This window comes from Xylanibacter rodentium (assembly GCF_013166575.1).
GTDB lineage: Bacteria > Bacteroidota > Bacteroidia > Bacteroidales > Bacteroidaceae > Prevotella > Prevotella rodentium.
The window spans coordinates 1-57671 of the sequence record NZ_JABKKE010000016.1; the positions used below are offsets into that span (position 1 = coordinate 1).

Here is a 57671-nt window from a genome sequence, read left to right on the forward strand (position 1 = left end):
GTTAAGCCCGCCTGCGCCGATGGTACTGCAATGCAATGCGGGAGAGTAGGAGGCCGCCTTCTTTTCTTTATGTCTCCCCTGTCCGGTGAAACGGGCGGGGGAGATTTTTTTGTGTGTTTGTGTGGGATGTGATTGATGAAATTCCAATTCGTTGTATGGGGATACAATAAGAAAGCCGTATCTGCGTTTTATAGCTATGCAGAGTTTAAGAAGTTTTTTTGTTTGGTTGATGCGTATACATTGTTGTCGGGGATTCGGAATACAGTCACCGTCAGATTATGCTTTTGTCCGTTATGTGGTCAACGAGCATTATCCATACTATTCTTATTCTGATTTGAAAGCTCTCATGCCGCATGTAGATTGGAAGACACGTAAGTTGTGTTGTCTTTATTTCAGAATTGCGAATTTTCTACAACCTGATGTCATATTCGGTTCCTTTTGTGCACAGGCTTATTATGGCTATCTCCATGCCGGATGCAACAAGGCTTTGATAATAGGAAGGATGGAGATGCAAACAATGTCGGTTGACCATATCGTGAAAGGATTGTTTGTCATATCTGTGTCGGATGCGGACTTCACTTCACTTTTAGCCAAGGTCATAGGTGTTGCCGGAGAAAGTTCCATAATGGTCGTTGAGGATATATACGCCGATAAGGAGGCAAAGGCCCGCTGGCGGGAAATAAAGGCTGACGAGAGAGTTGGGGTTACGTTCGATTTGTATTATGCAGGCATAGTATTTTTTGATTTGAAGCGTTATAAGCAGAGTTATAAGATTAATTTTTAGTTTGTCGGTGTAATATCGATATATGACAATTAAAACGATATATGATGAAGATAACCAAGGTATATACAAAAAGCGGTGACAAGGGGACTACAAGCCTTGTAGGTGGAATCCGTATCAATAAGGCAGACATTCGTCTGGAGGCTTACGGAACGGTTGACGAACTCAATTCGCAGATGGGTCTGCTTGCGGCATATATGGCTGACGGACCGGACAAGGATATGGTGGAACGCATACAGAGCAATCTGTTTGTGGTGGGTACGCATCTGGCAACAGACCAAAGTTGTACTCCTCTTTATGATTCGGCGAAACTGAACGAGGGTGAGACGGAACTTTTGGAGAAAGAGATAGACAGGATAATGGATTTTCTGCCGGAGGCACAAGGATTTGTACTGCCGGGGGGCTGTCCGGCTGCCGCTATCGGGCATGTGTGCCGTACGGTTTGCCGCAGGGCCGAACGGTGTGTGGTGGCATTGTCAGAGAATGCCATCGTATCTCCTGAAATACAGAGGTATCTCAACAGATTGTCAGACTATCTGTTCGTTTTAGCTAAAAAAAATAATATTATGGCCGGTATTAGTGAAAAAGTGTGGACTAATCATTGTAAATAAGAAGAAAATTATTACTTTTGCGCAATATTCAGAAATTGATAAACTTTAAAGACTATGTATTGGACACTGGAATTGGCTTCAAAGCTTGAAGATGCGCCGTGGCCTGCAACAAAGGACGAGCTCATTGACTATGCGATTCGTTCGGGCGCTCCACTCGAAGTATTGGAAAACTTGCAGGAAATAGAAGATGAAGGCGATGTATACGAAAGCATCGAGGATATATGGCCCGATTATCCTACCAAGGAGGACTTTCTGTTCAACGAAGATGAGTATTGAAGCACGCCATATTGGTTTGGTGTGAATCTTCGGACAAGAAAAGAAAGTGTATCAAAATACAAAAAATGTCCATATTTGTTTGGATGAGTCGTATTTTGATACACTTTCTGTTATAAAGGCATTTGATTGAAATGTTGTGAGACATAAGGAAAAGATAGTTACTTTGATATTGATATGGAAGATAAAATTATTATTCAGTCGAGACATAAGTGGTTGGTATATCCTTCCATCCTTGCTGCTGCATTGTTGCTATTTGCTATGTGCACTAAACTGTTTTGGGAACTAATAGGCTTGTTTCTCATCGATAGTGGTGGGGCTAGATTAGGTATAATGCTTGTAGGAACAAGCATAACTATTCTTACATTTGGATTCTGTGCTATTTGGTTCATGCGTAGTGTAAAAGTCTATAGCGACAGAATTGAGGTCAAGTATCTTTTACACCCGAAGTGGAATTATCAGATAATGCTGAAGGACGTGGACTGCTTCTGTGTAGAAACAAAGCAGGTGGAAACTGAGAAAAGTTATTATCAATACAGTCGTATCTATTTGCTTACGGGTAGAAAACTTTGGCTGTATATCTCAGGAGGCGAAGGTTCTAATTCCGATGAAATGTTCTCTGTCCTGACAGACCATTTCGGTATACCGCAGCGTAAGGGGACTATAAAATTGTCGTGGAAAGAAGAGGAAGTTGTAAAACATGGAGGCTATATTTCGTTGGACGATATCAGTGACGAAGAATTGGAAGCTATGGCTGCGCAGCGGAAACAACGCCCACAACCACGTTCTGATTTTGAGATGCCCCGTTCCACAAGGTGGAAATACTTTTTTATAGAGTATGGAGTGATATTGTTCATTGCTGTATTTGTGGCAATATTTTACTTTGGCTGGGTGGTCTCGCGGGCTGTCAAAGAGAATAATACAGAGACTTTATCCTATATAGATGCAAAGACGGATCTCTCGTCTAAACTATATTATATTGTAGATTCTATAGATGTGGACAGTACCGGTATACTTTGCTTGACTCTTCAAATATCTTACAGCCGTAATAATCTGAAATATTGGGCTTTTCCTATAAAAGGACGCGATAATGTATGGATAGCCGTCACTGTTAATGATTGCCAAGATGTAAAGTCTTTGGAAGATTACGAATCAACCTACTGTTTAAAGGCACTTCGTAAGATCCATAGTTATAAGGTGGTCACTTACGAGGAAGAATATCGGAAAATTATAGAAGAGATAGCTAAGTCATCAGGTGTGAAAATTGATGAAAACTTCATTCTCTTATGTCCAGACAGGATGTTAAGGACAGGGCGTGTCAGTTATTTTGCGGCCTTAGACACGAGGAAGAGAAGCAAGCATGCTGAAGAAGAAGTATTCCGCCTGATGAAAGATGCAGCCGAAGAAGTTCCCGCAGCGCAGTATCAATTGGGCTGGATGTATGAGAGCGGCTTAGGTGTTGTTGCTGATACGGCAGAGGCAATCTGCATGTATACAAAGGCGGCGGTTCAGAATCAGGATGCCAAAGCAAAGATTGATGCTATGAATCAAATGAGCTACCTCTATGCCCGCAGACGTCAATACGAAAAGGCCCTTGCAGTCATTGACAGCGCCATAGCAGTAAGTCCGTATGAAGCAAACCTTTATGACAGCAAGGGCGAGCACCTATATAGGTCGGGAGACAAGGAGGGAGCCGAAGTGATGTGGAAACGTGTTATGGAGCTTGACCCGCAATTCACGGAAAAGCATGACAGTGAGCTCTATCGTCTGCTACATGGGAAATAAGTGTTTCTTGTTGTCGTGCCCAAAGGCAGGATAGGACAAATAGTGTGGCAATTCCGGAAAGGTCTATTTCCCGGAATTGCCACATAGCTGCATATATGGACAGATGCGGCAGATATCATCATCGGATGTCGGGACGAAAGGAATTGCCGGATTGAAAATGTCGTTTACCTTTTCGTGCAATAGCGTCTCAAATTCCTGATGGCAATCGTTGATGTCTCTGACCGGATTTTTGCCGAAGCAGAGTGTCGGGTCGTAGTCGCTTCCTGTGGCATGCTGAATGAAGAGCAAGGCGGGGCTGACGGGTAGGTTTCGCGGATTGGTCAGGACGGATTTGCTTACGATGCTGCTGTAGAGGAATGTCTGCAAGTAGTAGTCGCTGTGCTTGCTTATGTTTGCAGAATCGAATATGGCGGCTATGTCTGGCATGTACTCCAACCGGCGGCTTCCGGTCTTATAGTCTATCACGCGGATGCGCTCTCCTGTGCCGTCGTTCACGCAGTCAAGACGGTCAATGCGTCCGCCTACTGTGGTGCGGAACCGGACACTGCCGCCTCCGCATACTTCCATATCCTCTATCACGTCTGTTTCCAGTCCGACGATGTCGAAAGGTGCCAGTTGCATGTCCATGCGGAGCAATTTGCGCAGATAGGTGATGATGACTTCGCGGTTGATAAGTTGCAGACCATTGTATTCGGGACGTGTGCCTGCCCCTTTGGGCAGTTTGAACAGTTCCTCCATGAATGTTTCGTCGACAATGCGTTCTATTTCTGCTCCGTGGCTGAGCATCCATTTTATATTGTCGGCTGTGATGTGTGTGCCGCCTGCGGTTATCCGTTCGTATATTTTCTGTGATGCTTCGTGGAATATATTTCCGAAGATTCGGTTGTCAATCTCGTCGCTATCGTCGGTCTCGGGTTCGCGTAAACCGCACACATAATTATAGTAGAACTGTTTGGGGCATCGCATGTATCTGTTGATGGCTGTCGGTGTGAGCAGCGGTGTGCCTTCCTTGTGTCCGTTTCGGTTCTTGTCGAAGCGCAGGAGCAGCCGGTTCATTATGTCGTCGGTCTTGCAGACTTCAACGGGGGCGAATTTGATGGAGCTCTGTCCCGACTGGAGCGACCGGCGTCCGACATTGTGATTGCTTTCCACGAGAATCTGGAGCATGAAGCGGCTCATCTCACCTGTGGTGCCGTTGTCAGTTGAGTTGTTGTATAATATGGTGACGTCGTTTGCCCGCTGGATGAGACGGTAAAAGTAGTAGGCGTAGATGGCCACCTTGTTGTCTACCGTGGTCAGTTCGTGGGCCTTGCGTATGCCGTATGGAATGAATGACGTGTCGTTGACACCTTTGGGCATATTTCCTTCGTTGGCTGAAAGTATGAGCACATGGTCGAAGTCGATGTTTCGTGTTTCGAGCACTCCCATGATTTGCACTCCTACTACCGGTTCGCCGTGGAAAGGTATCGAGGTGGACTTCAGCAGTTGGCCTATCAGCCGTTGCAGTGTAATCACGTCGATGACAAGATCGTCAGAGAGTATCAGTCCGGCGAGGCGGTTCATCAGTGTGTATGTGCGGAACAGGGCTTCCTTGAACATCTGGTCCGCGCTGTCGTCAGCGTTTGAGGCTATGAGTTTCAGTATGTCGATAATCCATTCGGCGATGCGTCCTGACAATTCTGCGCTGCTGTATCCGTCGATGCTGCCGAAAAGCAGTGATGTGCCTTCGTCGGTACAGAGCCGTTCGCGGGTGGGGTAGTATACTTTTGCATCAATATTGAGTGCGCGGTAAAGCTCGGTGTGTTTTTCGGATATAAATTTCATGTAGGGATGCTTCAGGACGGTGTTTACAGCCTGAAGCCGGTATTTTTCAGACGTGGCCATGTATCCGCCGGTTTGCAGCGCTATGAGTTGTGATATCAACGAGGCAACCGGCGATTGTGCCAGCGGGTATCCGGTAGTGATGTTCACCTTGTCAGCCTCATCAGGCAGACAGTGTATTACCGTTTGCAGCAGCCCTTCGTTGCACAGGACTATGGCTGTGCGCCGTCCGGCTTCGATGCGTCCGTTTTCTTTCAGCCATCGGCTGATATAGCGTGCCTGGACATTCTCGGTAGGCGCGGAAACGAAAGTAATGTCTTTACGACGTGAAAAATTATTGTATATATTTCCGTCGGTATTGTCGAGTTCGTTGGGGAACAGCTGAAGATATTGCGATATGTAATGCCCGGCTTCATGGCGAAGGTCGTGTCCGTGCGGCATATAATAATGGTCGAAGTCCCAGTAGAAGTGGGCACGTCCTTGTTTTTGCAGTCGTTCGAAAAGACGTCTTTCCACTTTTTGCAGTACGTTGAAGCCAACGAACAGATATGTGTCGTACATGAATTCTATGTTCACGTTCTCAGCCACTTCGCGGTAAAGGGCTCCTTCGTATGCCAGTCCTTCGTATGTAAGACGTTCGTTGAATGTGTTGTAGATGTCATAGATATGACTCCACAGACTTAGAAAACGACGTTTCAATTCTGAATTGTGCTCTTCACTGAAGTTGCTGAAAAATCTCCTGATGATGTCTATTTGCTCTTTGCTCAGATATGAAACGTCGTCCAGTTCGTGTATGTCACGAAGATTGGCGAAAACCTTGTCCGCCTCGGCCATGTTCTTGTCAAGATCGTCAAAGTCGGCCAACAGCAATTGTCCCCATCCGTAGAAGTGGTCGAGAGTCTCATCGATGCCGGTGCATTCTGTGAAACACTTATGCAGGTCGCAAATCAGTTTGATCTGGTCGCCTGTCCTGCGTGACGAGTGACGACGGAATAAATCGCTGATGGTGATATATGCGGGGCTCCATATAGGGCGTCCGGCTATGCGCACGAGATATTCGTTCATGAACAGTGCTGCGCGCTTGTTTGGAAAAACCACAGCCACGCGCGACAGATCGTATCCGTATTTGTTTATTATGTCATGGGCGACATGCTCCAGGAATGTCTTCATATGCTTTTCTTTTTGTTTAGGAGTCCACTCTCTCGATTTTATTACCGTACACGAACCATAGATAGCCTTCCACGTTTTCGTGCCCCATGGTTTCGAGCAAGTGCATGTATTCACGTACTTGTTTACGGTAGTTTTCTTTTGGTGTGCCGAATTTGAAGTCAACCACTATCATTTTGTTTCCGTCGGTCATCACGCGGTCGGGGCGACGCTCTATAATTTCTCCCGACTCTGCGGTTGAGAGGATGGAGCACTCGTTGAACAACTTCCATCTGCCGTCGAACCAGTCGGCTACTTGTGGAGATGACAGCCGCTTGCGCATCATTGCCGTGAGTTTCTCTGCCGATGTCTTGTCGAGCATGCCCTCGTTTTCAAGATGTTGCATGGCACCGTCGATGTCGTCTGTCGTGCGTATCTCGGAAAGCACTTTATGTAATACGTTTCCAGCCTTGATATATTCCTTCCGGTCGTTCTCTTCTCCATTGTCTCCGGAAATGAAATCCCGGCTCTGGTTGCTCTGCACGAACTCGGTTTTGTTGGCAAATGTCGCGATATTGATGTGTATGGGTGTTATTGATTGCGTGAAGACATTGTCCGATATGTAGTCATGGCACCCGCTATTGTCTTTTACAGTAAGTGATCCGTATTCAAATGTTATGGGGTGTTCGTTGTCACCGTCATCCATGCCGGTAATGGTGGCATGAAGTTCTGTGGCAATATCGGTCAGACAGGCCTGTATGAGCTGTGAGCGCGAATTTTTGGTGTCGCGCCGCCCTATGACGAACAGATTGCGCCCTGCACGTGTGAATGCTACGTAGAGCAGATTGAGATTGTCCACACAGTTTTGCAGATACTCGTCCATGTAGTCTTTTTCGTATATTGTACCCGTCATACCTTTGCGACTATAGTCTACGGGGATTATCGGCATCTCATCGAATGGGGCTTCCGTGGGTTTGCACCACAGAATGTTGCCGCTGGTCTTTTCCAACTGCCAGTCGCAGAAAGGGATTATTACGTTGTCAAATTCCAGTCCTTTGCTCTTGTGTATGGATATGATACGTATGCCGTCCGGTTCGTCGCTTTGTATTGTCTTGTTGTGTATGGTGCGTTCCCATTCGGCCACAAAGGAATCGATGTCGGCAATATGGTCTTGGGTAAATGTGCTCAACTGGTCGTAGAATGCGCATATGTATGCACTTTGTCCGCTGAGACGCTCAAGTTGGAAAATGGCATATAGCCGTTCGGTAAGGTCGTAGAGTGGCATGGCTGACAGTTCGTCCATACAGTCAGTATAGGCTTCGGGCAGCAACGTCTGGGAATGGTCGGCAATATCTTGTTCGCTGATGCCTTGGCCTTTTATGTTCAGCATGTAGGTTTTGATAAGGTTTGCCCGTGTTAGGACATCATCGCGGTGGGTAAGAAGATGCAGAGCCTGTATGAGTGTGCATACGGCGAGTGACGCATCGAGACGGAAAGCCTCGTCGGATACGATTCTCACATCTGGTATGTGCTCGGTAATGTGTTTGGCTATAAGGGGGATATGCTTGTTGGTGCGTACCAGGATGGCAATGCTGCCGGCATCAATGCCGTTGTTGCAGAGCTGTTTTACGGTGTCTGTCAGTTCGTCGAGCGTTGACTGTTCATATTCATCGCCCGGTAAAAGTTTGACGCTGACGTATCCGTTCCCGATGCTTCTTTCCGGCATTTGTTGGGATACGTCCGCGTAGGCACTGCGTAGTTGTGCGGCATGAAGTGCGTCTTTGTCATCGCCGATGGTTTCGCATTCTGCTTCTACTGCACGTTTGAAAAATGTATTGTTGAAATGTATCACGTTGCCGGCCGAACGATAGTTCATCGTGAGCGACTTTACGTTGAGCATTCTTTCACTGTCGGAAAACTGGTTGTCTATGTTGTTGAGCAGGCGCCAGTCGCCCGAACGCCATCGGTAAATGCTTTGCTTTACATCACCCACAATAAGGTTTGACGCGTTCTCGTGGCTCATGCACTCCATGAGCAGCACTTTGAAGTTGCGCCACTGTACCGAACTTGTGTCCTGAAACTCGTCTATCATAACATGTTCCAGCTGTGTACCGATTTTCTCAAATATGAACGGCGAGTCGCTCCCGCTTATCAGCGAGTGCAGCAGTTGCTGGGTGTCGCTCAGCAGAAAACGGTTGGCCTCTTCATTAAGTTCTCTTACTTTGTTCTCGATGCTGCCCAACAGGCGCAGCTGATACAGATGACGCAGGGTAAGCTCGGCCGACTTGTAACGCCGCCATTGTCGCGGACGCTCTTCAATAGCCATGTGCAGCAGATCGGTAAGCGGACCGAGTGCAAGGGCATGGATTGTGTCGCGCTTCGGACTTTTGGCAGAATACCATTTGCCGATGTCTGTCAGGCAATCGGTGGCACGTTTTCCGACGATGCTTTCGTCGAATGTTCCATTCTTCATCTTGATGAACAGGCCGGCAACCCCCGAATTTTTGTATGAGAGGTCGTCGACGCTGAGTCCCTCGGATGCCAACACCTCGAAAAACTCGTCGGCGATGGATTCCATCCGTCTACGCGAATCGTCCATCTCGCGGCGCATCTTTTCGGCATACTGTTTCATGAATGTCCGTTCGCCGGCCTTTTCGGCCATAGTCCGACTCTCTTCCTTGTAGAAGTCGCGGAAGATGGTTTTGCCGAATGTCTTTATATGTCCTATCACGTTCCAGCTCTTGTCGTCGGCAATATTGTCGTTTATATATTCGATGATGAGCCGCAGGATTTCGTTATTTGTGTCAAGTTCCTCTATAAGTTTGTCTACAGCGTGTTCTTCTACCTGAGTATCGTTCAGTTCTATGCGCAAGTTGGCCGTGAGGTCAAGTTCGCGGGCTAGGTTGCGCAGTACGGTCTGGAAGAAAGAGTCGATGGTCTCTATCCGGAAGTATCCGTAGTTGTGTATAAGCAGACGGAGTGCTATACCTGCCCGTTGGCTTACGGCTTCGGGTTTCATGTCGAGATCGTCGCATATTCTGTCTGTGTATGTACGTGAGTCGGGCAAATGCTTCCATATACCGTATAGCTGGCTCAATATACGCATTTTCATTTCTTCGGTGGCCTTGTTGGTGAAAGTTACGGCCAGTATGTTGCGATAGCTCTGCGGGTTCAGTACGAGTAACTTGATATATTCCACAGCCAGTGTGAATGTCTTTCCGCTTCCTGCACTGGCTTTGTATACTGTGAGTGGCTTGTTCATGACAAGATGTGTTGTGGGGTGCTGTTTGTTGCTTGTTTTATACAAAGTTACATCAAAAATGTGAGATGAAGAAATCGGCAGAATAAAAAATCTTTTTTTATCCAAAAAGATTAGGTGGATTTTATCCCCCCCCCCAATCCAATGACTGGTTAGGGCTTGAGTTGGTGTGCCATTTGTTTTGTGCAGATTGCAGTACCGGCGTGGGAATATTGCACTGGCTATGTCGGGTTGTCTGATGGATTATTACACTTGCATAACCACAGTCCGGGGCTATGTTTCACCACCGGTGTAGGCATGTATGGTTCGGTGGTGAAACATGGTCTGTCTTATATGTCGAATTTGTATCCTACGGTAAATTGGAATACGCTGTTCTTCGATTTCTGTTCGTCCACGAAATCAGTCACCCCGAAATTGTATCTGCCGTCTATTACAAAATTCCGGAATTCGTAAGACAGTCCTATAGGAATGGACAAATCTATAGATCTTGTCCCGGGCACGTTCGCCTCGGCGCTTATTCCGTAGGCTTCAGCCTTTATTTTGTGGGTGACGTTGAAAGCCGGTTGCAATCCTGCTTTTACAGCCAGATTCTTTGTCACGTACACATTGACAAGTACGGGTATGTTTATGTAGTCGAGCTTCAGGGTGGCGTCGGCTTTGGAAAAGTCTTCAGTATAGACACCGGCTTTGGCGCCTTGCATTGAATATATGGCTCCGGCGGAGATACTTACGATGTCTGTCATCTGATATTCAATCTCGGCTCCAAATGCAAGGCCGATTCTGGATGTAGCGTCGTCATCGTTCGTTATGTTTGCCACATTCATTCCTGCTTTAGGCTGTATTGTGATCGAACCTATTTCGTGTTGGGCGCGGATTCCTGTTACGGTCAGGAGAAGTGTTGCTGATAGCAATAATCTGTTGATAGTCATGTGTAATGGAGTTTATTGTATTTGATTCTACAAAGATAATGATTTTTCTCAATATAGAAAATTTGCGATTTATAAAAATACATAAATGTCGGTATTGATGATATGAGTAAAGCCTTGTTCCTGCTGCCAATTGTGGATAGTTATAGTGTGTTCACGGACTACAGGAAGTAACGATTGTATTTCTGCCAAAAAGGTATTAGGGTTTGTCTTTTCTGTATCAGAAGCGTTATCCATATGTTTTTGTTTTTCTATCTTGCGAAAAGTTTTACGGATATTTTGTGCAGCGGTAAAATCTTGCTATCTTTGCCGTTGAAACTCTTTTATTAATAAAAAAACGATGGCTGGCTTATGAGCAACTACATCCGATTTGACTGGGCTATGAAGCGCCTTCTCAGAAACAAGGCCAATTTCGGAGTTCTTGAGGGGTTTGTTACTACCCTGCTCGGAGAGAACATCCGCATCCGAAGCCTTCTTGAGAGCGAAAGCAATCAGGAGAGCGAGTACGACAAGTATAATCGTGTGGATATTCTTGCAGAGAACGACCGTGGACATCTTTTCATCATAGAAGTCCAGAACAACAGCGAGTACGCGTATTTCCAGCGTATGCTTTTCGGCACGTCCAAACTTGTCACCGAATATATAGAACTCGGCCAAACGTACAAGGATGTTAAGAAGATATACAGTATAAACATTGTATACTTTTCTCTTGGAACCGGCACCGATACCGTGTATCACGGAAAGACAGAGTTTCGCGGCATACATAACGGTGATGTGCTTGACCTGTCACCGTTTCAGAAGCAGAGATTCAATGCCTCGACCGTGAGCGACCTATATCCCGAGTACTATATTCTGAAAGTGAACGATTTCAACAAAGTCGCCACCACTCCTCTTGAGGAATGGATATACTATCTCAATACGGGCGAGGTGCCAGACGAGACCACAGCTCCAGGACTTGACCTTGTGCGTGAGCGCTTGAAACTGGAACGCATGAACAAGGATGAGTTGAAAGCCTATCACCGTCATCTTGACAATATTGTCATACTTAAAGACAATATATATACAGAGAGGGAAGAAGGCCGTGAGGAAGGCAGGGCAGAGGGTCGTGAGGAAGGTCGTGCAGAGGGTCGTGAGGAGGGTCGTGCAGAGGGTCGTGCAGAGGGTCGTGCAGAAGGTCGTGCAGAAGGAGTGCTTGCAACAGCACGAAACCTCAAGATGCTTGGTGTACCTATGGAAACGATAATTAAGGCTACGGGCCTGACGGCAAAGGAGATAGAAACGATATAATCTGAGATACAATAAAAAACTTAGATGCCCGTTATATAATCGTGCACAAGCATTGTTTTGCTATATTGATATTTGTGCTTTTAGCTTCGTTGTCGGTAAGAGCACAGTATGATGCCTCCTTTTCCCACTATTGGGCAATGGAGCCGTCGTTTAATCCTGCATCTGTAGGTAAAGAGGCTAAAATAAATGCGGTGGGAGCCTATGCCATGACATTGACGGGATTTGAGAATAATCCGCGTACGATGTATGCTGCCGGTGATGTCCCTTTTTATTTCCTGAAATCTTATCACGGTGTGGGAGCACGTTTTATGAACGACGAGATCGGTCTGTTTTCACACAAAACTTTTGCGTTGCAGTATGCTTACCGTAACAAACTGTTTGGGGGTGTGATTGCGGTTGGAGTCAATCTTGGACTGCTAAGCGAGTCTTTCGACGGCTCCAAGGTGGATACCGATGTGCCCAATGACCCGGCATTCCCATCATCGGAAGTGAGCGGAACAGGATTTGATCTTGGTGCGGGATTGTATTATACACACCGTGATTGGTATGCGGGCCTGTCCGTTCTGCATGCTACGGCACCGACGGTGAGATTGGGCGATTCACAGGAATTTAAGATAGATAGAACGTATTATTTGACAGGAGGATACAATATAAAGTTGAGAAATCCGTTGTTATCTATACATCCTTCCGTATTGGCTCGTACCGACGGAACTGCCTATAGAGTAGATGTGACTGGTAGGGTGAAATATACGCACGACAAGAAAGTGATGTATGGAGGAGTGTCATACAGTCCCACCAACTCGGTGACGGTACTTATAGGTGGCAATTTTCACGGAGTAATGCTTGGATACAGCTATGAGATATATACATCGGCCGTCAGCATCGGCAATGGAAGTCATGAAATATTCATAGGTTACCAGACAGATATAAACTTGCAGAAAAAAGGAAAGAACAAACATAAAAGCGTGAGGTTATTGTAGCCTACAATATAATAAAAGAATGAGTATGAAGAAATGTATAATCTCTCTTTGTTTCATAGGACTGCTTGTGCTGACCGGTTGCTTTGGCGGAGCCACGTCTACGGCAACAGGTGGTGAGGTGACAGGAGCCGGTGGACGTCCGTTCACTGAGCCTACACCATACGGTATGACCTTGATAAAGCGTGGGCATTTGAAGATGGGAATAGAGAAGGAGGATAGTCTTTGGGGTAAGCAAACTCCAGTGAAAGATATTTCGGTAGAAGGATTTTGGATGGATGAAACTGAAATCACAAACTCGCAGTATCGTCAGTTTGTGAATTATGTACGCGATTCTATCATACGAGAGCGTCTTGCCGATCCTGCTTATGGCGGTGACGAGACATATAAGATAGAGGAGGACAAGAATGGCGACCCTGTGAAACCGCATTTGAATTGGAAGAAAGCATTGCCGCGAAAACCCAATGAGGACGAATTGAGAGCCATTGAGAGCGTATATACAACCAATCCTGTTACGGGTGAGAAGATGCTCGATGCCGCACAGATGAACTATCGTTACGAAGTTTATGACTATACGACTGCTGCGTTGCGCAAATATCGTATGAACCCGCAGGACCGCAGTTTGAATACCGATGTAACGGTAAATCCCGAGCAAGAAGTGTGGATATCCAAGGATACGGCGTATATAGATGATGAGGGTCGTATCGTGAGTCAGACCATAGAGCGACAGCTTAGCGGGCCTTGGGATTTCCTGAACACTTATATAGTGAATATCTATCCTGACACGACATGTTGGGTCAACGACTTTCCAAATGCCGATAACGAGACATACATGCGTTTGTATTTCTGTAATCCTGCATACAACGATTATCCCGTTGTGGGCGTTACGTGGGAACAGGCCAATGCCTTTTGCGCGTGGCGTACTGAATATCTTCTCAAAGGACTTGGTGCTGCTGCACGCTATGTACAGCGATATCGTCTGCCTACCGAGGCCGAATGGGAGTATGCTGCACGTGGAAAAGATCAGAACGAATTCCCATGGGAACAGACCGATGTGGCAAGTGAGGACGGGTGCTTCTTTGCCAATTTCAAGCCCGACCGCGGCAATTACACCAAGGACGGCAATCTTATAACGAGCAAGACCGGAATCTATTCTGCCAACAGCAACGGCCTGTACGACATGGCCGGAAACGTAGCCGAATGGACAAGTACAGTATATACCGAGGCTGGTGTTGAGGCTATGAACGATATAAATCCGCAGTTGCGTTACAATGCCGCCAAGGAAGATCCATACCGGTTGAAGCGGAAAAGCGTGCGAGGCGGTTCCTGGAAAGATCCCGAGTCGTATATACGTTCGGCATGGCGTTCGTCGGAATATCAGAATCAGCCGCGCTCGTACATAGGATTCCGTTGTGTGCGCAGCCTCGCAAATACTACAAGTGATAAGTCTAAGAAAATAAAAAAGAAGAAGAGATGACAGTATATAGCAAATACAATATCGTATATAAGTTACAGAGATGGCTTGACAGTGTGCCGGGCCAGACGTTTCTGAACTATGCCTACAGTTGGGGTGCGTCCATCGTTATTCTTGGAACGCTTTTCAAGTTGACACATTTGCCCGGAGCCAATGTCATGCTCTATCTTGGAATGGGCACTGAGGTTATAGTGTTCTTTATCTCGGCTTTCGACCGGCCTTTCGACAAGACTGCGATAGACAAGGATTTACCTACGCATGTCGGTGACGAAGATACGGAAACAGAATCCTCTGATGTCAGTGGCACGGAATCAGTATCCGGAGTTGTTGTAGCCGGTGGAGTGTCAGGAGGGACTATTGTTATCGGTGGTGGCGGGTCGGTAGGCGGTGATATGCAGACAGTGGCGGCCTCTGAAGAAGGCTTCGTCGGGGTAGGTAATGGTGTTGGTTCACAAGGTGGTACTGTTGCTGTCGGTGACATTCCTTCGTGGATAAATAGCCAGCGGCCGGTATCTCCAGAAATGGAAGAGGCTACGAGCAACTATGTTGACGAACTCAATAAGCTTACGGAAATGCTTGCCCGTGTGTCGGAGCAGAGCCAACGTCTTACGCGTGATTCAGAGGAGATGGAGAACCTCAACCGCACGCTCACCGGTATATGTAAGGTTTATGAGATGCAGTTGAAGGGAGCCAGTGCACAAATTGGTACCATTGACCAGATTAACGAGCAGTCACGCCATATGGCCGAGCAGATAGCAGAGCTTAACAAGATTTATGCCCGTATGATAGAGGCTATGACAGTGAATATGAATGCGAACCGGGGGTAGTTCGGTTGGCGGGGCCACTGATGCATAATCCCTATTCCATAATTGAAAGAAATATGGCAATAAAGAAAAAACCGGTATCTCCACGCCAGAAGATGATAAACCTGATGTATGTCGTCCTCATGGCAATGCTTGCGTTGAATGTTTCGACGGAGGTGCTCAACGGCTTTTCCATTGTTGAGGAAAGCCTTAATCGCACTACGGTCAATTCAGCAAAGGAGAATCAGGTTATATACGATGACTTTGAAGCCCAGATGAAGTCCAATCCTGCCAAAGTCAAGGCATGGTTCGACAAGGCACAGGAAGTGAGGCATATGAGCGACTCTCTCTACAACTTTGCCGAAGAATTGAAACTGGCAATAGTGCGTGAGGCTGACGGGAAGAACGGTGACGTGAAGAATATTAAGGGCAAGGAGGATCTTGAGGCTGCCACGCAGGTGATGCTTGCTCCTGGTACAGGCAAGGGAACCGAACTTTATAAATCGATAAATTCTTTCCGTGAACGTATCCTGGCAATGGTGAGCGACTCGGTACAGCGTTCTGTCATAGAAAGCAATCTTGCCACGCAGATACCGGCCAATGCTATGTCGATGGGAAAGAACTGGCAGGAATATATGTTTGAAGGCATGCCGGTGGCAGCAGCAGTCACGCTGTTGTCGAAGCTGCAGAGCGACATACGTTATGCCGAGGGAGAAGTGTTGCACACTTTGGTGGCCAATATCGATGTCAAGGACATACGTGTAAACTCTCTCAATGCTTTCGTTATACCTAATTCCCAAACCATTGTGCGTGGTGATAAGTTTTCTGCGCATATCGTTATGGCTGCTGTGGATACGACCCAGGTGCCGGAAATATATATAGGTGAGCGCCGTACCAACTTGACGGGCGGTCTCTACGAGACGATATGCAACGCAACGGGAGACTTTACCCTGGCCGGTCATATCGAGATGGTGAACGGCAGCGGCGAACGCATCCGGCGTGACTTCAGTCAGAAATACACCGTGGTAGACCCGAGCGCCACCGTCTCCGCCGACCTTATGAACGTGCTTTATGCCGGATACAGCAATCCGCTTAGTATCAGTGTACCCGGAGTGCCGCTTACCAAGATACAGGCCACGATGACAGGCGGAGTGCTTCAACCTGTTGGTCCGGGTAAATACATCGCTCGTCCGTCGGCAGTGGGAAAGGATGTTACCATTACTGTCACCTCCACCAATACAGGACGTGCTCAGCAGATGGGTCAGTTCACTTTCCGTGTGCGCAAGCTGCCCGATCCTACGCCATACATAGCCATGACCGATGAACACGGCAATCCCACACGCTATAAAGGCGGCGGACTGAGCAAGGGCAACCTGTTGTCTGCCGACGGCATCGGTGCCGCCATTGACGACGGAATACTCGACATCGGCTTTAAGGTGCAAGGTTTTGAGACCGTGTTCTTCGACAACATGGGCAATGCCGTGCCGATGGTGAGCGACGGCACCCGTTTCTCGGCGCGCCAGAAAGAGACCTTCCGCAAACTGTCACGCAACCGCCGGTTCTATATATCAAGAATCACGGCTGTAGGTCCCGACGGCATACAGCGCAGCCTCACTACATCAATGGAGGTGATAGTGAAGTAGCCGTGCGGCCATCTGCCGACAGCCCATACAAAACCTGCAAACCACTACAAGAAAATATATGAGAAGATATTTGTTTATACTGATTATAGCTTTAGCGGCCGGCCAGGCAATGGCACAGCCCAAGGCCCGGCGTAACGCCGCCGACCGGAACAAGGCCCAGACACAGGCATCGCAGGCCACACGCCGCGCCCAGCTGATGTTCCCCACAGCCATCGAAATGCCGGAGGACGTGGTGTGGCGGCGTGACATCTACCGCGAGGTGAACCTCACCGAAGATGCCAATGCCGGTCTGTATTATCCGGTGGAACCCGTAGGCAGACAGCTCAACCTGTTCACCTACATCTTCAAACTGGCATTGGGCGGATACATCCCCATATACGAATATCGTCTCGACGGCAACGAACTGTTCACCGACTCCGCCCGCGTGCAGATGAAGACCCTGCTCGAAAACTACCATATCTTTTACGAAGAGCGTGGCGGCCGTTTGCGGGTGGATAATAGCGATATACCTTCGGCTGAGGTGCAGATGTTCTACCTGAAGGAGAGCGCCTACTACGACCAGGCCAATTCCTCGTTCCGCCGCAAGGTGCTCTCGCTCTGCCCGGTGATGATGCGTGAGGACGATTTCGGAGGCGAATCTGCCAAATATCCGCTTTTTTGGGTTAAGTACAGCGATCTGGAGCCGTTTCTGACCCGTCAGACGGTGATGACGAGCAATCTCAACAACGCCGCAACCATGACCATGGACGACTTCTTCACGCTCACCCGCTATAAGGGCAAGATATACAAGACCACCAATATGCTTGGCCGCACGCTGTCGCAGTATTGCACCACCGACTCTGCCATGACTAAGGAACAGAATCGCATAGAGCAGGAGCTGCAAGTATTCGAAAAAGGCCTTTTCGGTGCGACTGAAGAGAAGAAAGACACGCTCGACAGCATTGCCGCCCTCGATCCCAAGGCAGCCAGGAAAGCGGCCAAGGTTGCCCGTCAGCGCACACGCCGAGGCTCGTCGTCAAAGGTAGCCAAGGCGCCCAAGTCTCGTATATCGTCCGGTGGTTCGTCGGCTCCACGTGTGTCCGTGCGTCGTGAGCGTCATTAGAAGTCGTGTATGTTGTTATGGAAAAACAGTTTAATGGGATAGTTTTAATTATTAATCAATAAAAAAGAATGCTTATGAAAAGAGTATTTACATCTTTAATGTTTGCCGTGGTATTGATTGCGGCTGTTCCTTCACAGGCTCAGATAAAGTTCGGTCTCAAAGGAGGTCTTAATGTTACGAACATGAGTCTGAATATGGATGTCATTGACAAATCAAATCAGACCGGTTTTTTTGTCGGTCCTACAGTCAAGGTGACATTGCCTATTGTAGGTCTTGGGGTTGATGCCTCTGCACTCTATGACCAGCGCGATGCCAAATTGGAAGACGAGAAAGTTTCTCTGCGTAGCATCAACGTACCCATCAATGTCCGTTATGGCATCGGTCTCGGCAGCATGGCAAGCATTTATCTGGCAGCAGGTCCGCAGTTCGGTTATAATATCGGTGATAAAAACGTATTCAGTTATGCAGAAGAGGAGGGCTCTGCAGGTTTCTCATTGAAGAAGTCCAACTTCAGTGTCAACCTTGGTTTTGGTGTTTCGTTGATGAGCAAGTTCGAAATAGGAGCCACATACAATATAGCATGTGGAAAGACTGGTGAGTTTAATGTTTTTGACGAAGCCAAAAAGCAGGTATTCTCTAAGGGTAGTCGAATGAACTCATGGCAAGTGTCTGCCGCTTATTATTTCTAAGTAAGAGAATTTTTATTATACGCCAAAAGACATGAGGATTTGTCGAAAATCCGATTTTCAGGCCTGTAGGTACATAATCTTGTTTTTATCGGCTGAATAAATATTGAATATCAATATGTTACAAGCGGACAAAAACAAGATTATGTTCTTATTCCATGCAATGTTTGCATTGTGATATATCCGTTTTTTATCTTTTAAACGTATATATTAATTGATAAATTCTCTATTCTCAATTGAAAAGAAAACGTTCTTTTTATTCTGTTCTTATCTCAGTTTTCCGTATCTTTCCTCTAAAGAAAAATCATTTTCTTTATCCTGCCGGTGTATAATCTCACTATTTTATTGTACATTTGCAAATCCAATTAAGAAATATAAAAACGATATATATTATGTCATACCTTTTTTCATCAGAATCAGTATCTGAGGGCCATCCCGACAAGGTTGCCGACCAGATAAGCGATGCCATACTTGATCAGTTTCTTGCATATGATGACCGTGCGCGTGTGGCTTGTGAAACATTCGTAACCACCGGACAGGTAGTGATAATGGGCGAAGTGCGCAGCGATGTGTATATCGACCTGCAGACCATAGCCCGCAACACCATAAAGCGGATTGGATATACCAAGGCCGAATACCAGTTTGACGGTAATTCGTGCGGAATACTGAGTGCCATACACGAGCAGAGCGACGACATCAACCGCGGTGTGGACAACGGAAATGACGATGAGCAGGGTGCCGGCGACCAGGGCATGATGTTCGGTTATGCCACCAACGAGACGGAGAACTATATGCCCGTATCGCTCGATATAGCTCATCTCATAATGAGTACACTCGCCGACATACGCAAGGAAGGCAAGTTTATGACATATCTGCGCCCCGACTCTAAGAGTCAGGTCACGGTGCAGTACAGCGACGCCGGCATTCCCGAACGCATCGATACTATAGTTGTGTCCACCCAGCACGACGACTTTGCCGACGACGACACTATGCTCGCACAGATAAAGGACGACGTTCTCAACATACTCATGCCCCGTGTCAAGTCACAGATCCACTCAGAGAAGGTACTCGCACTGTTCGGCGGCGACATCAAGTACTATGTCAACCCTACTGGCAAGTTCGTCATTGGCGGTCCCCATGGTGACACCGGTCTCACCGGCCGCAAGATTATCGTCGATACCTATGGCGGCAAGGGGGCACACGGAGGTGGGGCTTTCAGTGGCAAGGATTCGAGCAAAGTAGACCGTTCAGCAGCCTATGCTGCTCGTCACATTGCCAAGAACATGGTAGCCGCTGGCGTGGCCGACGAGATGCTTGTCCAGGTGAGCTACGCCATTGGTGTGGCCCGTCCGATGAATATTTATGTCAACACATACGGTCGCAGTCGTGTGGCCATGACAGACGGTGAGATAGCCGCACGCATAGAGCGGTTGTTCGACCTGCGCCCCAAGGCCATCGAGCGTTCGCTCAAGCTGCGTCAGCCCATGTACAGCGAGACGGCAGCCTACGGACACATGGGCCGCCGCCCAGAGGTGGTGAGCAAGACATTCACAAGTCATTATCACGAGAAGAAGACGATGGAAATAGAATTGTTCACATGGGAGAAACTCGACCGTGTGGATGATATAAAGCGTGAGTTCGGCTTGTAACGCGATGTCTCGGCAGGATTCCATCGTACACGAATCAGTGGCGACCGTGGGGCATGATATCGTGCCATACGGTCGTCCGCTTACACCTGCGCATGTGTTGCGACGTCTGCCGCCCGATGCCACTCCTTCTCAGCAGGATTCGGCCATACAAGCGGTTTTCACTCCCGGTGAGGTACATTACAGCAACAGGCCCGACACACTCCATCTGCCATGTCATGATGCAGGCAGGAGCATTTTCGATGTCTCTCTTCCTGTATATTATGAAGAGAACTATTTCTCCGGCGACAGCCTCTTGCATCCTGAGATAAAGGGTGGGCGTCATGGAGTTTCGGGCGACCCCGTTCCTTATACCATGCGCGATGATGACATTATCACAGGGTTGCTTTTGTTGTGTTTCATTCTTGTGGTTGTGGCATTGTCCAATTCGCGCCGCTTCATTGTGCGCCAACTCAAGGATTTTCTATATGTGCCACATTCCGGGATATCTGCCATCACCGAGACTACTTCAGAGGTGCGTTTCCAGTTTTTTCTTGTATTACAGACGTGCCTTCAGTTCTCGATTTTCCAGTATTTTTATACCCGACACTATATCGGAAGCACGTTTATACTCGATTCCCAATACCATCTCATCGCTATTTATTTTGCCATGTTCGCGGGCTATTTTCTTTTCAAAGGCCTGTTGTATATGTTTGTCAATCCGGTACTTCTTGATTACAAAAAGAATTTACAATGGATGAAGTCTGCGCTCTTCATAACATCTACCGAGGGGGTGCTTTTGCTGCCGGTTGTCTTGCTTCAGGTTTATTTTGATTTGGAGATACAAAGTGTTGTTATTTACTTCATTGTTGTCTTGATTTTAGTTAAAATCCTGACATTTTATAAGTGCTACTTTATCTTTTTCAGAAAGGCAGGTGTCATTCTGCAAATAATTTTGTACTTTTGTGCCCTCGAAATAGTACCCATCGCAGCTTTATGGGGTGCGCTGGTGATAACAGGTAACCATTTGAAAATAAATATTTAGGACACCGATGATTAAGAAGATTTTGGTTTCGCAGCCTAAACCGATGAGCGAGAAATCCCCCTACTTTGACATAGCAGAGAGATTTGGAGTGGACTTAGTGTTCCGTCCTTTTATTAAGGTAGAGGGTTTGACTCCGAAAGAGTTTCGTCAGCAGAAAATAAGTATTTTGGACTATACGGCGATTGTTTTCACGTCACGTCATGCCATAGACAATTTCTTCACTTTGGCAAAGGACATGAGGGTGGTCATTCCTGAGGATATGAAATACTTCTGTATCACCGAGACCATTGCACTCTATATCCAGAAGTATGTTCAGTATCGCAAGCGCAAGGTGTTCTTCGGTTCGACAGGCAAGATAGACGACCTGATACCGACGATGGTCAAACACAAGACCGAGAAGTTTCTCGTGCCTATGAGCGACGTTCACAATGACAATGTCACAAGATTGCTTGATGCCAAGAAACTCAACCATACGGAATGTGTCATGTACCGTACGGTGAGCAATGATTTCACTCCCGAAGAAATCGAGGCATTCGACTACGACATGCTGGTATTTTTCAGTCCGGCCGGAATAGAGTCTCTTATAAAGAATTTCCCCGACTTCAATCAGAACAATATATCAATAGCCACTTTCGGCCCTGCTACGGCAAAAGCCGTGAAAGATGCCGGTTTGCGGCTTGACCTTGAGGCACCTTCCGAGAAATATCCTTCGATGACAAGTGCACTTTTGCATTATCTCAACGAGCATCAGGGGTAAGAATTCCATTACGACATATCATGAATATTCCGGCAGAGTCAACTGCAAAATTCAGTAAAGGAGAGCGTATTGTCAGTCGTCGGCAGATAGAGAAGCTCTTTGGCGGAGGTAACCGTTCTATGGCAGCCTATCCTGTGCGGATGGTTTATATGTCCATGTCGCGCGCTTCGCACGATGAGGCAGTGCAGGTACTCGTGACTGTGTCGAAGCGTCATTTCAAGCATGCCGTCAGACGCAATCGTGTCAAGCGCCAGTTGCGTGAGGCATATAGGGCAAACAAGCATTTGCTTTATGATGTCTTGCAACACATGCCTGACCGTTCGTTGGCTCTGGCATTCATTTGGCAGTCCGATCGCCTTTATGACAGTACGGAGGTTGCTTTTGCCATGGAGTCGTTGCTCAGGCGCTTGTCCGAACGGCTTATTCGTCAGTTGCATGTACAAGTTGTTGATGAAGTCCGGTTGGCTGAGGAGGATGGATTATGACGTTCCGGTCGTCGTCTTTACTGATACGTCTGCGTAGTGTGGTTGTATGGCTTTTATGTCTGCCGATACGTTTTTATCAGAGATGTATCTCACCGCTCACCCCGCCAGCTTGCCGTTTCACTCCTACGTGCTCCGAATATACCCGTCAGGCTATTGTGAAATATGGTCCGCTGAAAGGTGTTTGGCTTGGATTGAAACGTATTTTACGTTGTCATCCGTGGGGCGGTCGCGGTTATGATCCTGTGCCGTGAAATGCCAGTTTGTTTGGACTTTCTCAATATCCGATAAAATAGCATAACAAAAAAATCGATAAATACAATGACAAAAAACTTTGTTGAAGAATTGAAATGGCGTGGTATGCTCGCGCAGATAATGCCCGGTACGGAAGAGCTTTTGCAACGGGAGATGGTTACGGCATACCTCGGTACTGACCCCACGGCCGATTCTCTCCACATCGGTCACCTCTGTGGTATCATGATGCTGCGCCATCTGCAGCGTTGCGGTCATAAGCCAATCATCCTCGTCGGAGGGGCCACCGGCATGATTGGCGACCCTTCGGGCAAGAGCCAGGAACGCAATCTGCTTGATGACAAGACGCTCTATCATAATCAGGAATGCATCAAGCGGCAGGTGGCCAAGTTCCTTGACTTTGACAGCAACGAGGCCAATGCAGCCGAAATGGTCAACAACTACGACTGGATGAAAGATTTCACTTTTCTTGATTTTGCCCGCGTTGTCGGCAAGCACATCACTGTCAACTACATGATGGCCAAGGATAGTGTCCAGCAACGTCTTAACGGTACCGCCCGCGATGGTCTGTCGTTCACCGAGTTCACATACCAGCTTCTTCAGGGTTACGATTTCCTTTATCTATACGAACATAAGGGCTGCAAGCTCCAGCTTGGCGGTAACGACCAGTGGGGAAACATGACAACCGGCACCGAACTCATCCGTCGTACTCTCGGTAGCGAGGTTGAGACTTACGCATTGACCTGTCCGCTTATCACCAAGGCTGACGGCAAGAAATTCGGAAAGACCGAGAGCGGAAACATCTGGCTTGATCCCAACCGCACAACACCTTACAAGTTCTATCAGTTCTGGCTCAATGTCAGCGACGATGATGCAGAACGTTATATCAAGATATTCACCAGTCTTGACAAGGATACCATTGATGTTCTTGTCGAAGAACATCGGCAAGACCCCGGTCGCCGCATGCTTCAGAAGCGTCTGGCAGAGGAAGTCACCGTGATGGTCCATTCCCGCGAGGCCCTTGACATGGCCATCGAGGCAAGCAACATACTTTTCGGCAAGTCAACCAAAGATAGTCTCCAGCGACTTGACGAGCATACACTGCTCGACATTTTCGAGGGTGTGCCGAGTTTTGAGATATCCGCCGACAGAATAGGTCAGCCCGCAGTTGAACTGTTCACTCAGGATGCTGCTGTGTTTGCCAGTAAAGGCGAGATGCGCAAACTTGTACAAGGTGGTGGCGTGTCGCTTAACAAAGAAAAACTTTCTGTATTCGATCGTCCTGTAACAGTCGACGATCTTATCGATGGAAAATACTTGCTTGTTCAGCGGGGGAAGAAGAATTACTATCTGATAACGGTGAAATAATGCCGTTTTCAGGCATTCCGTATAATCGGTATGCTAAAAAACAGTGCATAAAATTTGGTGGTGGAGCGAAAAAACACTACCTTTGCACTCGCAATTGGTGGTATTGGACCATGGTGTAATGGTAACACTACAGGTTTTGGTTCTGTCATTATGGGTTCGAGTCCCGTTGGTCCAACACTGTAAGAAAGCGGATGATGCGTAAGCATTATCCGCTTTCTTGCATTAAATAGCATTAGTATGATATTAAAAAATGTGAAAGGCTTGCCTCTTTTTGTTACCTATCCTCACTTTTTTAAAGATTAATTGTAAATTTGCCCACAATTATTTTTTTCTATATCCTAAAACTAACTAATGATTATACAATGAAACGACTTGTTGTAAAATGGACCGTTGCTGTATTGGCTCTGTTTGTTCCGTCTATATCAGTACTGGCGGCTCAGACCAAGCAGACGGTGAGCCAGGTGACCTCCGAAGTCACGCTTACCGGTGGGGTAGATTATATTGTCACCTCGTCCACACCATTCGGAACGTCGGGATTGGTAAACATTGCCGACACGGAGCATTCCGTACTCATTTTCACCAATGTGGTGCCTTCGCGGGCCGCCTCCATGCTGTCGCGCGTTCGCATTGACGGCCGTGCCGCAGTAAACAATGTCAACTGTATGGTGCGCATGTATGCCGGTGGTTCCATCATCCTGCCTTACAGCAGTGATATCAAGCCCCTCACCGTCTACACCGGTAAGGGGTGTACCGGCGAGACAGCCCGATATGCCGTTGGTGGCCGCGTGTCGCTGCGTGGTGATGCCATGAACAACAGCATCCGCAGCTTCACTCTCAAACGTGGCTATATGGTGTGTTTTATGACCCGTAGCGATGGTACCGGCTATAGCCGTGTATTCATTGCCGACTCAGAGGACAGGACCGTCGACCTGCCTGCCATCCTCAGCGGCACAGTGTCTGCCCTTCGTGTGCAGCAGTGGAACGACTCCGGTAAAAAAGGATATGCCGGCAATGCCGTCGATGCCAATACTGCCCTGAACACAACATGGTGTTACAACTGGGATGCAGGTGTCAACGTATGGGCCGACCGTGAATATGTCACCCAACACCACCATGAAGGATGGCCCGGTATCAGCGACGTGGGCAATAACGGTACGTCAGCCTGCATCCTCGGCAACAATGAACCCGACAATGTCAATGACGACCGCGAGCAGGTCAACACTGTCGAGGAAGTGCTTGCCACATGGCCTCAGATGATGGCCACAGGTCGTCGGCTCGGTTCGCCGGCCATGTCGAGTGATCTCAACTGGCTCTATCGTTTCATCGATTCTATCGACGCCCGCGGATGGCGTTGTGATTTTGTAGTGATGCACTGCTACTGGTACAGCGACTGGAGCAGCTGGTTCAACACTCTGCGTACGGTCCATAACCGCACCAAACGTCCCATATGGATAACTGAGATGAACTACGGTGCCAACTGGACCGGCTGGCCAGGTAGCGACCGTACCGGTTCCGATGCCAATTTTGCCATTGAGAAACAGCATTTCGCGCCTGTTGTCGACGGACTTGAAGCCACAGACTGGCTCGAGCGCTATGCTGTCTACAACTGGGTGGAGGACTGTCGCTCGGTGTACCTCAACGGCAAACTTACTCCCATGGGCGAGTACTATGCTGCCAAGGAGACCGGTATAGCCTATAATCCGACATATGAAGTCGTGCCCACCATGCCGAAATGTTACGATCCGGACAATCTCGTGGCTGTATATAACAAGACCGACGCTACCACTACGCTCACTTGGCACGACTATAACGGCGAGTACAACCGCAGCATGCTTGTCGAGCGCCGTGTGTCATCGAGCCAGTGGGAGACCGTTGCCGAGATAACGCCCAAGGAAGAAGGTGCCGACTATGAGTACACCGACACTACATCACCCTATGGGACAGTCTTTCGTATACACATAGTCGATGCGTCGGGTCGTGGCCGCTATACCGGTGAGGCAGCCTCGGCCATTACAGATGTCGAACCGGGTGATGCCCTCACTGCCGATGGCCGGACATTCTATGTCGGAGGCAACATCTTTGTCAACGGCGACTTCAACCTCGGACTGTCCCATTGGACCGATGCCGCCGGCAACGCCCTTGCCGCACCGTGGTTTGAGGCTGTGCCCCGTGGTGGCATCGATGGCGGCAGCTATCTCCAGGCATGGGGCAACGGTGACAACACTGCTCCGCAGTCGTTGCGAAGCGTTGTCGATGTAAAGCCCGACACTTATTACTATTGCTCTGTGGCCGGTCGTGGCGTGAGCGGCACCGTACGCCTCTCTCTGTCTTCCAACGGCACCCGCGAGACCGAGCGGCTTGTATCCTTGTCCAATACGTCCGACTGGGCAGTGCAGTCGTCCATAACCAACAGCATGATATACAAATACTGTATAGTCAACATGCGCGACCTTGCCGCCACCGCCCAGATAGACCGTATGATGCTTTGCGAACTGTTCACCACCCGCGAGGCCGCTTTGGCCGATGCCTTGGAGAAAGCCCGCGTGCATGCTGAGGCATTCAAGGCTTTCAATACCCGTCACGCTGCCATGAACGCATGGCTCGACGCCCGAATGGCCGGACCGGAGTGTACCGCGGCCGACATTGCCGATGCCATTGCCACCGTGCAGACGGCCATAGTCGCCGTAGACTCGTTGCGGCTTCTATATGCACATTCGTCGCCCCTCTTCTCCGAGGGACTGATGACAGACGACGCCGGGGGCGGACTCACATGGGCCGAGCGCATCGATGCCCTCGACAGCGAGCCGGATTTGGCCGTTTCCACTCTTGCTCTTTTCCGCACTATGCGCGACGAGGCTTGTCCGGTCACAATCCTTGACGATGCAGTGAAGGCACCGGCATTTTCGGGCAGCACCGCCGGATGGAACCTTGCAGCCGGCACATACCGCGGAGGCCGTCAGCAGGCGGCCACTGTAGCTGGACGCACCTGTTGGAGCGCCCTGTGGACGAATGTCACGGCCGAGGAAGGTGCCGGCACTACGCTTGCCGTCAACCAGACCCTGAAAGGCTTGTCCCACGGATACTATCAGTTGGAGTGCAAGGCGTCCACGCAACACTACTGCATTACAGACCAGCATGCATTCCTCACAGCCGATAACGTCACAGCCGTTTCGCCGTCAATGACTATTGCCTTGCAGGACATTCCCTCCGTAGCCGATGTCGACAAGTGGGAGACGCTCGTCACTTCACCCGTGTATATTGCCGACGGTGCCGGAGTTACCATCGGTTTCGAGAGTTCGAAAGCCGGTGCCACCGATGGTCAGTGGATGGCCTATGCCAATACCACCAATACCGGTGACAACCGCGAAGGCTGGTGGTGTGCCACCGATTTCTGTCTGCGTTTCATTCCTTTCTACAAGCGTACACTTGTCGAGGGTGAGCAGTGGGGCACCATATGTCTGCCGTATGCCTTCACCACCGACAGCGAGACCACGCTCTACCAGATAGCCGGAGTCACTGCCGATCTCAAGTCTGTGTGTCTTGCTCCCGTCGACGAGACAATAGCCGGTATGCCCTATGTATTCCGGACCACATTGTCCGAGATGCGCTTTCGCGAGACGGGTAAGGCCGTGGCAACAGCCGTCACTACCGACCAGAATTTCCGTGGCAACTTTGTTGCCGTATCCAAGGCACCGGTCAACAGTTATGTCCTGTATGGCAATGAGTGGCACCGCATCAATACTACTGACGACCGCGTACCTCTGACCGATTTTGGCGGCATGTTGCGCAATGCTTCCAAGCTCACTGTCATAGATGATTGGCAGGGTGACACCATGCCTATTAACGATCTCGAACGTGACATCACGGCCATCGATGCCGTAAATGCCGATGCAGCCACAGGCACGTCGCGTCTTTACGATGTTTCGGGCCGTCGCGCTTTTGACGGCCATACCCCAGGCGTCACTATCCGTGTGGCCGGTGATAAGGTGACAAAGGTGATTGGGGGAAAATTAAAGAAATGATTTTACTTTAACGAGTGTTAACGCGTAGGAAACCGCCGTTTTCGGGCAACAACCCGAAAACGACGGTTTTTTGTGTCGAAAGGGGAACGCTGATAATCAGATACTTATGAAAATATAGATTTGTCAATAAAGCAGAGAGGGCCTCGTTGTCTTGCCGTAAGGCCCTTACGGCATCGCAACGAGGCCGTCGTTGCAATGCGAAACGGCCTTTGTGGGAGTGTCGGGAGGGTCTTACGGCAAGATAGGCCTCCCAAAAACAAGTGTCAAGAAAGCAGAGAGACCCTCTTGGCTTTTCTATTTTAAGAAAAAAGAAATGCGTTTTTTTCAGAATAATCATGACATGGAGATATGGATTTGCTTTTTGGCTGAAAATATGAATTTGTTTTTTCCTGAAGATATGGATTTGCTTTTTTCCTGAAGGCATGAATTTGTTTTGGGTAAGTAGTCAATAAAACTACATTATCGTACGGACGTAGGATGAACGAACTTTGGATGGGTGCGCCCCAACGGGGCAGCGAGCACATAGCCCGGGGCAGAGCGAAGCGGTACCCCGGGAATAACACGATTGTACACACTCGCCCTGCAAGGGCAAAAGCATTAATTATCAGGTATTTACAGTTTATGTATTGTGTGTTTTTTTTGCTTTTGCCCTTTCAGGGCGCGGGGATTTACGATGTATGATTCCCGGGGTGCCGCTTCGCTCTGCCCCGGGCTATGTGCTTGTTGCCCCGTTGGGGCGCGTTCTAATTTAATACTGTTGACTAACTTATTATATTAATTTTGACTATGATTTCATACATGAACGACAAGTTTTGGATACCCTACCTTCAGGGCGCATCTATTTCGATATTCATATTCCATCCAATGTTCATATTTCATCCAATGTTCATATTTCATCCAATGTTCATATTTCATCCAATGTTCATATTTCATCCAATGTTCATATTTCATCCAATGTTCATATTCCACTCGGTATTCATATTCCACCCGATGTTCAAATAGGTCCAACAATGGTAAACAAGTATCCGGTGAGCTTCATGCGTATTTAATGATGTGGCGTGTCCGAAAAGACTCTGGCGTCTGAATCGGATTTCATGCCATCGTGTGAGACGGTGAAACTGGCTTTTGTCGCTTTGCGACTCAGGCTTTTTGTATAACTTATAATTTTAATGTTACTTAAATGTTTCTTTTGAAAAATGATTCTTTTTTAGTGCATTTTGTCAGTGTGACCTCTAAAAGTGTTAAAGTTTGTTGTATTTTGTACACTTTTTGAAATTTTCTGGGGGGGGTAAAAATTTATATTTATATTTGCGCCATAAAAATACTTCGGCAATATAAAACCAAAGAAAAGACTAAAAAACCGTTGGATAGAGAATGGCAGATAACTGACTATTGAGACAATATTTTTTATAAAATATACTATTAACTAACAATTAAAAACTTAGGATTATGAAAGTTTCAAAACTACTCGCTATGAGTGCGCTGTTGCTTACGGGCAGCAGTGTTGCGGAAGCTGCTCTGGTCGATGGCGTAAGGCAGAAGCCTGAGCCAAAGACAACTGCTTTCGAGTGGAACACCACGTTGTATATGTACAACACCGGTGTCAAGAAGTATTTCCTTGGAGCCAATAGTTGGGACACGCGTGCCAGCGTAAGCGACAAGGGATACAAGGTGAAGTTCACCAAACATATTGAAGATGGATTGGAGTGGGATGGCTCTGCCGCCATTCTCAACGACTCTGTCGAGACCAAGAAAGCATGGTTCAAAACATTTATCGGTGATGCAGACGGTGTTTGCTGGGTTGACTGCAACAACAACGCCGATACCATCTGGGCCATCAAGAGCGTCAACGACGGATGGCGTATCAGTGCATCTGAGTACAACCCAGCTTTCAATTCCAGCACTTATCCCGATACTTTCTTTGGAGTAAAGGCTGGAGACGAGAATGCCACTCCCGAATTGTTCGCATTCCTTACTGAGGAAGACAATGTGGACTGGAAGTTTGTTTCTCAGGAAGACTATGCTCTCCACCAGGAGGCAATTGCCGTTTACAAGAAAGCCGAAGAGCTGCGTGCTCTCATGACCGAGGCACAGACATTGGGCGTTGACTATTCTGCAGCCAAGGCAGTATACGAGAACGAGGCCAGCACAATGGAGGAGATCGAGGCCGCCATAGCCGCCCTTGATAAAGCCATTGTAGAGGCTAAGGAGAATATTGCCACGGTTGACAATCCTTCAGACTTGACGTCGAAGATTGTAAACCCCGGATATGAAAATGCCAATACCGGATGGAGCGGTACAGCTCCGGCGTTCGGCTTCGGAGCTGCCGAGTTCTACAACAAGGCATACAACGGCTACCAGCAACTGACCGGTCTGCCCAATGGCGTATATGCCGTAAGCCTGTCGGCATTCTACCGTGCAGGAAATTCGGAACCTGCATATCAAAACTGGAAGAAGAACAATGCCGAGGCCGGTTACGCCAAACTCTATGCCGCTGCCGGTGAAGATTCAGTCCGCACATCCATCATGTCCCCGTTTGTGGGCGTTACAGCCAACAACTCTCTCGGAGGTAACGAGAGTAGCGTTATAGATGGTGAATATACATACTATATTCCCAATAACATGGAGACGGCTGCCAATTACTTCAATGCCGGATACTATGCTGGCAACACGGTGCTTGTTGCCACAACGGACGGTACTCTGACTATCGGTCTGGAGAAGAAGACCACAATAGGCGGTGACTGGACACTCTTCGACAACTGGAAGCTGACATACTACGGAAACAAGCCCGAGGCATACGCTCTGTGGATGAGCAGTGTGTTGAAAGACTTCGAGGGCGATGCCGAACCGGGTGAGGACGTAGTATATACATACAGTGCACTCGATGACTACAAGGCTGTGCTCGACGAGGTGAAAGGCGCTTCCGACAAGGATGCAATCTTTGCGGCCATCAAGCAGCTTGAGGCTGCCAAGGCCGATCTGCAGGCCAATATCGCAGCATGGACCGATCTGCTGGCCGCAGTGGAGAAAGCCCGCGAGGTGGCCTCTCGGCCTAATTCCGAACTTGCCGGTGAGGACAAGGATAAGTTGGCCGATTATGTAGATTTTGATTTTGAGGATATTCTTGCTGAACGTACATTGACCACTGAGGAGGTTATTGCCGAGACGGAGAAGGTGAAGAAGATGACACAGGATGCCATACAAAACGGTCTCGTTGTCGGACAGAAATTCGAGATTCCCAATCCCGGTTTCGAGGATGGTGCGACCGGATGGCAGGGCAATCCTACCATCGGTGGTTCAACCAATAAATGTGCCGAGGCTTATCAGAAGAAATTCGATGTATATCAGATTGTGAAGGGCGCTCCACAGGGAGTCTACAGCATCAATGTACAGGCATTCTTCCGCGACGGCTTAAATGACGCTGCATGGGCAAAATACCTTGAGGCTGAGGGTAATGTTACATCCCCCATTACGGTATACCTCAATGGCAGCACCACACCTATAAAGAACCTTTATGATGAGAAGGTGACCGATGCAGATTACTTCGACGCGACAGCTGATCCCGCTCCCTATCAGGCAGAGGACAACGACGGAAATATGTACTGGTTTGCCAATGACATGAAGAACGCTTCCGTTATGTTTGCCGATGGCAAATATAAGAGCCAGGCTTTCGGTCTTGTGGCAAAGAAGGGCGATGATATGCGCATAGGTATAAAGGGTGATGCTTCGGCAAGCGGCAACTGGGCTATATGGGACAACTTCGAGTTGATTTACGAGGGATTCAAGGCTGAAATTATCCAGCCCGTACTCGAGACAGCCGCCGATGCGCTTAACTCTTCTGTCGACAAGACTATGGGTACCGAGGTGTGCGACAAGATTAACGGTGTTGTTGAAAATGCCGCTGACGCTCTTGAACAGACTGATGGCGAGGTGATGTTCAATGCTCTCGTAGAGGTTATGGCTCTGAGCGATTCTATCGCCAAGTCTGAGGCTGTGTTCACCGAACTCAACAATATGATAGATCCGTTGGGCGAGGCCATCTTCCAGTCTGCAAACAAGGCAGTTAAGGCCGAGGCAGAAGCTCTTATCGAGAAGATGCAGGAGGCCGTTGGTAATGGCGGTACGGTGACAACAGCCGAGGCTGCCGCTCTGATAGCAAGCTGCAAGGATGTTACTATACGTCTTGCCCTGCCCGAGGGTACGGCAAGCGCATCCAACCCGCTCGACTACACCGCTCTGATTCAGAATCCTAATTTCGAGAAAGACGGTGTCAACTCTATCGAGAGTTGGAACGGAACATCCGGTTACAACTTCGGTAACGACGATACTCAGAAGTCGACCCTGATGGTTGAGTTCTACAACAAGACATTCGACATGTATCAGGATATCGCCCTTTCCGAGGTTCCCAACGGTTACTACAAACTCACATTGTCTGCTTTCAACCGTCATGGCGGCATTGCAGAAGACTATGAGGCATGGTCGGCAGATCCCGACAACAGTGAGGCCAAACTGTATGCCGTTTCGGGCGGTAAGACAGTAGAGACTCCTATTGCTCTGTTGTCTTCCGGTGCAGGCGAGGAGAAGCTCGGTATCGGTGATGAGGTGGCTACCGGTGACGGTAACATCTATGTGCCCAACGACATGGTATCTGCAAACGCTTACTTCACTCTTGACAATCCGCGCTATGTGAACGAACTCGTGATCAAGGTTACCGACGGCAAACTCCGCGTGGGTATCAAGAAGGAGACCAATGTGGACACAGGTTGGGTAATCATGGACACATGGAGACTCACATACACCGGCAACGATATGCCTACGGATGGTATAGAGAACGTTAACGGAACAGTAGGAACACCTGTCAAGGTTGAATACTTCAGCATCGACGGTATGAAGTTGAGCAAGCCCTCCAAGGGTGTTGTCATCATGCGTGCTACTGATGCAGCCGGCAACGTGACTGTGAAGACAGTAGTTGTTAAATAAGCTCCACCGGAGCAAATAACGGGAATCGGGGCAGGGGAGGCCCTGCCGCCGGTTCCTTTCCTTTTTTGAACATACATAATACTTACATACTAACAATTTTTAATCAGGTTTCATTACCGAAGAATAACAGACTCTTGCTCATGAAAAATAAAAAACTCTTTCTGTCTGCCGCTGTGATAGCTGCTGCCATTCAGACAAGCGCGCAAATAACGATGACTGTCGATGCCACTAAGCGCGGCCCGTTGGTCAGTCCCTATCAGTACGGACTGTTCTTTGAGGAGATAAATCATGCCGGTGACGGCGGACTTTATGCCGAACTTGTGAAGAACCGTTCGTTCGAGGAGGGGCTCGACGGATGGACCTCTGTAGGCGGATCCGAGATGTCGCTCGTCACCTCATCGCTGATGAACGACGCCCAGGGCCATGCACTGTCGGTCACTGTGTCTTCAGCATCGGATGCCGACAAGAAAGGTATAGCCAACAGCGGATTCTGGGGCATGAGTGTACAGAAAGATTCCATATACACCCTGTCGCTTTGGGTGAAGGGGCAAAAAAGTTTTACGGGCCGGCTCACGGCGCAGTTGCGCGCCGCCGACGGCAATACCGTGATAGGACAGAGCGAGATAGGGGGCGACGTGTCCTCTACGAAATGGAGCAGGCTGACAGCCACTATCAAGGCTACGGACACGGACAACGCCGGACAGCTGGTGTTGCTCACGGGCAACAACGGCCGTCTGAACATTGATATGGTGTCACTGTTTCCGGGCACATGGCGCGGCCGTGCCAACGGTCTGCGTCCCGACCTTGCCCAACTGCTTGCCGATACCCGTCCCACGTTTCTCCGTTTCCCCGGAGGATGCTATGTGGAGGGTGAAGGCTCTTACGACAATGCTTTCCAATGGAAAAAGACAATAGGCCCCATCGAGGAGCGACCGGGCCACATGAACCAGAACTGGCGCTACCGCTCGAGCGACGGTCTTGGCTATGACGAATATCTGCAACTGGCCGAGGACCTTGGAGCCGCCCCGATGTTTGTGGTCAACATAGGTCTGGGCCACGGTTTCACGCTGTCGCTCGAAGAGACCAAGACACTCGTGCAGGATTGTCTCGACGCCATCGAGTATGCCAACGGTGATGCTTCGACCGAATGGGGTGCGCGCCGCATTGCCAACGGTCATGCCGAACCTTACAATCTGAAATTCATTGAAGTGGGCAACGAGAACTATCAGGCAGGCGACATAGGATATGTGGAGCGCTACTACATGTTCTACAAGGCCATCAGGGAGAAGTATCCCGAGATTGTGATTATCGGCAACGTCGAGGCCTGGGGTACGGACAATCCGTCGTGGCGCAACAAATATCCTGTCGATCTGGTCGACGAACATTACTATCGTTCGTATTCGTGGATGATAGACAATTACAACAAATATGACAATACTCCGCGCTCGATAGGCATCTACAACGGTGAATATGCCGCCAATGCCGGCGGTACTTACGGTACCTACGGCAATATGAACAGTGCCTTGGGCGAGGCTGTATATATGCTCGGTATGGAGCGCAACAGCGACGTGTGCCGCATGGCATCGTTCGCACCGATATTCACACACGAGAAGGACCCGCGATGGGCTTACGACATGATACATTTCAAACAGGGAGCCAATTTCGTGACACCGTCGTATCATGTGCAGAAGATATTGGGCAACAGCCTCGGTCATCAGAATATGCTGTGGACGGAGACGGGCAACAGTCTCAATGTCCGTACAGGCGGCAATGTCGGTGTGGGCTCGTGGAGCACGCAGGTGGTCTATGACGATGTCACCGTCATTCTGTCCGACGGAACGGTGGTGGCTCAGGACAACTTCGACACCAACTCCGGCAAGTGGACGTTCAACACCGGCACGTGGAGTGTGGCCGATGGCGCGCTCAGCCAGACCATGATGTCCGACAACTGTACGGCAGTGCTCGACATCCCCGTAACAGGCGACAGTTATACATATAAACTGCGTGCAAGGAAGACAAGCGGAAACGAGGGCTTCCTTATCATCTTCGACCGTCAGGACGCCAACAACTATATATGGTGGAATCTCGGCGGATGGAACAACTCGCAGCATGGTGTGGAGACATGCGTGAACGGTGCGAAGAGTACTGTGGCTTCCGCTGCTGGAAGTATAGAGACCGGACGGTGGTATGACATTGAGATACGTAAGGAGGGCAACAACGTGACATGTCTGCTCGACGGACGTGAGATACATAATTTCACATTGTCTGCCCCGAAGGCTTTGTATCAGAGCCTGCAGATGACGGAGGACGGCAGTGCCATGCTTCTGAAGGTGGTGAATCCTCATGCCAAAGGACAGCAGCTGACGATAGACGCGCACAACATGACATTGCTGGGCGCACGCACGGAATACAGCCTGAAAGCTGAGAGCGGACTGGCAGAGAACACGATGGACAACCCGCATAACGTGGCACCCGACGTTACGCCCGACGCCCCGTCGGCAGAGACGGCCGCCAAGGATGGAAAGATCGTGCTCGACGTGCCGGCATATTCGCTTACTGTCTATCGCATAGCCATTGCCGATGCGGCTCCCGAGGCTGTAGAGGACAATGCCTATACACGCGAGGACGCAGGAATGTACGGATATCTTTACGCACACATGCACACTACACGGGAGATTACATGTTATGCATTGAGCAGCAACGGCACCTACTGGCGTGACCTGTTTGACAGCAAAGAGGTGTTTCCTGCAAGCAAATATACTGAGACCGGCGGCATGCGCGATGCTTACATCTGCCGTACGCAGACGGGCAACTTCCTGCTTGCCGGCACAGACATGACGTCCGCGCTCGGATGGACAAGCAACCACCGCATGACATTCATGCACTCTAACGACCTTGTGCACTGGGACAAACATATAAGCATAGACCTTGAAAGCGAGGAAAACATGAAGGCTCTCGGACTTACCGACGTTAAGGACATGACGGCGGCATGGGCCCCTCAGATAATATTTGATCCGGTTACCGGAAAATATATGGCATATTACAGTGTGGGATTCCCCGACAGGCACCGCATATACTATTCGTTGATGAACGAGGACCTTACAGAGGTAAGCAAGCCGATGGTGCTGTTCGACCCCGGATATGATGTCATTGACGCCGATATAGTGTGGAATGAGGCCGAAGGACAGTATGTTATGGTGTTCAAGCGTGAGGGCGACCGTGCGCTGAGCCGTGCCACAGCTCCTTATCTCGTACCTGCGGGCGATAAGACCACGGGTGCGTGTCAGTGGGTGAGAGATCCTGATTTCGGTATTGATGAGAGCGGACAGAGCATTGAGGCTCCTTCACAGTTCCGATATATAGGCAGCAAGCGCTGGCAGTTGGGATATCAGAAATATTCAAACGGCTATAATTATCGTATAATGGACCTTGACGAGCATGGGGCCAATCCTGCCAACCGTCGTGACATTTCCGGAGATCTGGCTCCGCAGCACGGCTCTTTCGTGAAGCTGACAGAGGCCGAATACCGCTATCTGGAGACATGGGAGCAGGTGGTGACGCTGCTTGACAAGGTCAAGCCTATCCACGAAGTGCTGCCTACTGACGAGTCGCGTACGGCGATAGAGAAAGCCGGGCACGCCTTGGCTGACGACCTCGGCTCGTTCGCGGCAAACGCGGCTGCCATGCAGGAGGCGCTCGCGGCTTTGGAGAAGGCTCTTGAGAAGACACCGAATATCAACGAATATCTGTTGGAGCAGGCCCGTCAGGGCAGACCTACCGACCTCACTCCAATAATAGCGAACGGTGATTTCTCGGCAGGCGGCACAGGATGGACGACCTCGCCCGCCTTTACCGCTGCCAACGGATATGTGGCGGAATACTATAATACCAACTTCGACTTCAGCCAGACACTGACGGGACTGCCCGACGGTGACTATGAGGTGACGGTGCAGGGATTCTACCGTATGGGCGGAATCAATGAGGCTACGGCCGCGCACAATGGCGGCACGGAGGAACTCAACGCCATATTTTATGCCAACTCTGTTGAAACCCCGATGCTGAGCCTGTACGACGGTTCGGCATCGGGTGATTATACGATGTCGCCGTACAACTATCCCGACAATGTGGGTGGTGCTGACGAGGCGTTCAACAGAAAGCATCTGTATGTCAACACCATCAGACTGAGTGTGAGCGGCGGAACATTGAAGATAGGCATACGCAAGGATAAGCATGTGGGAGCGGACTGGTGCTGCTTTGACAATTTCACACTGCGTTATTTAGGACGTACCGACGCCGTGACAGCGATTAGGATCGATGGTGTGAAGGGTACGGAACGGTGCAGCAGCCTGAAGGGAATGTACATTTCGGAAATTGACAATTATCATGGTGTGTATATTCAAAACGGACAAAAGAAAATCAAGAAATTGAACTGAAAAGAAATAAACTATTAACTAACTTGAATATGAGATTTAAACTTATGCGAAAAAGGAACGTGCCGGACTTGAAGCCACGGCCTGCACGCCATGTGACGGCTCTTACGGCCATGGCAATGCTCGCCGGGACGTTCGGCATTCAGTCGTGTGACGACGAGGTCCTTACCGGACAGCCGTCGTGGCTGGGCAACTCTATCTATGAGCGTCTGGCGGAAGACGGCAATTACACTACGACATTGCGTCTGATTGACGACCTCGGGCAGACGACCGTGCTCAGCGGAACCGGCTCAAAGACGCTTTTTGTGGCTGACGACGCTGCGTACAAGCGGTGGTTCGAGAACAACTCGTGGGGAGTGAAGAACTACGAACAGTTGTCGGTGGCCCAGAAGAAGTTGCTGTTGAACAACTCGATGGTGAACAACGCCTATCTGATAGAGTTGCTGGGCAATACGTTTGACTCGGAGATACAGCCCGGAACGTGTATGCGCCGTGCCACGGCCACTTCCATCTATGACTCTGTGCCGCGTATGTATCCTGAACAGATGCCGGCCACGGTGGCATGGGACAAGCATCGTGACAAGAAAGACGGTATACTGATTTTCATGGACGGTACTTCGGCACCGATGATTCACTTCCTGCCGGCGTATATGACGCATAACAAGATAACCGACAAGGATCTTACCATACTCACCAATGGCGAGGCTACAAGTATTGCCGAGGCGTGGGTGGACGGAAAGAAAGTGGTGGAACGAGACATCATATGTAAGAACGGATATGTACAGAAAGTGGAGGAAGTGATAGAGTCGGCTCCAAATATGGCCCAGATATTGCGACAGCACCCGAACATGTCGATGTGGTCGAAGTTTGTCGACCGTTTCTCGGCTCCTTACTATCATGCCGAGGGTACGCGCAACTATAACCGTCTGAACAACACCAACGATTCGGTGTTCACATTGCGCTATTATAGTGAGGTGTCGCTCGGAGGCGAGAAAAACCAATACACGCCTGATGGAAAGAAGGTTGGCGAACTGCTTGCTTTCGACCCGGGATGGAACCACTATATGTACAACAACACTATGGGACGCGACATGCACAACGACGCCGGAGCGATGTTCGTACCCACTGACAAGGCCTTGAACGAATGGTGGGAAGTAGGCGGCAAGCCTCTTAAAGACGAGTATGGCTCATGGGACAATGTGCCTCAGAAAGTGCTCTCGAAGCTGATTAATGTGAACATGCTCAGTTCGTTTTCCGATTATGTCCCCTCGAAATTCAAGGCCGTGGTAAATGATGCCAAGGTGGAGATGGGTATAACGCCGGAAGATGTGGACAGTTGCTTTATAGGATGCAACGGTGTAATATATATGGTGAATAAGGTATTTGCGCCAAGTGAATATTCGTCGGTGGTATTCCCTGCCCTTATCCATGAGAACACGATGAAGGTGATTTACCAGGCCATTGAAGATTACGACTTCCTGCCGTTCCTCAACTCCATGGATGCACGGTTCAGCATGATTCTGCCTACCAACAATGCGTTGCTGAATTATATAGACCCCGCTACATACGGTGAGCCTGTACAGTCGTTGCTGAGATTCTATTATGACACCGAGGAAAAGACAACCAAGGCCGACCGTTACAATTGTACGGTGGGCAGCGACGGTACGGTGATAGTGGGGCAGATGCAGGAAGAGAATGTGAATTCCACTATTGTGGAGAACCGTCTCAAGGATCTGATAAATTCTATGATTATTGTGGGCGACGTGGAAGACGGACATGAATATTATCTGACAAGAGGCGGTAGTGCTGTTCGAGTGAAGAATGCGGGACAGGCCAATTCCATGACTTTTGAGGGAGGATGGCAGGTTGAGCACAATGTTGCCGTGGCTGTGTCCAATATAGACGACAAGGTTAAGGAAGGTGGTAACGGTAAATCGTATACTGTGGATAACGGATACCCGATGGGCGCCGAAAAATCGGTGTACAAGACTCTGCTGGGAAAACCGGAATATGGGGAGTTCCTGAAACTTCTCAACGGTGGAGACAAGGATTCTACGGCTTACAATCTTTTGATAGCAGAAATGGGTTCGGGTTCGACGAAATATCAGTGCTCGGACAACAACAATAACTTTAACATGCGTCTGTTCGACAACTTCAACTATACCGTATATGTGCCTACAAGTGATGTTATAAAGGACATGCAGGCCAAGGGCTATCTGCCTTCGTGGAGTGATTTTGAGGAAGTGGATGACGGTGAGAAGTACAAAGACTTCAACTCGGAACAGAAAAAGTTTATAAAATATATCATTAAGAGTCGCATAAATAACTTCCTGCGTTATCACATACAGGATAACTCTCTGTATGTGGGCGGTACGGCTGTCCAGGGTGAGAGTGTAAGGTATGAGACCTCGAAGATAAATCCTGCGAACGGACGCTTCTTCTCGCTCGGTGTGACAGCTGTAGGCGACAATCTGGAGATAACCGACCAGCGTGGCAACAAGTGTCATGTGGTGAAGAAGACAGGACTGTACAACAATATCTGCCGCGAATATTGGTTCCAGAATCACGGAACGACCAGAAACCAGTGGAAGACGATTTATTCCACTTCCGATGCTGTGGTACACCTTATTGACGGGGCGTTGCTGTATAGCGACAATCAGCTTACACGATGGGAGGACGAGATTGAAAAACTAAAAAAACAATAGCAAACAAGTATGGCTAATTATATAATATCGAAAGCCGTGAACGTATCCGGCAACATCGGCAGACGGCTGTTGCTGTGTTGTGTGTTGGTGTGCTGTACGTTGGGAATGAGTGCGCAGGACATAACGTCGGTGCATGGTACGGTGAAAGACGATTTCGGCGAACTTATGGGCGCCACAGTCTGTGAGATTGACCGTAACGGGCGTATCATCGAATCGGCTATAACGGATCTCAACGGTAACTTTACCATGAGAATACGTAACCCGAAAGACAAGATTCGTTTCAGCTATGTGGGCTGCAAGACAATGGTGTTGCCCATCAACAAGACCAACTATGTGGTGACGATGAAGTCGGCTACGGAAATCAAGGAAGTGGTGGTAAAGTCGAAAGGACGTGCCACCGGAGGCAACAATCTTGCTGTGCCCGAACGTGAGATTTCATATGCCAAGCAGACCATCAACATGGATAAGTTTGAGGGTCTCGGATTCACAACTGTAGACGAGGCTTTGCAGGGACAGGTGGCCGGTCTTGACATCATTGCCACTTCGGGTAACCTCGGTTCCGGCTCGACGATGCGTCTGCGCGGTGCAAGTTCGCTGTCGTCGCTGACCAACGAGAACCCGCTTATCGTTGTTGACGGAAACACATGGAATGTGGATATGAGTAACTTCGACCTGGCGTCGGCCAACGACGAGAAGTTTGCCGAGCTGCTCAATATCAACCCTGAAGACATCGCATCGATAACGGTGCTGAAAGACGCCGCCGCAACAGCCATCTACGGTTCGCAGGGCGGTAACGGTGTTATCGAGCTTACCACCAAGCGTGGTGCGCGCGGTAAACCGCGTATCTCGTATTCGCTCAAGCTCACGGGTACGTATCAGCCCAAAGGTTACGATCTGCTTTCGGGTGACGACTACACCATGTTGCTGAAAGAGGCTTATTTCAACCCGCAGCAGAACGACGCGGCAAGTAACATTCCTGAACTGAACTACGACCCGACTTATTCGGAGTATGAGCAGTACAACAACAATACCGATTGGGTGGACGCCGTTACACAGTGGGGTCTGCGACAGAATCACTATGTCACCATCTCGGGTGGTGGAGAGAAGGCCAACTTCCGTATTTCCGGCGGTTACGACCATGAGACGGGTTCGGTGATAGAGCAGGTTATGGACCGTTTCTCCACGCGTGTGAACCTCGACTACAACGTGAGTGAGCGTATCAAAGTGTCTACAAACTTCTCGATGACTTATACCAAGAATCAGCGCAACTCCGACAACCTGCTGGCCATAGCAATGAAGAAGATGCCTAACATGGGTATCTACGAGCAGGATGCCGTGACAGGTGCCAATCTGGGCTCATACTATACTATGCTTCAGGAGCCTTACAGCTCGAATCAGTTCAAGGATGACCAGCGTACTTATGTGAATCCGGTAGCTTCGGCAAAACTCGCCAAGAACGAAAGCCGTTCTTACAACCTTGCTCCCGAGCTGGTCATCAACTACCGTCTGCTCGGTCTTGACGATGAGCACTGGCAGTTGAATTGGCGCGGTTCGGTATATATGAACATATTCAACGAATATGCCGACCGTTTCTATCCACAGGAGCTTACCACCGTGTCGTGGGACAAGGGTGTGAACACCAGTTACTCGGGCTCCTCGAAGAGCGTCTCGTTCAACACCAAGCAGACCCTTACGTTGATTCCGCATTTCAACAACACAGACCACTCGCTTATGGCAATGGCCCGTATGGAACTCAACAGCGGCTCGTCGAGCGGCCAGTCGACAGACGGAAAGGGTCTGGCTTCGGGCGGAGTGACCAGTCCGAACGCCGGTGGTCTGATTGACAAGATGAACTCGAGCTACGCCCAGTGGCGCTCGCTGTTCTACACGTTCTCCGTACACTATGCCTACAAGGGCCGTTACATGGCCGACTTCTCCATACGTGCCGACGGTACAACAAAGTTCGGACCGGACAACAGATGGGGTTACTTCCCTGCAGTGTCACTGCGCTGGAACATCAGCGACGAGCCGTGGATGAAGGCTACGAAGACATGGCTGTCGATGCTTTCGCTGCGTCCCAGCTGGGGTAAAGTGGGACATCAGCCCAATAGGGACTATCTGTATACGTTGAAGTATGGTACTACAGACCGTTATCTTGACATGTCGGCAATGCGTCCGTTGAACATACGCCTTACAGACTTGAAGTGGCAGACGGTGTCAAGCTACAACCTAGGTATGGATATCGGTCTCCTTGATTATAAAATCAACATTACGCTTGAGGGTTATCGCTCCACTACCGAAGACATGCTTATGGCTAATTACCGGATTCCGTCCAATGCCGGTTACTACACCTTGCCTTACCGCAACACGGGTAAGATGCGTAACATAGGATGGGAATTCCATATCAATACCAACAAGCTGATAAAGGCCGGTAAGTTTACGATGGATATGAACGTCAATTTCGGTAACAACCGCAACGAGATTCTCGAGATGGACGAGTCGGTGCTCAGAAGCATGAACTCTACGTTCAACCATGAAAACCGTCAGGTGCTCACACGCGTACAGTTGCACAACCCGTTCGGAGCCATCTACGGATTCCGCTTCAAGGGCGTTTACCAGTATAGGTACGACACGTTTGCCGCCATGAGCCATGAAGACCAGCAACGTTTTATCGACGCCGGAAACACTGCCCCTGTGGCTCTCGACGCCAATGGAAAGGTGATTTACAACACCAAGGACGAGCCCGTGCGCATGATGTTCAACTACACCAACGACGGTACCGGCCGCAACTATAAATTTGAAGGCGGTGATGCCATATACGAGGATATGAACAACGACGGTAATATAGATGCTCTTGACATTGTTTACCTCGGTTCTTCTCTGCCTAAGCTCACCGGAGGTTTCGGATTCACGTTCAATTACGGTGCATGGAGACTTAACACGTCGTTCGTTTACCGTGTGGGCAACAAGATTCTCAATATGGCCCGTCTCGATGCCGAGGCTATGATCTCTAACAACAACCAGAGTCAGGCTGTTAACTACCGCTGGCGTAAGGAGGGTGACATAACGCCTATTCCGCGCGCCATGTATGGAAAGGACAGCCAGTACAACACGCTTGTCAGCGACCGGTTCGTAGAGGACGGAACATATCTGCGTATGAGCTATGCACAATTGTCGTACTCCATTAACAAGAAGAACCTGAAGTGGATCGGTCTCAACAAACTGAGTTTCTATCTGAGTGCCAACAACCTCTTCGTTCTCACCAAATACACGGGTGTGGATCCGGACGTGAGCTACAGCGGATATGGAGCAGCCACCGACTGGGGGCAGACTCCGCGTGCGCGTTCGTATACATTGGGTATCACTGTTGACTTCTGATGAAAATAAACAATGCTAAAAAATATAAAGATATGGACATCAAACATAATAATGACAATAGACAGACAAGATGGGCAAGGAAAACGCTTCCGCTGGCTCTGCTTGCTCTTTCTTCCTTTATGATATCCTGTGCTGACTTTCTGGAACTTGACCCTAAGAACGAGATTATCCAGGAGCAGTTCTGGAACGAGAAGTCGGACGTAGAGAATGTCGTGGCCGGTTGTTATTCCCAATTGCAGGATTATGCTGTGATTTCGCGAATGATGATATGGGGTGAGTTCCGTTCGGAGAATGTCATAGCAGGCACGGACACAGAGAAAAGGGATGTCAGCCTGATGCGTGTGCTGAAAGAGAACATAGATGCGAGCAACGCCTATACTTCTTACGGTGACTTCTATTCCATTATCAACAACTGTAATATTGTGATACGCTATGCTCCGCAGGTGGCGGCCACCGACCCCGGATATGCCGAGAGTGAGCTTAAGGCCACCATTGCAGAGGTCAGCGCCTTGAGAGACTTGTGCTATTTCTATCTGATAAGGGCTTTCCGTGCCGTTCCTTACAGCACGGAGGCGTTTATTGATGACAATCAGACCATGAACCTGCCGGCAACACCGTTCAGCACAGTGCTCGACTCTCTCATTACCGACCTTGAAAATGTGCGCGGTGACGCCGTGTGGCGCTATCCTTCCACCACCACTATCAACTCCAAGTATCAGACAGGCCGCGTGACGCGCGACTTCATTGATGCCATGCTTTGCGAGATGTATTTGTGGAAGAAAGATTATGCCAACTGTGTGAAGTATGCCGACGAGGTGATAGCATCGAAGAAAAGGCTTGCGGAAATGAAAGCCAGAGAGAACGGCACCGGTCTCAGTGAGTCGACCCGTTTCGGCGACTATCCGCTGGTGGAAGATTGCAATAACATGGGCAATCAATTCGGTTATGCCTTCGAAGAAATCTTCTGCAACGGCAATTCAGATGAAAGCATATTCGAGTTGTCTTTCCTTAAGGGCGAGGTCAACATGAAGAGTAACGGTCCCGTGGGCTTCTTCTATGGTGATGCACATGCTTTACCCGGCTATGTGGCCCCGTCGGATTATGTGGCTTTTGACATCAAGAACGGAGAGAACAAGGTCTACACTACAAGATACGACATGAGGGCTCATGAGAATTTCTTAAGCCAAGGCTCGATGGCGGCCATCTACAAGTATGTGTGTCCAAGCTTGTTTAATTGGCTTGGCGATCCGGCAAGCAACAATTTTCAGGGACATATGGGGATATCTGTGTACAGCGGCAAGGGTAATAATGACAATTGGACTACGTATTGCAAGGCCAACTGGATTATATACCGTCTGAGCGACATTATGCTGATGAAGGCCGAAGCACTTGTACAGATGATGAGCGACAATGCCGATACCGGTGAAGGTGAGACTGGCGGAACTCTCAGTGAGGCTGATGCCGATCTGGCAGCGCGTGCCTTCGAACTGATATCGGCTGTCAACAACCGCTCGCTGTACAATTATCCGAACAATGCCCTGAATGCGGAACAATACACCACCAAAGCTCTGCTCAACAATCTTGTTTATGAAGAGCGTGAGCGCGAACTGATGTTCGAGGGCAAGCGCTGGTTTGACCTTGTAAGACGTTCCGAGCGTGAGGGCAACACCAGCTATCTGCGTCAACAGGTGTCTGCGAAAGGTTCGCAGAATGCGTCTGTCGTGCAGAGCTTCTTGGCACAGATGGATGCCATTTATTGGCCGTACCACATAGACGAGATGAAGGCAAACACTAATCTTGTACAGAATCCGGCTTTCGGCAGTGGTGAAAACGGCAGTTATGAAACGGCCAAATAATAATGGTGAAACCGTCGGATAATCAGAAACAAACAATAAAAGTACGATTATGAATATACTCAAGAAAATATATAGAAAATTCGGAATGGCGATTGTCTGCATGGCCGTGCTTAGTCCGTTGACATTCGTTTCCTGTTCCGATGAGCCGGATAGTGAGAATTACTACACTTTCACCGGTGAGATGATGAGTGACTATCTCAAGAACCGCAGTCAGTACAGCATGTTTGCAGAGATTGTGGAAAGGGCCGGACTGATGAATACTCTTTCCTCTTATGGAGCATACACTTGCTTTGTGCCAGACAACAACGCCGTGGATATATACCTTAAAGGCCGCGGCATGTCGGGGGTGGGCGACTTGTCTCAGGCCGACTGCGACACCATTGCACGTACTCACATCGTGGGCAATATGTACACTACGTTTGATATGGAAAACGGTGTGCTGGCATCGGCCAACATGAACCGCCGTTACATAGAGGTGCAACAACTGAGGGTAGAACGCGAACCTGGAGATACAGTAACTGTAGTTTTAGTGAACAGACAGGCTCAGATTTATCGCGAGTTGCAGAACGACTCTGTGGAGAACGGTGTGGTGCAGCCGATAGACCGTGTGCTGGAAAGTTCCAACAGCATGCTTCCCGACATTATCGGTCAGAATGAGCGTGTGAGCGTATACAATGCCGCTCTCATGGCTACTGGTCTGCGCGACTCCATGTTCCGTTATAAGGACGAAGATTACGATGCGTCCATTTACGAAGTTTACCGTTACATCTCTGACGTCAACAAGGAGGCTGCCACTGCTCCCGACGAACATCTTTATGGCTATACTGCATTCCTTGTGCCTGATGATGTACTGAAAGAAAAATACAATATTCCGGTAGAAAACAAGAGCGAGGCATTAAAGGCTCTCTATAATCTCGCATGCACTATTTATGACAAGGTGTATCCTGACGATGTCAATGCCGACTATCATGACTTCGACCATCTCACCGACCGCCGTAACCCGCTCAACCGCTTTATGGCCTACCATATTCTTGACCGTAATGCCAAAGGTGTCAACTTCCTTACACCCAAGTATGATGTAGGTATTGTAGTGGGCGAGATGAACCCCGAAGACTGGTATACCACCATGTTGCCTCACTCGATGATGAAGTTCGAGAAAGTAATGGTGCGCAAGTGGTTGGGTGATGCCACCCGCGAGGAGCGTTACATCAACCGTCGTTACGATGATATATATAAGGTAGATGGCACACACATACAGCCTACCGTAGAGGAGGGTGTGGTGAACGATGCCATCAACGGCTGCTACTTCTACATTGATGACTATGTGGCTCTTGACATGACCATGCGTGACATCGTGTGGAACTGCCGTGTCCGTATGGACTTTTCCACCATCTTCCCAGAGCTTATGACCAACGACATACGTCTCAACGGAACACAGAGCGACATGAAGAAGCAGGACCCCGACTACGACGAGACCCATAAGTATGGCCGCAACTACTATTTCCCCAACGGTTATCTCTCGGGAGTGAGTCTTCCCACCGGAGTCTTCGTTTATCGTCGTCCGCATGACTATTATTGGAGTTACGAGGGAGACGAGATGAATCTGCGCGGCAACTATGACTTCACGTTCCGCATTCCTCCCGTACCTGTGGAGGGTGACTACCAGATACGTCTCGGCTATGCAGCTACCGCCACCCGTGGTATCGCACAGGTGTATTTCGGTACTGAAGATAAGATGACACCTCAAGGTATTCCACTTGATATGACAAAAAACCTTAAGGACCCCTCTATTCTCGGTACAGACTTCGACAAGAAGAAATACACCGCAATGACCGATGAGGAGAAACAGGAAGACCGCAAGACACTGAAAAACCTCGGATTCTACCGCGGCGCACGTGGCGGTTTCCACTACAACGGTGCCGGTGCCACGACCACCACACGTTTCTGCGACAACAAGGAGACTTTCCGTATCGTGCTGTGTACTGTGCACATCAATCCCAATGAAGACTACTACCTCCGCATACGTTGCGTGTCGTCGAAGATGGGTAATGACAACGAATTCATGGTCGACTATCTGGAGCTTGTGCCTAAGAATGTTTACGGTGTGACCGACGAAGGAGCACAGGAAGACGACTTGTAAGCAGCAGATTAAAAAAACGCAGTGTTTCCGCCTGTCGTGGGTCTGTGAGGAGCAGGCTCCATTGCAGCCCCGGCACGGGAACGGCGGATTGAATCGACATTAAATAGAAACAACAAGTAAATAAGGACAATTATTATGAATATCAATAATAGCAGAAAAAAGGTCGTGGCGATGACAAAAGGACTGTTGTCTTTTTGCATGCTCGGTGCCTTGCCTTTCGTTACAGGCTGTTCTGATACATGGGACGACCACTATGACTCCCAGACCAACGTAGGCAGTGGGGCAACGATATGGGAGACGATATCCGGCGACGAGCAGCTCAGCAACTTTACCCGCGTCGTGAAGGCCTGTGGCTACGATGTACCGCTGAATTCGAGCCAGGTGTTTACCGTGTTCGCCCCTGTCAATGGTGATTTCACGTCGGAGCAGGCCGATGCGCTGATAGAGCAGTATAACATAGAGAAGAGTAAAGGCACGAAGGATAAAGACAATCCTACCGTCAAGGAGTTCCTGCGAAATCATATATCGCTCTTCAATTACTCCGTCTCGTCGTCAACAAACGACTCCATCTCTATGATGAACGGCAAACTCATACCACTTACCTCGAGTTCGTTCGGAGGACGGGATTTCGTCTCTACCAATACTCTTCTCGGCAACGGCATGCTGTTCACTTTGAAGAACAAGGTGGATTACACTCCCAATGTGTTTGAATATCTGCGCGGTGACAACGAACTTGACTCGGTGGCTGCCTTCCTCTATAAGTACAACCGCTACGAGTTTGACGCAAGCCAAAGCGTGCCGGGAGAGATAAAGGATGGACAGACCATCTACCTCGATTCTGTTGAGGTGCTTTCTAATGTCATTTTGGGGAATATCGGTTTCATCAACGACGAAGACTCCACTTACTGGATGGTGGTGCCTACAAACAGCGAATGGAAGAGGCTTGTGCCGGAATACAGAGAGTATTTCAACTACTGTAATCTCGTGACCGACCGCGACTCTCTGCAAGAGATGCGGTCAAAGCTGTTCGTTCTGGCAGGAACGGTGTTCAGCCAAACCGACAACCCCAGAATCGCCGATGCCACCGTCGATTCTGTAATGTCGACCAATGCGGTGCCTTACAGTATACGTAAGAGATATTATGGCAACAGTGACCTGAAGTACTATCAGTACGACAGTCCATACGCTCCGGGCGGAGTGTTTGACGGTACCATAGCCATGGACTGTAGCAACGGTAAGATACTGAAAGCGGCCGACTGGCATGTCGACAAGTACCAGACGTTCTTTCAGCAGATATATGTAGAGACTGAGGCTACCAGCAGCAAAAAGAGTTTGGGGTCGGGTACGCGTGAACTCAGTATCGTCCCCGTTCCTATGGCTGTCGATTCCATCGACAGCGAGGGAAACATCTTGAGCGTTCCCAACAAGTTCTACAACAAGGTATCCAACAACTCGTATGTGGAGATTGCCCCGACAGGAGGCAGCAACCCTTCGGCATCGTTCTATCTTCCTTACCTGCTGTCGAACGTGGGTTATGACATTTATGTCGTTATGGCTCCTGCACTGGCGGGCAACGGTATGGCACGCGAATCGGAGCGGCTTCCCAACAAGTTCCGTTGCCAGTTGAGGTGGCAGGAGCAGGGTGCCGATTCTACCGTTGTCTATATCGACGGAACGGAGAATGCGGGAAAATCAAGTCACGTGTTCGACACCAAGAAGGACGGCAGCAGTACAGTAGACGTGATGGATACTATCCTTGTGGCCAAAAACTGGAAGTTCCCCACCTGTACTTATGGTGCTAACGATCCGCGTATACAGGCTGCTCTCACCATAGAGTCGCGTGTGGGTAGTGCCGACTTCAACAATGGTAGATACCAGCGCATCATGCGTCTGGACTGCATCATCCTGAAACCGCACAAGGAGTCGGCCAAAGAACCTGACGAGAATTGATTGATACAAAGTTTAAACAACAGAAATACATATATATGAAACCAAATATATTATTCGCAATAGCTATGTTGGCGGTCGCCCCCTACAGCCTTTACGCACAGGATGCTGCCGGTGACGACAGTCAGGCGGAGCAGCGTAAGCCGGCATCGGCCCGAAAGGTTTACGAGACGCGCGTTGTCAGTGGCGTTGTCGTGGATGCTGCCACCAACCGGCCTCTTGCCGGTGCACTTGTCAGTGCTACGGGAATCGACGGATACAGTGTGCTGACCGGCGACGATGGCAGCTACGAGCTGAAGGTGCCCGTATTCACGACATCCGTATTTGTGAGCACGCCCGACTACAACGGCGTGGAGATAGGTTTGGGCCGCGACAAGGAACAGCGCACCGCCGCCCTTTATTCCGTGGCGTTTGCCCCCGATTACACCCGCACCGCCAATGTGCGTAGCGACCGTTCGGCCTCCGACTTCCAGTATACCGGAGCCGTCAACATCAAGGAAGAGGTGCAGAACCAACTTGGTTCCGTGGGCTATTCCACCAGCCGTAACGGCACACCGGGAGTGGGAACCACCATGTTTGTACAGGGTCTCAACTCTATCAATGTCAATGCCCAGCCGCTTGTCGTGGTAGACGGTGTCATTCTCGAGCAGCAATATTCTCGTTCGCTCATACATAGCGGGTTCTATAATGATATTCTCACCAATATCAATCCTGCCGACATAGAGAAAGTGACTGTCGTACGCAACGGTACGGCTCTCTACGGTGCAAAGGGTGCCAATGGTGTGATAATCATCGAGACCCGCCGCTGCAAGTCGATGGCCACCCGAATCACGGCCAACGTATCGGCCGGCGTTACCTTCCTGCCAAAGTACATCGATATGATGGATGCCTCACAGTATCGCGGTTATGCCTCGGAGATGCTCAAGAGTACCAACACGAAGCTGACGGAATTCAAATTCCTCAACGACAACCCTGACTATTACTACTATCCCCAGTATCACAACAACACCGACTGGAAAGACATGCTTTACCATGAGGCTTTCACACAGAACTACGGCATCAACGTAGAGGGTGGTGATACCGAGGCACAGTACAATCTTTCGGTGGGATACACGGCAGCGGACAGTCCGTTGGAGTACAACAACATGCATCGTCTCAACATACGCTTCAACACTGATATCAACCTGAGTTCAAAACTCGGTGTGCGTTTCGATATGTCCTACAGCAACATCACGCGCAATATCCGTGACGACGGTGCTCCCTCAGGCTATGATGAAGGTACGCCTACGTCTCCGTCGTTCCTCGGTTATGTGAAAGCTCCGTTCCTGTCACCATATGCCTACGGACGCGGACTTCTGTCTGACACCCATCTTGATATTGACGACGAGACATATCTTGACGAGGCTCTTTCGGCATACACCAACTATAACTACAAATTGGCAAACCCTGTAGCCGTCAACGAGTATGCCGACTCGGAGAACAAGAACCGCTTTGAGAACTCGCTGCTCAACATAGCCGTGAAGCCCACCTACAAGTTCAATTCCCACTTGTCGCTGAGTGAGCATTTCAGCTACAGTCTGGTGAATACCAACGAGATGTACTATATCCCGCTGAACGGTGTACCCGATTATTACGTGTCGGCCGTGAGCGGATTCCGTAACAACGAGGTGCGCTCGCTCTTCTCAAAGCAGAACTCGGTGCAGAGCGACACGCGCGTGGACTGGCAGAACCGCTACGGAGCCCATTCGATACATCTGTTCGGAGGCGCCCGCATCAATTGGGAGAACTATACACTCAACACCCAGCTCGGATACAACACCGGTTCGGACAAGACTCCATATCTGAGCAGTTCGTTGGCCAATGCCCAGACCGCCGGCGTAGACGAGTCGTGGAACTCGCTCGCATGGTATGCCCAGGCCGAGTACAACTACAAGAACCGCTATTTCCTTCAGGCCAACCTTACGGCCGAAGGCTCCTCGCGCTTCGGCAAGGATGCAGGCTCGGTTCACGCTTTCGATGCGGCATGGGCCATATTCCCGTCCGTACAGGCGGCATGGGTTATCAGCAACGAGAGCTGGATGCAGTCGGTCAAGGGTATCGACTATCTGCGCCTCACAGCCGGATATGACATCAGCGGCAACGACGACATCGACTTCTATGCCTCTCGTTCCTATTTCCGCGTAAAACAGTATCTTGCTGCCATCGCCGGCCTTTCGTTCGACGGCATCGGCAACACCAAGATACAGTGGGAGACCACGCGCCGATTCAACGTAGGTCTGGAGAGCAACCTGTTCGACAACCGTCTGTCGGTAGCGTTCAACTACTTCCGCAGCACCACCGACAATCTGCTCACACGCCAGTCGCTCAGCTTCCTCTCCGGACTTGAAGAGAACTGGAGCAACGGTGGCGAGTTGCAGAATGAGGGCTTTGACGTGTCTTTCAATGCCAAGGTGCTTGCCCGCAAGGACTGGCAGTGGCAGGTGGGTGCATCGGTGGGTCACTATAAGAATAAGGTGACAGAACTGCCTGATGGCAAAACGTATATTGACAACAGCGTATACGACGCGACAGTGCGTACGCAGGTGGGACAGCCTGTAAACCTGTTCTACGGATACAAGACACTGGGAGTATATGCCACCACAGAGGAAGCCCGGACCGACGGCAAGTATATCATGGCCGAAAACGGAGTGGACAAGATGTATTTTGGGGCCGGCGACATGCGTTTCCACGATGTCAACGGTGACGGTAAGATATGCGATGACGACGACCGTGTAGTGATAGGCGATCCCAATCCCGATATCTACGGAAACATATTCACATCCGTGCAGTGGAAGCGGCTGCGTCTCGATGTGCGCTTCAACTATTCTTTGGGCAACGATGTGTACAACTATATGCGCTCGCAGCTTGAAGGCGGAAGCCGCTTCATGAACCAGACTACGGCCATGATGCGCCGCTGGCAGGTGGAGGGACAGCAGACGGACATGCCGCGCATCACTTTCCAAGACCCGATGGGCAACTCCCGTTTCAGCGACCGATGGATAGAAGACGGCAGCTATCTGCGTCTCAAGACCGTCACTCTGAGCTACGACATGCCTATGAACAGCCAGTTCCTTCAGGGACTCCAGTTCTGGGTTCAGGCCAACAACCTGTTCACCTTGAGTAAGTATCTCGGCAGTGATCCAGAATTCGCTTCGTCGGCCAATGTCATAGGTATGGGTATAGATACCGGATGTCTGCCGCAGTGTCTCAATGTGATGGCCGGCATCAAGATCAACCTATAAATTGTGTGTGTATCAAAGGCTAAAGTAAAAATGTAAAAAAGACCAAAGATATGAAAACTAAAAATAAAATCAGCAAAGCCAAGGCTTGGACAAGAGGGGTGCTCCCCCTCTGTCTGACGGCCTGTCTGACCCTGTTCACGTCGTGCGCAGATTTCTTCGAGCAGGATTCGAACATGGTGGTGTTTGCGGACAAGGACCATCTCAACGATGCCACCGACTCCATTTACTCCGTCATCGGCATACTCAACAAGTTGCAGGCTGTGGCCGACCGCACCGTTCTGCTCGGCGAGGCTCGTGCCGACCTTGTCGATGTGACCGCAGCCGCCAATGCCGACCTGCGCGATGTGGCTATGTCAAACATCGGCGATGACAACAAGTACAATCGTCCGCGCGACTATTATGCCGTCATCAACAATTGCAACTATTTCATCAAGAACGTAGAGGACTCGTTGAAGAACAACCGCAACGAATATATATTCCTGCGCGAGGTGGCGGCCGTTAAGGCCGTGCGCGCATGGACCTATCTGCAGCTGGCCCTGAACTATGGCAGCGTGCCGTTCTACACCGAACCACTGCTTACCAAGGAGGAGAGCGAGCGCGAATATCCCCGTGTCGACCTGAAATACATTTGCGACTACTTCATCAAGGATCTGTTGCCCTATACAGAGCAGCCGTTGCCCGGATACGGCACCATCAAGAGTCTTGACTCGCGTTTCTTCTTCTTCCCGATCAATGTATTGCTGGGCGAGCTTTATCTGTGGAGAGGCAATGACCGTAATGACTATAAGAATGCGGCTATATGTTATTACAATTACATTGTCAACCGCAACGGAACCAATTCCACTTACCCCACGGGTACCAGGTTCATACAGTGGAATACGGCCTATTCCAACTGGCGGAATATATTCGTTGATTTGCAGTATGAATGGATTAGCAATTCCGAGTCGTGGAGTTCCGGAGAGCTGATAACGATGATTCCCGGTGACTCTATCAAGAGTGAGGGAAATTACAGTGAGCTTCGTGGAATTTTCAATACAACTGTTGACAATGACTACAAGGCTTCTCTTACTCCGTCGAAGTCAATGACAGACTTGTCGGCAGCACAGACATATTGCCATCTGTATGCCAATGGCTCGAATGTCGATACTCTCTATGCTCCGTCAACGCTTACAGACTATCAGGCCGGTGACCTCCGTTTGTGGGGCATGTGGCGTATGAATGACAATAGTGTGAATAGTACTACCGGCGATCGTTATACGTCGCAGACAGTCTTCAAGTACAGCACGCGCAACGTCCATCTGTATCGCCGCACGATGCTGTGGCTGCACATGGCCGAGGCCATGAATGCCGCAGGCTATCCGCGCTTTGCATATGCCATACTGTCGAAGGGCCTCAACAACCGTGTGATCGAGGAGGATATCATTCCTTACTACCGTGCCGACTCCACTTTCCTGCGTCAGTTCGATTTCCCTGCTTCACGATATGTGCTTTACAACACACCGTCGGTGCTATCCACGGCCAATACACAGGGTATACACAGTCGTGGCAGCGGCTTCAGCCAGTATAACAAGGATTATCGTCTGCCCGACGATGCTGCTATCGAGGATTCGCTTGCACGGATAGCTTATCAGCAGAAGGGTGTCGAGAAGATGATAATAGACGAGGGTGCCTTGGAATTTGTGTTCGAGGGCCTGCGCTGGTACGAACTGATGCGTTTCGCCCTGCGCAACAACGACCCGGCTATTCTTGCCGACCGTGTGTATGCCCGCCGCGGTGCAGAAAATTCCGGTGCCATGAGGGGCGAGATTGCTGTAGACCTTACCAACCCCGCCAACTGGTATATGTCCTGGAAAGGAAAGATAGGTATGAAGTAAAGTCCCATGTGGCAAACCACAAAAAAAGCAAACACCGCAAGAGCAGATTATACACTCTTGCGGTGTTTGCTTTTTTTGTGGTTTGCCACACGGCCTTACTTTTATATTAACGTGAGTCCGATATAAGGCAGGGAAACGTTGCATGACTTCGGAAACCTGTCTTATACCGGACTCACGTCTGTATCTTATTCCGGTTCCTTTATGTCATAGGTCTTTTTCACGAGCATAATCTCGCTGTAGGTTATGTCTGCGGGCACGGCTTCCTTTATCTCATGTGTGGTGACACCCTGTGGATGTGTACGGGCGAAGTTGCGTATGGCGTCGATGTGGTCCTGTGATATCAGCTGGTCTATTGGCAGACTGCCGTTTTCCACGTATAGGGCCAGATGACCGAAGACTGTGCCGGGAGCAAGGCGGCGTTCGGTGGCTATGCGTTCAATGCTCATTCCGGATGTGAACATGTCGTGGCTGATTTTGTGTGACGGTATTTTCTGTTCTTTCGGCGGCTTGGACGTTTTGGTCGTTTTGCGCCGGCGTGTGTCGCGTGGTTGTTCCTGGGTCTCCTCGCCGAGCACAATCATGGCTTTGCGGCGCAGATAGTCACCGGTGGAGAACCGGGTGTCAGGACGGCTTTCATATTCGAACAGCTTTGTTTTAAGCGTCAGTTCGTCACCCAACAGGGCATGACGTTCGTCAAACTGTGCGCGTACCATCTTGTTGCCTGTCTCCACACGTGTCTTGGCATATAGCTTTTTCAGTGCGTCCAGCTGTGTGGCAAAATATCCGGCGGCCTTGTGGATGCGCTCTTGCAGCAGACTGTCCGATGTAGTATTGTCGGTTGAGATGATGCTGCGGTATTGTGCTCCGAACTTTTCCGCCACTTCTTTCATCGCTGTCACGGCGCGTTGGGCATTGGTATAGTCGGTGAGCAGAGTGTGATACTTGTTGTAGAAGTGCTCCGTCAGCGTACGTATCATCATTTCCATGGCTTGGCCGAGCATGTCGAGACCGAACAGTTCGTCGAGTATCTGAACTATGTATGCCCGTTCGAGAGCGGTGATTGTCTCTGCCGACGGGCGGTTGGCTCCGGCCTGCCGTGTGAACTCTTCTACTGTGGTATCGTTTATTACGGCACTGCGGTTGAGCGGAGCCCCGAGCACCATGCCTTCAAGCGACTTACAACGGCTTAGGGCCACATATGTCTGTCCGTGGGCAAATGAGTGTGAGGCGTCGATGATGGCATGTTCGAAAGTGAGTCCCTGGCTCTTGTGTATGGTGATGGCCCATGCCAGTCGTAGCGGATACTGCCGGAAAACGCCTTCCACGGTCTCCTCAATCTCTTTTGTCTTGCTGTTGAGCGTGTATTTGGCGTTGGCCCATTCGGCCGGTTCAAGTTCTATTGTCTCACCGGTATCTTTGGATTTCACTTTTATGCTGTCTCGTCCGGTATATGCCACTTCGCCAATCATACCGTTGTAATATCGTTTGTCGGTATCGTTCTTGATGAACATCACCTGTGCACCTTCCTTGAGTGTCAGTGCCTCGTCGGCCGGATATGAGCTCTCGGGGAATGTGCCTTCCACTTCGGCGCGGTAGCTGAATGCTTTTCCCGGCAGTAGCTCCAGTTCGCGGTCATTGATGCGCTGTGCCTGGTAGTTGTGGGTGGTAAGCCGTATGTAGTCGCTTCCGCGTGGCGGTGTGAATCCGGCTATGAAACGACGGTTGAGGGCTTCAAGGGTGACGTCGTCGGCCCGGTTTTCGCGTATCTTGTTGAGCAGTTCCAGAAAGGTGCTGTCCTGCTGACGGTATACATGTTTGAGCTCTATCGACTGATATTGTGCCGACATGAGCGCGCGGCTGGAGAAGAAGTATGGAGTGTCGTAGTATTGTTTCATCATCTCCCATTCGTCGTCTTTTACTACGGGGGCCAACTGGTGCAGGTCGCCGATGAGCAGCAGCTGCACACCGCCGAAGGGCTGGTGATGGACTCGGTAGCGGCGCATCACCGCATCTACGGCATCGAGCAGATCGGCCCGCACCATGCTTATCTCGTCGATGACAAGCAGGTCGAGGGTTTTTATTATGTTGCGCTTTACTTTGCCAAACTGGTAGCGCTTCTGTTCACGTCCGCTGAACGTGGCTCCGGGGATGTATGGTGACAGTGGCAGTTGGAAGAACGAGTGTATCGTTACTCCACCGGCGTTGATGGCGGCTATGCCAGTAGGTGCAAGCACTATCATGCGTTTGGCGGACCGCTCTCTCAACTCTCTGAGAAAGGTGGTTTTTCCTGTCCCTGCCTTTCCCGTGAGGAATACGTTGCATCCGGTCTTTTCTACCAGTTGGCGTGCTATTTCCAGTTCCGTATTGTTTTCCATGACGGTATGTTAGTTTTAAGTGCAAAAGTACGAATATAATTCCGGTTAATGGACATAAAGACAAGATTTGTTTTAAATACAGAGTCTTTTTGTGGATATAAGTTAATATGTGCTTGCTGCCTTTTCAAGGCGCCCTCATTAATATATTCCTATACATGGCACATACATTTTATGCCTGAACATCGCCCCCGTTCTTATGCCCCTCAATATACAGCACCCATAAATATGGTATTATATTTTTCAATTTTGAACATTCTACTTTCAAGGACGTATTCATAACATGCTGTTTCTTCTTTTCTGATTTTGAACATTAAAAAATATATGGGTATTTGCATTCCTATATACGTCATATTCTGTATTATTGTCATGTTAATTCCGAAATTTTAACTTTTCTTTTTTCTCGAAATAGAAAAGCTGTAAGGCCTTCTCTGCTTTCTTGACACACCATTTTTGCATGTTCAACATGCCGTAAGGGCCTCCCGGCACTCCCGCGAGGGCCGTTTCGCATTGCAACAAGGCCGTAGTTGCAATGCAATAAGGGCGTTATTGCAAGGTGATAAGGGCCTCTCTGCTTTATTGA

General features: G+C 49.4%; 31 protein-coding genes and 1 tRNA gene. 28 read left to right on the forward strand and 4 right to left on the reverse strand.

What is annotated here, in order from left to right:
* Positions 1-226 precede the first annotated feature (226 nt).
* The 4 genes from HPS55_RS09770 (at position 227) to HPS55_RS09785 (ending at position 3450) form a co-directional block, all read left to right on the forward strand.
* Positions 227-784: a hypothetical protein gene (locus tag HPS55_RS09770; protein WP_172177816.1), complete on the forward strand. Its 558-nt coding sequence runs from the start codon at positions 227-229 to the stop codon at positions 782-784.
* Positions 785-828: 44 nt separating this feature from the next.
* Positions 829-1392 carry a cob(I)yrinic acid a,c-diamide adenosyltransferase gene (locus tag HPS55_RS09775; RefSeq protein ID WP_172177828.1) on the forward strand — a complete coding sequence of 188 codons (564 nt, stop codon included), beginning with the start codon at positions 829-831 and terminating at the stop codon, positions 1390-1392.
* 54 nt (positions 1393-1446) lie between these two features.
* Positions 1447-1668 (forward strand): DUF2795 domain-containing protein, encoded by a 222-nt coding sequence (locus tag HPS55_RS09780; RefSeq protein ID WP_021852076.1) that lies wholly within the window; start codon positions 1447-1449, stop codon positions 1666-1668.
* A gap of 174 nt (positions 1669-1842) precedes the next feature.
* Entirely contained in the window at positions 1843-3450 is a 1608-nt protein-coding gene (locus tag HPS55_RS09785) for a tetratricopeptide repeat protein (RefSeq protein WP_172177814.1), read from the forward strand.
* A 63-nt stretch (positions 3451-3513) separates the two neighbouring features.
* Here HPS55_RS09785 and HPS55_RS09790 read toward each other — a convergent pair whose 3' ends face one another.
* The 3 genes from HPS55_RS09790 to HPS55_RS09800 all read right to left on the reverse strand — a co-directional run bounded on the left by HPS55_RS09790 (position 3514) and on the right by HPS55_RS09800 (position 10599).
* Positions 3514-6441, reverse strand: a complete 2928-nt coding sequence (locus tag HPS55_RS09790; protein WP_172177812.1) for a PD-(D/E)XK nuclease family protein — start codon at positions 6439-6441, stop codon at positions 3514-3516.
* A 16-nt stretch (positions 6442-6457) separates the two neighbouring features.
* Complete coding sequence (locus HPS55_RS09795; protein ID WP_172177810.1) at positions 6458-9679, reverse strand: UvrD-helicase domain-containing protein; 3222 nt, start codon at positions 9677-9679, stop codon at positions 6458-6460.
* Positions 9680-10005: 326 nt separating this feature from the next.
* Positions 10006-10599: a porin family protein gene (locus HPS55_RS09800; RefSeq protein WP_172177826.1), complete on the reverse strand. Its 594-nt coding sequence runs from the start codon at positions 10597-10599 to the stop codon at positions 10006-10008.
* Positions 10600-10953: 354 nt separating this feature from the next.
* Between HPS55_RS09800 and HPS55_RS09805 the strand changes: the two genes are divergently transcribed.
* From HPS55_RS09805 to HPS55_RS09925, 24 genes are all read left to right on the forward strand, one after another.
* Positions 10954-11889, forward strand: a complete 936-nt coding sequence (locus HPS55_RS09805; protein WP_172177808.1) for a PD-(D/E)XK nuclease family transposase — start codon at positions 10954-10956, stop codon at positions 11887-11889.
* Positions 11890-11930: 41 nt separating this feature from the next.
* Complete coding sequence (locus tag HPS55_RS09810) at positions 11931-12869, forward strand: PorP/SprF family type IX secretion system membrane protein (protein ID WP_172177806.1); 939 nt, start codon at positions 11931-11933, stop codon at positions 12867-12869.
* 19 nt (positions 12870-12888) lie between these two features.
* A complete protein-coding gene (porK, locus tag HPS55_RS09815; RefSeq protein WP_172177804.1) occupies positions 12889-14343 on the forward strand; it encodes a T9SS ring complex lipoprotein PorK/GldK in 1455 nt (484 codons plus the stop codon).
* Entirely contained in the window at positions 14340-15167 is an 828-nt protein-coding gene (porL, locus tag HPS55_RS09820; RefSeq protein WP_172177802.1) for a type IX secretion system motor protein PorL/GldL, read from the forward strand. The genes porK and porL overlap by 4 nt, the downstream gene beginning before the upstream one ends.
* Positions 15168-15220: 53 nt before the next feature.
* On the forward strand, positions 15221-16786 hold the full coding sequence (gene porM, locus HPS55_RS09825) for a type IX secretion system motor protein PorM/GldM (RefSeq protein WP_172177800.1): 1566 nt from the start codon (positions 15221-15223) through the stop codon (positions 16784-16786).
* 58 nt (positions 16787-16844) lie between these two features.
* A complete protein-coding gene (gene porN, locus HPS55_RS09830) occupies positions 16845-17888 on the forward strand; it encodes a type IX secretion system ring subunit PorN/GldN (protein WP_172177798.1) in 1044 nt (347 codons plus the stop codon).
* A 74-nt stretch (positions 17889-17962) separates the two neighbouring features.
* On the forward strand, positions 17963-18577 hold the full coding sequence (locus HPS55_RS09835; protein ID WP_172177796.1) for a porin family protein: 615 nt from the start codon (positions 17963-17965) through the stop codon (positions 18575-18577).
* Positions 18578-18966: 389 nt separating this feature from the next.
* Entirely contained in the window at positions 18967-20223 is a 1257-nt protein-coding gene (gene metK / locus HPS55_RS09840; RefSeq protein ID WP_172177794.1) for a methionine adenosyltransferase, read from the forward strand.
* A gap of 4 nt (positions 20224-20227) precedes the next feature.
* Positions 20228-21244: a DUF4271 domain-containing protein gene (locus HPS55_RS09845; RefSeq protein ID WP_172177792.1), complete on the forward strand. Its 1017-nt coding sequence runs from the start codon at positions 20228-20230 to the stop codon at positions 21242-21244.
* Positions 21245-21251: 7 nt separating this feature from the next.
* Positions 21252-22001: a uroporphyrinogen-III synthase gene (locus HPS55_RS09850; protein ID WP_172177790.1), complete on the forward strand. Its 750-nt coding sequence runs from the start codon at positions 21252-21254 to the stop codon at positions 21999-22001.
* 20 nt (positions 22002-22021) lie between these two features.
* Positions 22022-22486, forward strand: coding sequence for a ribonuclease P protein component (gene rnpA, locus HPS55_RS09855; protein WP_172177788.1), 465 nt, complete (start codon positions 22022-22024; stop codon positions 22484-22486).
* A complete protein-coding gene (gene yidD, locus HPS55_RS09860; RefSeq protein ID WP_172177786.1) occupies positions 22483-22737 on the forward strand; it encodes a membrane protein insertion efficiency factor YidD in 255 nt (84 codons plus the stop codon). Before rnpA ends, yidD begins: the two co-directional genes overlap by 4 nt.
* Positions 22738-22804: 67 nt before the next feature.
* Positions 22805-24103, forward strand: a complete 1299-nt coding sequence (gene tyrS / locus HPS55_RS09865) for a tyrosine--tRNA ligase (protein ID WP_172177784.1) — start codon at positions 22805-22807, stop codon at positions 24101-24103.
* Between the two features lie 104 nt (positions 24104-24207).
* Positions 24208-24278 (forward strand) — tRNA-Gln (locus HPS55_RS09870).
* Between the two features lie 187 nt (positions 24279-24465).
* On the forward strand, positions 24466-28125 hold the full coding sequence (locus tag HPS55_RS09875) for a glycosyl hydrolase (protein ID WP_172177782.1): 3660 nt from the start codon (positions 24466-24468) through the stop codon (positions 28123-28125).
* A gap of 1449 nt (positions 28126-29574) precedes the next feature.
* Positions 29575-33105, forward strand: a complete 3531-nt coding sequence (locus HPS55_RS09885) for a hypothetical protein (protein WP_172324939.1) — start codon at positions 29575-29577, stop codon at positions 33103-33105.
* A gap of 140 nt (positions 33106-33245) precedes the next feature.
* Positions 33246-37538 (forward strand): alpha-L-arabinofuranosidase C-terminal domain-containing protein, encoded by a 4293-nt coding sequence (locus HPS55_RS09890; protein WP_172177774.1) that lies wholly within the window; start codon positions 33246-33248, stop codon positions 37536-37538.
* A 44-nt stretch (positions 37539-37582) separates the two neighbouring features.
* A complete protein-coding gene (locus HPS55_RS09895; protein ID WP_172177772.1) occupies positions 37583-40240 on the forward strand; it encodes a hypothetical protein in 2658 nt (885 codons plus the stop codon).
* A 9-nt stretch (positions 40241-40249) separates the two neighbouring features.
* Positions 40250-43618, forward strand: a complete 3369-nt coding sequence (locus HPS55_RS09900; protein ID WP_172324941.1) for a SusC/RagA family TonB-linked outer membrane protein — start codon at positions 40250-40252, stop codon at positions 43616-43618.
* A gap of 32 nt (positions 43619-43650) precedes the next feature.
* A complete protein-coding gene (locus HPS55_RS09905; protein WP_172177768.1) occupies positions 43651-45474 on the forward strand; it encodes a RagB/SusD family nutrient uptake outer membrane protein in 1824 nt (607 codons plus the stop codon).
* Between the two features lie 49 nt (positions 45475-45523).
* A complete protein-coding gene (locus HPS55_RS09910) occupies positions 45524-47614 on the forward strand; it encodes a fasciclin domain-containing protein (protein ID WP_172177766.1) in 2091 nt (696 codons plus the stop codon).
* A 135-nt stretch (positions 47615-47749) separates the two neighbouring features.
* Positions 47750-49564 (forward strand): fasciclin domain-containing protein, encoded by a 1815-nt coding sequence (locus HPS55_RS09915; protein WP_253945866.1) that lies wholly within the window; start codon positions 47750-47752, stop codon positions 49562-49564.
* Between the two features lie 35 nt (positions 49565-49599).
* Positions 49600-52842 (forward strand): SusC/RagA family TonB-linked outer membrane protein, encoded by a 3243-nt coding sequence (locus HPS55_RS09920; protein ID WP_172177764.1) that lies wholly within the window; start codon positions 49600-49602, stop codon positions 52840-52842.
* Positions 52843-52892: 50 nt separating this feature from the next.
* A complete protein-coding gene (locus HPS55_RS09925; protein ID WP_172177762.1) occupies positions 52893-54716 on the forward strand; it encodes a RagB/SusD family nutrient uptake outer membrane protein in 1824 nt (607 codons plus the stop codon).
* Positions 54717-54901: 185 nt separating this feature from the next.
* Here the strand turns inward: HPS55_RS09925 and HPS55_RS09930 are convergent, their stop codons facing one another.
* Positions 54902-57091: a helix-turn-helix domain-containing protein gene (locus HPS55_RS09930; protein WP_172323526.1), complete on the reverse strand. Its 2190-nt coding sequence runs from the start codon at positions 57089-57091 to the stop codon at positions 54902-54904.
* Between the last annotated feature and the right edge of the window lie 580 nt (positions 57092-57671).

What these genes read in the sequence shown, in the direction of transcription:
- tyrS (WP_172177784.1), top strand. Translation starts at nt 22,805, where the DNA reads ATGACAAAAAACTTTGTTGAAGAATTGAAATGGCGTGGTATGCTCGCG.
- HPS55_RS09900 (WP_172324941.1), top strand. Translation starts at nt 40,250, where the DNA reads ATGGCTAATTATATAATATCGAAAGCCGTGAACGTATCCGGCAACATC.
- metK (WP_172177794.1), top strand. Translation starts at nt 18,967, where the DNA reads ATGTCATACCTTTTTTCATCAGAATCAGTATCTGAGGGCCATCCCGAC.
- HPS55_RS09795 (WP_172177810.1), bottom strand. Translation starts at nt 9,679, where the DNA reads ATGAACAAGCCACTCACAGTATACAAAGCCAGTGCAGGAAGCGGAAAG.
- porL (WP_172177802.1), top strand. Translation starts at nt 14,340, where the DNA reads ATGACAGTATATAGCAAATACAATATCGTATATAAGTTACAGAGATGG.
- HPS55_RS09930 (WP_172323526.1), bottom strand. Translation starts at nt 57,091, where the DNA reads ATGGAAAACAATACGGAACTGGAAATAGCACGCCAACTGGTAGAAAAG.
- HPS55_RS09845 (WP_172177792.1), top strand. Translation starts at nt 20,228, where the DNA reads ATGTCTCGGCAGGATTCCATCGTACACGAATCAGTGGCGACCGTGGGG.
- HPS55_RS09910 (WP_172177766.1), top strand. Translation starts at nt 45,524, where the DNA reads ATGAATATACTCAAGAAAATATATAGAAAATTCGGAATGGCGATTGTC.
- HPS55_RS09915 (WP_253945866.1), top strand. Translation starts at nt 47,750, where the DNA reads ATGAATATCAATAATAGCAGAAAAAAGGTCGTGGCGATGACAAAAGGA.
- yidD (WP_172177786.1), top strand. Translation starts at nt 22,483, where the DNA reads ATGACGTTCCGGTCGTCGTCTTTACTGATACGTCTGCGTAGTGTGGTT.
- HPS55_RS09790 (WP_172177812.1), bottom strand. Translation starts at nt 6,441, where the DNA reads ATGAAGACATTCCTGGAGCATGTCGCCCATGACATAATAAACAAATAC.
- HPS55_RS09925 (WP_172177762.1), top strand. Translation starts at nt 52,893, where the DNA reads ATGAAAACTAAAAATAAAATCAGCAAAGCCAAGGCTTGGACAAGAGGG.
- porK (WP_172177804.1), top strand. Translation starts at nt 12,889, where the DNA reads ATGAGTATGAAGAAATGTATAATCTCTCTTTGTTTCATAGGACTGCTT.
- HPS55_RS09780 (WP_021852076.1), top strand. Translation starts at nt 1,447, where the DNA reads ATGTATTGGACACTGGAATTGGCTTCAAAGCTTGAAGATGCGCCGTGG.
- HPS55_RS09885 (WP_172324939.1), top strand. Translation starts at nt 29,575, where the DNA reads ATGAAAGTTTCAAAACTACTCGCTATGAGTGCGCTGTTGCTTACGGGC.
- HPS55_RS09775 (WP_172177828.1), top strand. Translation starts at nt 829, where the DNA reads ATGAAGATAACCAAGGTATATACAAAAAGCGGTGACAAGGGGACTACA.
- HPS55_RS09895 (WP_172177772.1), top strand. Translation starts at nt 37,583, where the DNA reads ATGCGAAAAAGGAACGTGCCGGACTTGAAGCCACGGCCTGCACGCCAT.
- HPS55_RS09850 (WP_172177790.1), top strand. Translation starts at nt 21,252, where the DNA reads ATGATTAAGAAGATTTTGGTTTCGCAGCCTAAACCGATGAGCGAGAAA.
- HPS55_RS09905 (WP_172177768.1), top strand. Translation starts at nt 43,651, where the DNA reads ATGGACATCAAACATAATAATGACAATAGACAGACAAGATGGGCAAGG.
- HPS55_RS09890 (WP_172177774.1), top strand. Translation starts at nt 33,246, where the DNA reads ATGAAAAATAAAAAACTCTTTCTGTCTGCCGCTGTGATAGCTGCTGCC.
- HPS55_RS09805 (WP_172177808.1), top strand. Translation starts at nt 10,954, where the DNA reads ATGAGCAACTACATCCGATTTGACTGGGCTATGAAGCGCCTTCTCAGA.
- HPS55_RS09835 (WP_172177796.1), top strand. Translation starts at nt 17,963, where the DNA reads ATGAAAAGAGTATTTACATCTTTAATGTTTGCCGTGGTATTGATTGCG.
- porN (WP_172177798.1), top strand. Translation starts at nt 16,845, where the DNA reads ATGAGAAGATATTTGTTTATACTGATTATAGCTTTAGCGGCCGGCCAG.
- porM (WP_172177800.1), top strand. Translation starts at nt 15,221, where the DNA reads ATGGCAATAAAGAAAAAACCGGTATCTCCACGCCAGAAGATGATAAAC.
- HPS55_RS09785 (WP_172177814.1), top strand. Translation starts at nt 1,843, where the DNA reads ATGGAAGATAAAATTATTATTCAGTCGAGACATAAGTGGTTGGTATAT.
- rnpA (WP_172177788.1), top strand. Translation starts at nt 22,022, where the DNA reads ATGAATATTCCGGCAGAGTCAACTGCAAAATTCAGTAAAGGAGAGCGT.
- HPS55_RS09875 (WP_172177782.1), top strand. Translation starts at nt 24,466, where the DNA reads ATGAAACGACTTGTTGTAAAATGGACCGTTGCTGTATTGGCTCTGTTT.
- HPS55_RS09920 (WP_172177764.1), top strand. Translation starts at nt 49,600, where the DNA reads ATGAAACCAAATATATTATTCGCAATAGCTATGTTGGCGGTCGCCCCC.